General features: G+C 42.9%; 32 protein-coding genes, 1 pseudogene and 3 riboswitches. Of the genes and pseudogenes, 24 read left to right on the top strand and 9 right to left on the bottom strand.

Annotated elements, in window-relative coordinates; translation table 11 throughout:
- Positions 1 to 303: 303 nt before the first annotated feature.
- The 8 genes from BUB56_RS12920 (at position 304) to BUB56_RS12885 (ending at position 17,151) form a co-directional block, all read left to right on the top strand.
- Entirely contained in the window at positions 304 to 2,772 is a 2,469-nt protein-coding gene (locus tag BUB56_RS12920; protein WP_110941726.1) for a sugar phosphate nucleotidyltransferase, read from the top strand.
- A 50-nt stretch (positions 2,773 to 2,822) separates the two neighbouring features.
- Positions 2,823 to 11,360: a glycoside hydrolase family 94 protein gene (locus BUB56_RS12915; RefSeq protein ID WP_110941725.1), complete on the top strand. Its 8,538-nt coding sequence runs from the start codon at positions 2,823 to 2,825 to the stop codon at positions 11,358 to 11,360.
- A gap of 141 nt (positions 11,361 to 11,501) precedes the next feature.
- A complete protein-coding gene (gene purK / locus BUB56_RS12910) occupies positions 11,502 to 12,680 on the top strand; it encodes a 5-(carboxyamino)imidazole ribonucleotide synthase (protein ID WP_110941724.1) in 1,179 nt (392 codons plus the stop codon).
- Positions 12,677 to 13,201: a 5-(carboxyamino)imidazole ribonucleotide mutase gene (gene purE, locus BUB56_RS12905; protein WP_110941723.1), complete on the top strand. Its 525-nt coding sequence runs from the start codon at positions 12,677 to 12,679 to the stop codon at positions 13,199 to 13,201. Before purK ends, purE begins: the two co-directional genes overlap by 4 nt.
- A gap of 78 nt (positions 13,202 to 13,279) precedes the next feature.
- Positions 13,280 to 13,392, top strand: a riboswitch (TPP riboswitch).
- 79 nt (positions 13,393 to 13,471) lie between these two features.
- Positions 13,472 to 14,272 carry a bifunctional hydroxymethylpyrimidine kinase/phosphomethylpyrimidine kinase gene (gene thiD, locus BUB56_RS12900; protein WP_110941730.1) on the top strand — a complete coding sequence of 267 codons (801 nt, stop codon included), beginning with the start codon at positions 13,472 to 13,474 and terminating at the stop codon, positions 14,270 to 14,272.
- 22 nt (positions 14,273 to 14,294) lie between these two features.
- Complete coding sequence (thiM, locus tag BUB56_RS12895; protein WP_110941722.1) at positions 14,295 to 15,107, top strand: hydroxyethylthiazole kinase; 813 nt, start codon at positions 14,295 to 14,297, stop codon at positions 15,105 to 15,107.
- The gene (gene thiE, locus BUB56_RS12890) at positions 15,097 to 15,726 is read left to right on the top strand and encodes a thiamine phosphate synthase (RefSeq protein ID WP_110941721.1); all 630 of its coding nucleotides are present in this window, start codon (positions 15,097 to 15,099) and stop codon (positions 15,724 to 15,726) included. The genes thiM and thiE overlap by 11 nt, the downstream gene beginning before the upstream one ends.
- A gap of 33 nt (positions 15,727 to 15,759) precedes the next feature.
- Positions 15,760 to 17,151: a sodium:solute symporter family transporter gene (locus tag BUB56_RS12885; protein WP_110941720.1), complete on the top strand. Its 1,392-nt coding sequence runs from the start codon at positions 15,760 to 15,762 to the stop codon at positions 17,149 to 17,151.
- 157 nt (positions 17,152 to 17,308) lie between these two features.
- Here the strand turns inward: BUB56_RS12885 and BUB56_RS12880 are convergent, their stop codons facing one another.
- Complete coding sequence (locus BUB56_RS12880; RefSeq protein ID WP_110941719.1) at positions 17,309 to 18,196, bottom strand: LysR family transcriptional regulator; 888 nt, start codon at positions 18,194 to 18,196, stop codon at positions 17,309 to 17,311.
- A gap of 546 nt (positions 18,197 to 18,742) precedes the next feature.
- On the opposite strand from BUB56_RS12880, the gene BUB56_RS12875 reads away from it, so the two are divergent.
- The 8 genes from BUB56_RS12875 to purD all read left to right on the top strand — a co-directional run bounded on the left by BUB56_RS12875 (position 18,743) and on the right by purD (position 31,343).
- Complete coding sequence (locus BUB56_RS12875; RefSeq protein ID WP_110941718.1) at positions 18,743 to 22,522, top strand: phosphoribosylformylglycinamidine synthase; 3,780 nt, start codon at positions 18,743 to 18,745, stop codon at positions 22,520 to 22,522.
- 319 nt (positions 22,523 to 22,841) lie between these two features.
- Positions 22,842 to 22,943: riboswitch (purine riboswitch) on the top strand.
- Between the two features lie 254 nt (positions 22,944 to 23,197).
- Positions 23,198 to 24,523 (top strand): NCS2 family permease, encoded by a 1,326-nt coding sequence (locus tag BUB56_RS12870; protein ID WP_207650445.1) that lies wholly within the window; start codon positions 23,198 to 23,200, stop codon positions 24,521 to 24,523.
- Positions 24,524 to 24,714: 191 nt separating this feature from the next.
- Positions 24,715 to 25,413, top strand: coding sequence for a phosphoribosylaminoimidazolesuccinocarboxamide synthase (gene purC, locus BUB56_RS12865; protein ID WP_110941717.1), 699 nt, complete (start codon positions 24,715 to 24,717; stop codon positions 25,411 to 25,413).
- Between the two features lie 21 nt (positions 25,414 to 25,434).
- Positions 25,435 to 26,850 carry an amidophosphoribosyltransferase gene (purF, locus tag BUB56_RS12860; RefSeq protein WP_110941716.1) on the top strand — a complete coding sequence of 472 codons (1,416 nt, stop codon included), beginning with the start codon at positions 25,435 to 25,437 and terminating at the stop codon, positions 26,848 to 26,850.
- Positions 26,851 to 26,861: 11 nt separating this feature from the next.
- Positions 26,862 to 27,905: a phosphoribosylformylglycinamidine cyclo-ligase gene (gene purM / locus BUB56_RS12855; RefSeq protein WP_110941715.1), complete on the top strand. Its 1,044-nt coding sequence runs from the start codon at positions 26,862 to 26,864 to the stop codon at positions 27,903 to 27,905.
- Complete coding sequence (gene purN / locus BUB56_RS12850) at positions 27,893 to 28,561, top strand: phosphoribosylglycinamide formyltransferase (RefSeq protein ID WP_207650444.1); 669 nt, start codon at positions 27,893 to 27,895, stop codon at positions 28,559 to 28,561. The genes purM and purN overlap by 13 nt, the downstream gene beginning before the upstream one ends.
- Positions 28,527 to 30,068 carry a bifunctional phosphoribosylaminoimidazolecarboxamide formyltransferase/IMP cyclohydrolase gene (gene purH, locus BUB56_RS12845; protein ID WP_110941714.1) on the top strand — a complete coding sequence of 514 codons (1,542 nt, stop codon included), beginning with the start codon at positions 28,527 to 28,529 and terminating at the stop codon, positions 30,066 to 30,068. Before purN ends, purH begins: the two co-directional genes overlap by 35 nt.
- A gap of 15 nt (positions 30,069 to 30,083) precedes the next feature.
- Positions 30,084 to 31,343 (top strand): phosphoribosylamine--glycine ligase, encoded by a 1,260-nt coding sequence (gene purD / locus BUB56_RS12840; protein WP_110941713.1) that lies wholly within the window; start codon positions 30,084 to 30,086, stop codon positions 31,341 to 31,343.
- Positions 31,344 to 31,381: 38 nt separating this feature from the next.
- On the opposite strand, the gene BUB56_RS12835 is transcribed toward purD, so the two are convergent.
- Both BUB56_RS12835 and BUB56_RS12830 read right to left on the bottom strand, forming a co-directional pair.
- Positions 31,382 to 32,314, bottom strand: a complete 933-nt coding sequence (locus BUB56_RS12835; protein WP_110941712.1) for an EamA family transporter — start codon at positions 32,312 to 32,314, stop codon at positions 31,382 to 31,384.
- Between the two features lies 1 nt (position 32,315).
- The gene (locus BUB56_RS12830; protein ID WP_110941711.1) at positions 32,316 to 32,786 is read right to left on the bottom strand and encodes an Lrp/AsnC family transcriptional regulator; all 471 of its coding nucleotides are present in this window, start codon (positions 32,784 to 32,786) and stop codon (positions 32,316 to 32,318) included.
- A gap of 256 nt (positions 32,787 to 33,042) precedes the next feature.
- Between BUB56_RS12830 and BUB56_RS12825 the strand changes: the two genes are divergently transcribed.
- From BUB56_RS12825 to BUB56_RS12800, 6 genes and pseudogenes are all read left to right on the top strand, one after another.
- Entirely contained in the window at positions 33,043 to 33,969 is a 927-nt protein-coding gene (locus tag BUB56_RS12825; protein WP_110941710.1) for a Gfo/Idh/MocA family protein, read from the top strand.
- A gap of 441 nt (positions 33,970 to 34,410) precedes the next feature.
- Positions 34,411 to 34,611: pseudogene (locus BUB56_RS12820) on the top strand (hypothetical protein); the annotation flags it as partial.
- A 268-nt stretch (positions 34,612 to 34,879) separates the two neighbouring features.
- Entirely contained in the window at positions 34,880 to 36,079 is a 1,200-nt protein-coding gene (locus BUB56_RS12815) for a M20 metallopeptidase family protein (protein WP_110941709.1), read from the top strand.
- A gap of 133 nt (positions 36,080 to 36,212) precedes the next feature.
- Entirely contained in the window at positions 36,213 to 36,548 is a 336-nt protein-coding gene (locus BUB56_RS12810; RefSeq protein ID WP_110941708.1) for a DUF3870 domain-containing protein, read from the top strand.
- Between the two features lie 201 nt (positions 36,549 to 36,749).
- Entirely contained in the window at positions 36,750 to 38,378 is a 1,629-nt protein-coding gene (locus BUB56_RS12805; protein WP_110941707.1) for a peptide ABC transporter substrate-binding protein, read from the top strand.
- A gap of 246 nt (positions 38,379 to 38,624) precedes the next feature.
- Positions 38,625 to 39,713, top strand: a complete 1,089-nt coding sequence (locus BUB56_RS12800; protein ID WP_110941706.1) for a mandelate racemase/muconate lactonizing enzyme family protein — start codon at positions 38,625 to 38,627, stop codon at positions 39,711 to 39,713.
- A 159-nt stretch (positions 39,714 to 39,872) separates the two neighbouring features.
- Here BUB56_RS12800 and BUB56_RS12795 read toward each other — a convergent pair whose 3' ends face one another.
- From BUB56_RS12795 to BUB56_RS12780, 4 genes are all read right to left on the bottom strand, one after another.
- The gene (locus BUB56_RS12795; protein ID WP_110941705.1) at positions 39,873 to 40,127 is read right to left on the bottom strand and encodes a hypothetical protein; all 255 of its coding nucleotides are present in this window, start codon (positions 40,125 to 40,127) and stop codon (positions 39,873 to 39,875) included.
- A gap of 82 nt (positions 40,128 to 40,209) precedes the next feature.
- The gene (locus BUB56_RS12790) at positions 40,210 to 41,031 is read right to left on the bottom strand and encodes a MetQ/NlpA family ABC transporter substrate-binding protein (RefSeq protein WP_110941704.1); all 822 of its coding nucleotides are present in this window, start codon (positions 41,029 to 41,031) and stop codon (positions 40,210 to 40,212) included.
- 11 nt (positions 41,032 to 41,042) lie between these two features.
- Complete coding sequence (locus tag BUB56_RS12785; protein ID WP_110941703.1) at positions 41,043 to 41,702, bottom strand: methionine ABC transporter permease; 660 nt, start codon at positions 41,700 to 41,702, stop codon at positions 41,043 to 41,045.
- Entirely contained in the window at positions 41,695 to 42,690 is a 996-nt protein-coding gene (locus BUB56_RS12780; protein WP_110941702.1) for a methionine ABC transporter ATP-binding protein, read from the bottom strand. Before BUB56_RS12780 ends, BUB56_RS12785 begins: the two co-directional genes overlap by 8 nt.
- 152 nt (positions 42,691 to 42,842) lie before the next feature.
- Positions 42,843 to 42,946: riboswitch (SAM riboswitch) on the bottom strand.
- Between the two features lie 113 nt (positions 42,947 to 43,059).
- Between BUB56_RS12780 and BUB56_RS12775 the strand changes: the two genes are divergently transcribed.
- Both BUB56_RS12775 and BUB56_RS12770 read left to right on the top strand, forming a co-directional pair.
- Positions 43,060 to 43,410, top strand: a complete 351-nt coding sequence (locus BUB56_RS12775; protein ID WP_330392640.1) for a YerC/YecD family TrpR-related protein — start codon at positions 43,060 to 43,062, stop codon at positions 43,408 to 43,410.
- A 248-nt stretch (positions 43,411 to 43,658) separates the two neighbouring features.
- Positions 43,659 to 44,933 carry a dihydroorotase gene (locus BUB56_RS12770; RefSeq protein WP_110941701.1) on the top strand — a complete coding sequence of 425 codons (1,275 nt, stop codon included), beginning with the start codon at positions 43,659 to 43,661 and terminating at the stop codon, positions 44,931 to 44,933.
- 135 nt (positions 44,934 to 45,068) lie between these two features.
- Here the strand turns inward: BUB56_RS12770 and BUB56_RS12765 are convergent, their stop codons facing one another.
- Together BUB56_RS12765 and BUB56_RS20405 are read right to left on the bottom strand one after the other, a co-directional pair.
- A complete protein-coding gene (locus tag BUB56_RS12765; RefSeq protein ID WP_110941700.1) occupies positions 45,069 to 45,275 on the bottom strand; it encodes a polysaccharide deacetylase family protein in 207 nt (68 codons plus the stop codon).
- Between the two features lie 230 nt (positions 45,276 to 45,505).
- Positions 45,506 to 45,736: a helix-turn-helix domain-containing protein gene (locus BUB56_RS20405; protein ID WP_408606961.1), complete on the bottom strand. Its 231-nt coding sequence runs from the start codon at positions 45,734 to 45,736 to the stop codon at positions 45,506 to 45,508.
- Between the last annotated feature and the right edge of the window lie 279 nt (positions 45,737 to 46,015).

Below are 46,015 nucleotides of genomic sequence, written 5' to 3'. Positions count from 1 at the left end.
AATAATCTTAGAGTTTCAGGGATTAAAAAATCGAAAGTATTCATGGATTTAACCTGTATTGCCATCATCGCATCTAAGATGGTAAAGGCTGATAAGAAATTGAATCATGCAGCATAAAACTAACAATGTAAAAATGGGAGGGATGCATTCATAATAAAAATTGAAAAAACTGTGGATAACTTAGTTTTATAGGGGTTGTCTAACCTTTTTTAGGGTCAATTTGGGATTTTTCACAGATTTTTATCCACAATTTCAATTTTTGAATTATGCAATATCCTCAAATAATAGAAAGGAAGTGATTCTATGAAGGCGATCATAATGGCCGGCGGTAAAGGGACAAGACTAAAGCCTATGACCTGCAATCTGCCTAAGCCTATGGTGCCAATATTAAATAAACCTGTCATGGAGTACTCCATTGAATTATTAAAAAAGTATGGGATTACGGATATCGGTGTCACACTAGCCTATATGCCCACATGCATAATAGATTATTTTGGAAATGGGGAGAGATGGGAGGTAAACTTGCATCATTTTATTGAAGAAACACCTATGGGAACAGGGGGAAGCGTTAAAAATGCGGAACCCTTTATTGATGATACCCTAATAATTATTAGTGGAGATGCTTTGACAGATATCAATCTACAGAAGGCAGTAGATTTTCATCAAAGGAAGAATTCAAAAGCAACCCTCGTGCTGAAAGATGAAGAGACGCCTATAGATTATGGGGTTGTTATAACCAGCAAAGAGGGGAAAATTATCCGGTTTCTAGAGAAACCAAGCTGGGGGGAAGTTTTCAGCAATACCATCAACACAGGCATTTACATTTTAGAACCAGAAGTGCTGGACTACTATAATCGGGGAGATATATTTGATTTCAGTAAAGATTTATTTCCGAAGCTATTAAGGGATCAAGTGCCATTATTTGGATATATTATGGAAGAATATTGGTGTGATGTGGGAGATCTGCGCTCCTATCGGCAGACTCACTGCGATATACTACAGGGGAATGTGAAGCTTCCCTTAAAATCTAAGGAAGTCATGAAAGGGATATGGATTGGAGAGGGCACAGAGATTGGAGAGGGGATTAGCCTCCAGCCTCCTGTTTATATCGGAAGCAATTGTATAATCAAAAATAATGTTGGATTAATAGGCCCGACAATTATTGGTGAAAACTGCTCTATAGGGGAGGGAGCGACGATAAAAAGGAGTATTCTTTGGGACCATGTGAATATTGACAAGAATACAAGTCTGCGGGGTGCCGTGTTATGCAATCAAACAACTGTTAAAAGCGGAGCAGAAATATTAGAGAACGTGGTCGTTGGTGAAGCAACCCTTATTTCCAGCGGAGCGTTGATAAAACCTGATATTAAAATTTGGCCTCACAAAAGAATCGAAGAAAATACAATTGTAAATCAAAATCTTGTCTGGGGGACTAAGATATCCAAAACCCTTTTTGGGTATAGAAATATTTCTGGTGAAATGAATATTGATATTTCTCCTGAATTTGCAGCTAGGCTAGGAGCGGCTTTTTCTTCCGCATTAAAGGGTGATCCCCATATAATCATCAGCAGTGACGGCAGCAACGAGGGCAAATTAATTCAGAGTGCTATTATGGCGGGAGTGGCCTCAACCGGTGCTCAAGTCATGATACTAAATGAATCATTTCTGCCGATGACTCGATTTGCTGTTCGATACTATGAAACCGATGGAGGTATTCATATACATGTAAATCCAAACTTGAATAAATGCTGTATCGAGTTTATAGATCATTCTGGCAGCAATATTACCAGAAGCCTGGAAAAGGAAATAGAATATCTCTTTAGCCGTGGAGATTTTAAACGATGCAGCGGGGATAAGGTAAGACAGCCAGTGGAAAATGCAAACTTTGGTTCGATTTTCTTCAGAGAAGGATTAAAGAAGCTGGAGAATCTAAACAAGATAAAGCAGTCGAGTACCAAGGTCATTATTGCAGCTTTGTCCTTTCCTGTATTATCTATGGCGGAAACATTTCTAAAAGATATGGGCTGTCACGTGAAGACAATTTGCCCTCATGATAAAAATATAAGAGCAGAAGCAGTTATTTCTACGCTGGTAAAGCAAATAATAGACAGCAAAGCTGCTATGGGAGTTTTCTTTAGCAGCTGTGGAGAAGAGATCGTGCTCATTGACGAGATCGGTAGAATAATGGGGCAGGAAAAATATAATATTCTAACCACAAAGATGGTTTTAAAGCAGGGAAAAGTAAACAGGATTATTCATCCCTATATTTCGTCAAGGATAATAGATCAATTGGCTAAAACCCATGGTGTTGAGCTAGTGAGAACAAAATCTGATCCGGCCAGCATTATGAATGAGATGTTAAAGGGTTATGGTAAGGCGGACACGCCAATCCAATATATTTTCAGATTTATGGGAATTTGGGCAATCGGATTAATCATTGATTTTTTGACGGGAGAAGAGGAGAAGCTAAGTGTTATCGTGGATCAAATCCCGGAGCCTTATTTTGTAAAAAAAGAAGTACAATGCGGTTGGCAGGACAAGGGCAGAGTGATGAAGGAAATGATTTTATCTCATGGGGCTGATAGCATTGAATTGTTTGAGGGAGTTAAGATGGAAAATGAAAATGGATGGGCCCTTGTTTTACCTGACAGCGAGAAACCTCTAGTAAATATTTATTCTGAAGGCTTTTCCCAAGAATATGCAGAGGAGCTTTCTGCAATTTTCTCAGAGAAGGTCATAAATCTAATCAATAATAGAAACAGCTTATGCTAAACCCTTGGTAAACCTTATAAAGAAAATTCTGGAAGGGAAGGATTCAATAGATGCTTACAGATTTGAAACATTATTGGAAGAACGCACATGAGAAAATTGAAAAGATACAAGATGTGCTGTTAAGCCAGGAGGAATTAGAAAAGCACAGTCGGGAAGTTGCGGTATTCCATTCCACATCCGATAAAATGAAATCAACAAAATCTTTATTGCATCGATTGGATAGTCATTATCGAACCATTTCTGCAGTATATCAAGAGGTAAATGGTTATACGAAGAAGCAGGAGGAGATTTCTCCGGCCTCTCAATGGCTGTTGGATAATTTTTATAAAATTGAAGAACAGGTAAAAGATATTCGATTAAATATACGCAGGGAAAGGTTTTTGAAGCTGCGTGTTCTGAGTGAAGGCCATCTAGTGGGTTATCCTCGGGTTTATGCTATTGCTCTAGAATTAGTTTCCCATACCGATGGCAGATTGGATGAGGAGGTTATTAAATCTTTTATCAGGGCATATCAAAGTCAGCAGGTACTAACAATTGCAGAAATCTGGTCACTTTCGCTAATGCTTAGAATTGCTTTAATTGAGAAGATCAGACTGCTATGTGAGAAAATCAGAAAAACAGAGGGTTCATGGAGGCAGGCAGAGGCACTCTTAAATTGTGAGGATGATGAAGTTTTAAATGCTATTAAGGATATCTTTGATGCCAGCGAAAAAGTGAATTATTCATTTATAGAACACTTTTTGAAAGCTATCAGAAGACAAGCCTATGACAAGGAAAATCTGATCAAATATATTGAGGAGCGGCTTAAGGAACACAATAAAACCCTAGAATATGTAATCGAAAGCGAACATCAGAGGCAGGCAGCAAGAAAAGTATCTATGGGGAATACAATTATCAGTCTGAATCTTATTGGTGTGCTGGATTGGAACGAATTTTTTGAAGAACTGAGTGTGGTGGAACACATACTCAGAGAGGAGACATCAGGTATTTATCAGCAAATGGACTTTGAATCAAGGGATTATTACCGTGGTCAAATTGAGAAGATTTCACATAGGTATCATATTTCTGAAACTAAAATTGCTAAGGCAGCTGTAAAATGTGCAGATCAGGAAGCTGAGTCTCCCGAAAAATATAGCCATGTTGGATATTACTTAATAGACCAGGGAAAACAGATTTTATTTGATGAATTGGAAATTAAAGACAAGCCTAGATACCGCAAACCGGCATCTTTATCTGTCTACTTATTTCCAATTTGCTCCATAACCATTGGATTTACATTTTTTTTTATGATATACACCTACATATCTGCTAAAAATATGGCTATTCTCTGGGGGCTGGCAGCAGGGTTAATTGCTCTGATTCCTATCAGTGAGATCGCTGTTATGCTCACCAATCGAATCGTTACAAAAACCATACCGCCAGATTTTATACCCAGATATGATTTCAAGGAAGCAATACCCCTAGCATTCAGAACGCTGGTAGTAATCCCTACCCTATTACCTGATAAAGGTAGGGTAATAGACCTATTGGAACAGCTGGAGGTTTATTACCTCTCTAACAAAAAAGAAAATATTGTCTTTGCATTAGCTGGTGATTTTAAAGACAGTATTCAGGCGGAAGAACCTAGCGACCAGGAGATTATTGATGAAGCGCTAAAAAGGGTGAGGATGCTGAATGAAAAGTACGGCAGTGAGATTTTCTTTTTCTTTCATCGCCATAGACAGTATGCTGAAGGACAAGAAAGATGGATGGGATGGGAACGAAAACGGGGAGCACTTTTGGAGCTTAATCACCTGCTGGCAGGAGAAAAAGCTACTTCCTATTCCATCATGTCGGGTAATCCCAATGACGGAGGGCCAATAAAATATGTAATTACCCTGGATGCAGATACCCGTCTGCCAATAGACACTGCAAAAAAACTGATTGGAATGATGGCACATCCTTTAAATGAACCGATAATTGATCAGGAAAGAAGAATTGTTGGTGAAGGCTATGGTCTAATACAGCCCAGAATTGATGTTAGCATAGAGAGTTCAAATGCAACTGTTTTTGCTCGAATATATGCAGGGCAAGGTGGAATAGACCCTTATACTACCGCCAATTCTGATGTGTATCAGGATCTATATCAGGAAGGAATATTTACCGGTAAAGGCATATACGATTTGACAATTTTTAACAAGGTATTAACAGATGCGATTCCAGATAACCTCGTGCTTAGTCATGATCTTTTAGAAGGCAGCTATATACGAACGGCATTAGCCAGTGATTTAGAACTTATAGACGATTATCCTGCCAAATACTGCAGCTACATGATGCGGTTACACCGATGGGTAAGAGGTGACTGGCAGCTGCTTCAGTGGTTGTCAGCTAGGATAAGAAATCGGGAAGGAAAAATAGTCTCTAATCCCCTTTCGGCTCTGTCTAAATGGAAAATATTGGACAACTTGAGAAGGAGCTTAATTCCCCTTGGGCTGTTACTGACATTTAGTATTGGTGCAACCCTAATCCCGGGTAACCCCTTGCTGTGGTTGGCTTTGGGAACAGTTACGCTGCTGCTTCCCTTTATGATTAACTTAGTTGATTCTATCAGAATAAAGATCAATGCTCAGCGCTACGGATTATGGGGAAACTTTTTTCAGGAATCTATACGTACGTTTTACCTAGCAGCTTTTCAACTGATATTTTTACCCTACCAAGCATATATGATGGCCGACGCAATTATCCGCACCCTATTTCGATTATACCGTTCCAATAAGAATTTATTGGAGTGGGTGACCCTTGCAGATTCGGAGAAAAAGCTGAAAAATGATTTAATCAGCTATATACGAAGAATGGCTGCTATATATCCAATAATTCTTTTGCTGTTTGTCCTAATGATTAATGGCAGACTGGTATATACAATAACAATTACAGCATTATGGATTATTTCCCCATGGGCAGCCTACAGGATCAGCAGTGAAAGGGTGAAAAATATCGCAGCCTTAGAAGAGGGAGATGAAATGATTCTCAAGAGAATTACGAGAAAGACCTGGGCTTATTATGAGGATTTGGTAGGGGAAGAGGATAACTTTTTACCGCCAGACAATTATCAGGTATATCCTCCCAGGGGAGCAGCCCGACGAACATCACCCACAAATATTGGATTCTATCTGTTATCGGTGCTGAGTGCCCGCGACTTTGGATATATTACCACAGCTAGAATGCTAAAGAGAATCCAGGAAACCATCAGCACGATTGAAAAAATGGAGACCTGGAGGGGTCATTTATACAATTGGTATGATACACAGACCCTAGAGGTACTAAGGCCCCAATATGTCTCCACTGTGGACAGCGGTAACTTTATTTCTTATTTAGCAGTGACCCGGGAGGGAATCAAGGAATATTTGCAAAGGCCAATTATTGATGAAAGAATGATAGAAGGACTTCGTGATACAGTCTCAATTGAAGAAGACAATAATCAGCTGGAAATGTTTATACTGCAGGAAAAGATAAAAGAGGAGAAGATCACCCTGCGTCAATATGCATCCTTAATAAATGAATTAATAAATAATCAAAACCATGAGATTAAAGGAAAAGAAAGATTTTCTGAGCAGTTAATGCTGATGAAAAAAGAAATGGAGTACTTCTTTCCATCGATTGTATATCAAGCAAAAGGAAATAATCCTGGAGAAGAATTCACTTTTATGAACGAAAGTTGGCCAAAGGAAAGAATCCCGTCACTGATGGAACTCGAGAAAATCTATGAGAGCCTATTATATCAATTGAATCAGAAACAAGAAGGGAATCAGGCTTTAAAAGAGACGCTTTCCAGCTATAAGCAAAATGTTGCACAGACCGTAGGGCAAGCCAATGATCTAATTCAGAGAATAGATAGGATTATTGCTGCTGCTGATTTTAAGTCTTTATATGATAAAAAAAGACAATTGCTTTCTATTGGTTATCATGCGGAAGAGGGAAAATTGACAAATGCTTATTATGATTTACTAGCTTCAGAAATCAGAACTACCAGTTATTTTGCTATTTCAAAGGGTGATATTCCAAAGAAACACTGGTATAAGCTGGGGAGGATATTTTCTGTAACCGATGGCAGCCGTGCTCTGGTGTCTTGGACGGGAACAATGTTTGAATATTTTATGCCTTTCCTGACAATGAAAAATTATGGGAGAACACTGCTCGATGAGACCTATCATACAGTGATTAAAGCACATCAGAACTATGGAAGAAGAAGAAATGTTCCATGGGGAATTTCTGAATCCGGTTATTATGGATTCGATATGCTGCTGAATTATCAGTATAAAGCCTTTGGTGTCCCGGATATTGGTTTGAAGCGGGGCCTAATCGATGAAATTGTTGTTTCCCCTTATTCTACACTATTGGCGCTTCCTCTAAGTCCAAGGGAGTCAATGGAAAATATAAGACGGTTCCTTGAGGATGACATGGAGGGAATTTATGGGTTTTATGAGGCCGTAGATTATACGCCGGAGCGGTTAAACGAAAAAACCAAGAAAAAAATTGTACAAAGCTTCATGGCCCACCACCTAGGAATGAGCATTGTCTCTCTAAATAATTATTTCAACGATTATATCATGCAGAAGCGCTTTCACCGCGATCCGGTAGTAAGGGCTGGCGAAACACTGCTTCAGGAAAGGCCGCCAATTCGCTCTATTATTACAAAGGAATTAAAGGAAACTCCTGCAGAAAACTATCTTCAGGATGGAAACCTTATTGGAGCAGTGAGAAGATACGGTTTACCGGAAGCATTGCCGCCAAGGTGCCATATTTTGTCCAATGGACATTACTCGGTTCTGTTGACAGAGGGGGGCAGCGGATACAGTGCTAAGGATGATCTACAGCTTACCCGCTGGCGGCAGGACCCTATCTTAGGCAGATTCGGCACCTTTATTTTCATTAATAATCTAAAGGCCAATCGTATTTGGTCTACAACCTATGAACCTTTACGGGATGATCCAGATGGGTATCAGGTAATTTTTGGACAGGATAAAGCAGAATATCATCGCACAGACGAAAATATCAGTACCCATACAGAAATAATTGTGTCTGCAGAGGACCCCGTAGAAATAAGAAAAGTTACTATTACAAACCATGGAACGGAGGAAGAACTGTTACAGATTACCAGTTACTTTGAAACAGTAATGGCCAATCAATCTTCCGATATAGCGCATCCTGCCTTTAGCAACTTATTTGTAAGGACAGAGCTATTGACAGAATATGATACACTGGTAGCTTCAAGAAGACCCCGGGGCCATAATCAGACCACGAAATGGCTGTTCCACTGTATGAAAGTGGAGGGAAATGTTCAGGGTGGCTTACAATATGAAACAAACCGAAACCATTTTATTGGCAGAGGAAAAAGTATCGATCGTGCAGATGCCCATAAACATCCCCTTAAAAATTATACGGGTATTGCCATTGACCCAATCATGAGCCTTCGAAGAACCATAAAAATTAAAGGTGGAGAAAGTGCTGTTATCATCTATGCCACCGGTTGTGAAGAAGCACGAGAGAATCTCATGGAACTCATCAAAAAATATCAAGATACCAGTGCGGTACAGCGGGCTGCAGAACTGGCACTGACAAGAAGTCAGGTAGAATTGACTTATCTAAACTTTAGACCACAGGAAATTGAAATTTTCTCAGAGGCTATGCCTTATTTAATCTATCTGAATCCAGGCCGCAGAGTATATGAAGAAATTCTAAAGCAAAACCGCAAGGGTCAGTCAGGACTGTGGGCTTATGGAATTTCAGGGGATATTCCAATTTTACTCCTTACTATAAAGAAGATAGAAGACATTGATGTGTTGAAGGAGATTCTAAGGGCCCATGAATATTGGCGTATAAAAGGGTTAAAGGTAGATCTGGTAATTCTAAACGAAGATGAAAGCAGCTATCTGCAGCCTCTTCAGCAGCTAATTAATGAGGTGGTATACAGTAGTAATGAAAGGCATCTTCTGAATCAACCGGGAGGCATCTTTATACGGGATGCCAATGTAGTACCAGAGGAAGATAAGGTTTTGTTTTATGCAGTTGCACGGCTTATTATCAAAGCAGAACTTGGACCCCTTAGAAAACAATTAACCAATATCCCTAGAGAAATAGCTTTGCCGCCAGAAAAGTCATTTAACGGCAGCAATCTAAAGTTTTTATGCCCTGATATTCCTATTGATGTTGCATTTTACAATGAGTACGGGGGCTTTAGCAAAGATGGAAAGGAGTATATTATTAAATTAAGAGACGGGATGCAGACACCTGCTCCATGGTCCAATGTTGTAGCGAACAAGGATTTTGGTTTTATCGTGACAGAAAGCGGGTCTGGATTTACCTGGGCAGAAAACAGTCGGGAAAACAAAATTACGCCTTGGTCCAATGATCCCGTATCAGATCCACCGGGAGAAATGATTTATATTCAGGATGGGGAGACAGGGGAAGTATGGTCAGTGACCCCCCTGCCAATCAGGGAAAGGGGAAGCTATGTAATTAAACACGGAATGGGCTACTCCACTTTTCTCCATAACAGCCACGGTATAGAACAGCAGCTTCAAATGTTTGTTCCTGCTGAAGATCCGATAAAAATTAACTATATTACTTTAAAAAACAGCTCTTCGATGAAGCGAAGACTCAGGCTTACCTATTATATAACACCTGTAATGGGTGTAAGTGATGAAATGACACGGCAGTATATTATGACCAATAAAAGCTCAGAAGGAGGGATTACTATAACGAACTCCTTCCAGTCAGATTTTCCGGGAAGAGTAACCCTTATGGATACCTCGGAAAACATCACAAGCTTTACCGGAGATCGTCAAGCCTTTTTTGGTTTAACAGGTGATATTGCTTTACCGGAGGGACTAAAAAGAGAGAAACTGAATAACCAGGTTGGTGCAGGTCTAGATCCCTGCGGAGCCATTCAATGTGAAGTTGAATTAGACAGCGGCGAACAAAGAGAATTAGTATTTTTGATGGGCCAGGTTAAGGAAGAGAGGGCCGTGAAAAGCCTGACAGCCCACTATAAAAGCATTGAGAACTGTAAAACTGCCTTAAGAGAGGTGGGGAAGCTGTGGCAGGAGTATCTTCATAAAATTCAAGTAAAAACGCCAGATCTATCTATGGACTTCATGCTGAATGGATGGCTGTTATATCAAACGATTGCCTGCCGCCTTTGGGCAAGATCAGCTTTTTATCAATCAGGAGGAGCCTATGGATATCGGGACCAGCTGCAGGATGCAATGAATGTCATGTATCCATATCCCGAGGCCATAAAGCGGCAAATTTTACTTCACTGTGAGCATCAATTTATTGAGGGAGATGTTCAGCATTGGTGGCATCCTGGTGCTGGAGAAAAAGGGATTAGGACCAGATTTTCCGATGACCTGCTCTGGCTGCCCTATGCCACAGCCGAGTACTTCCATCATACCCAAGACCGGGAGCTGCTGTATCAGGAGCGATACTTCCTGGAGGAAGAGCCTTTACAGGAGGGTGAGGATGAACGGTATGGAATTCCCAGAATCTCTCAAGAGAAGGCCTCTGTATACGATCACTGCATACGTGCCATTGAGCGGTCTCTACGCTATGGAATCCATGGTATTCCTCTAATGGGTTCCGGGGATTGGAATGACGGAATGAGCACCGTAGGGAACAAGGGCAGGGGTGAGAGCATTTGGTTAGGCTGGTTTTTATACAAGATACTGAAAAGCTTCGCTCCCATCTGTTCCCTGATGAAGGAAAGCGATAGAGCAGAAAGATATATAAAAATTGCAGAGGAAATAGCGCAAAACATTGAAAAGAATGGATGGGACGGAGAATGGTATTTGCGTGCATTTTATGATGATGGGAGCCCATTAGGCTCTTCTCAGAATACAGAGTGCATCATAGACTCACTTGGTCAATCCTGGTCAATTATATCGGGAGGCGGTGATCTGCAGAGAAGCAAAGCAGCTATGCGTGCAGTTGAGGATTACTTGATAAAGAAGGAAGAGGGTTTAATTTTGCTCTTTACTCCGCCCTTTGATGATAGTGATCAAGAGCCGGGGTATATTAAGGGTTATGTTCCCGGCGTAAGGGAGAATGGGGGGCAGTACACCCATGCTGCAACTTGGGTAATAAAAGCTTTTGCAATGGCAGGTGAAGGCGATCAGGCTTGGAATCTCTATCATATGATCAATCCCATCAATCATACCAGAACCCCCTTTGAATGTTCCGTGTATAAGGTAGAACCTTATGTTATTGCTGCCGATGTATATGCAGTTAGTCCTCATATCGGAAGAGGCGGCTGGACTTGGTATACTGGAGCAGCTGGCTGGATGTACAGTGTGGGAATGGGAGACATCCTGGGATTGAGAAAAGAGGGTAATGCCCTTTATTTTGAGCCATGCATACCCAAGGATTGGGCAGAATACGAAATTAAGTATAAACATGGTAATGCCCTATATCATATCCTTGTAAAAAATCCAAATGGAGTGAATAGGCATGTACGGGAGCTCTCAATAGATGGTATAAGACTGCAGGGTAAAAAAATAGAGTTGACAGATGATCAAAAAAACCATTATATAGAGGTGATTTTAGGTGATTGATTATGGGATGAACTTCTTTCGATAGTTTTTCATAACCACAGATAATACTTATTATTAACTGCATTAATTATACTTATGATGAAAATTGTGTTACAATAAAAGGGAAAACAGCGGACAAATAGGCCTTCAGGAGGTGGAGCAATGACTTTGGCTGGGTATCTTGAAAAAAGAATAGGTATCGTTGGCGGAGGACAATTGGGAAAAATGATGATTCAAGAGGCAAAAAAAATGGGAATTCACGTAACCATATTAGACCCTGTACCCAACTGTCCTGCTCATAGCATAGCCGATGCACATATTATGGCAGATTTCAAGGATGAAGCCGGGCTGCGGGAGCTAGCCGAACAATCGGATGTATTAACTTACGAGTTTGAACATATCGGTGTAGAGATACTTCAGGCATTGGAAGAAGAAGGGCATCCTATCTATCCAACCCCTAAGAGCTTAGCCGTGATACAAAATAAGTTTCTTCAGAAGGAAGCCTTAAAAAATGCAGGTTTGCTGGTTCCTGACTTTCTGGGGGTAGAGAATCAGGAGCAGCTGCGGGGGATTGGCGGCATTTTAGGTTACCCTTTTCTGCTAAAAGCCTGTACAGGGGGCTATGACGGGAAGGGAAATGCCTTGATTCAGCGCCCTGAGGACCTGGAAGAGGGCTACAGGCAATTGGGCTCCGGGAAAATACCCCTTATGGCAGAGGCCTTTGTGGCTTTTGAAAAGGAAATTTCTGTATTAGCCTGCAGAGGATTATCCGGGGAAATTGTCCTATATCCTGTGGCGGAAAATTTCCATCAGGATAACATATTGATCGAAACAAGAGTGCCTGCAGATCTGTCACCGTCCGTATCAGAAAAGGCCCTCCAAATGGCCTATAAGGTCATGGAGGTTTTTGAAGGTGTAGGGATGTTTTGTGTAGAAATGTTTGCCACCCATGAAGGAGAGGTTGTGATCAATGAGGTAGCGCCAAGACCCCATAATTCCGGTCACTATTCCATTGAAGGCTGTGTGACCTCTCAGTTTGAGCAGCATATTAGAGCCATACTGGGTCTTCCCTTAGGAGAAACAACCCTGGTACGGCCAACGGTGATGCGCAACCTGTTGGGAGAAGAGGGCTGTATAGGGAAAGCAAGGGTGGCAGGCGTTCATGAAGCCTTAGGGATTCCAGGCGTGAAGCTTCATGTATATGGCAAGGAAGAAACGAAGCCAAAAAGAAAAATGGGCCATATAACGGTAACCGCCCAAAGCATGGAAGCCGCGGCCCAGCTGGCAAAAAGAGCAGCTGAGCAGGTAAAAATCCTATCGATAGAGGAGGGGACACAATGAAACCAATGGTAGGCATCATTATGGGCAGCGATTCAGACCTGCCGGTTATGACTGAGGCTGCAGTCATATTGGAAAACTTTCAAATTCCCTATGAACTGACTATCGTATCAGCCCATCGAACGCCTAAAAGGCTGTATGAGTATGCAGAAACTGCCTGGGAAAGGGGCTTGAAAATCATCATTGCGGGAGCGGGAGGAGCCGCTCATCTGCCGGGGATGGTGGCATCCCTCACTACAGTTCCGGTAATCGGAGTGCCTGTCAAAACTGCCGCACTGGGGGGTGTAGATTCTCTCTATTCCATTGTACAGATGCCGCCGGGCATTCCTGTAGCTGCAGTAGCTATAAACGGAGCAAAAAATGCCGGAATCCTGGCGGCACAAATATTAGGAAGCTTCCATGAAGAGATCGCAAAAAAGGTCGCTGTCTACAAATCGGAATTAAAAGATATGGTAGAAGATAAAGCAGAGAAACTGGAGACAGTAGGCTATGGTGCCTATCTGAAACAAATGAATGAAAAATAACATTAGCCCATAAATATAAATGGATTGATTATTCTCTTCAACTATGTTATGATTGCTACGTGAGCAAAAAATTGAATCCCTTTACACTGGGAGAGTTGGAAAGGCCAACTGAGAGAAAGACCCTACGAAGTCTTTGATCCCTATTACCTGATCTGGATCATGCCAGCGTAGGAAAGTGTATTTGACAAGGTTTTTATTGTGTCGTTTCGCACAAATCCTACATTGGGATTTGTGCTTTTATTTTGCAAAAAAAAACTGGAGGTGATTGAAATGAAAAGGATATTAACCATAGCCGGATCAGACAGCTGCGGCGGCGCAGGCATTCAAGCAGATCTGAAGACCTTCTCTGCCCATGGATTATTCGGCATGAGTGTCATTACTGCTGTCACAGCGCAAAATACCCAAGGGGTTTTTGGGGTTCAGGACATTTCAGCGGAACTGATTCAGAAGCAGATTGAGGCAGTTTTCGATGATATTGCTGTAGATGCAGTAAAGATTGGCATGGTTTCCATCACAGATACCATCAAGGTTATTGCGCAAACCTTAGAAAGATACCCGGTAAGAAACTTGGTTGTAGATCCGGTGATGGTTTCAAAAAGCGGCTACCATTTACTGCAGCCGGAGGCAAAGGAAGCCTTGATCCGGTATCTGCTGCCTATGGCTAAAGTGGTTACGCCGAATATTCCTGAGGCGGAAGTGATCACAGGGATGAAAATCAATGATCTGGAAGACATGAAAAGTGCGGCTGTTCAGATTTATCATATGAATCCTGAGTATGTATTGGTAAAGGGTGGTCATTTAGAAGGGGAAGCCGTTGATTTATTGTACGATGGAAAGGATTTTAAGTATTATCATTCTCCAAGGATACATACGCAAAATACCCACGGCACGGGCTGTACCTTATCTTCTGCCATCGCGTCCAATCTGGCAAAGAATATGTCTGTAGCTGAGGCCATTGAAGGGGCTAAGGCATATATAACCGTAGCCATTGAGCAGTCCTTTTCTATCGGCAAAGGGGTAGGACCTACCCATCATTTTTATGAGCTCTATAAAAAAGCAGGATTAATATAATTGTCTAAGGAGGGTGACGAAAATGTTATTTTCGTATTTTCATGAAATATATGAAGGCATCAAAAGAGATAAACCATTGATTCATCATATTACCAACTATGTAACTGTCAATGACTGTGCCAATATTGTATTAGCCCTGGGAGGCTCTCCTGTGATGGCCGATGATCACAAAGAAGTAGAGGAGATGGTATCCATCGCATCAGCTTTGGTGCTGAATGTAGGCACCTTAAATCAACGGACAATAGAATCCTTTATCCTGGCAGGAAAAAAAGCAAATGCATTGGGAGTTCCCGTGGTCTTGGACCCTGTAGGCGTTGGTGCCACAAACCTGAGAACACAAACCCTTCAGCGGATACTCAAGGAAGTTAAACTGTCTGTTTTAAGAGGGAATATGTCAGAAATCAAGAACATTTACGGACAGGATGGAAAAACAAGGGGCGTAGATTCTGTAGATGACTCTTTAGCCGGTGGCAAGGAAATCGCTCTGGAATTGGCAAAAAGGTTGGACTGCGTGGTGGCTATCACGGGGGCAACGGATATTATTTCTGACGGGGAGCAGGTTTTCTATATAGAGAATGGACATAAGATGCTTTCCAGGGTAACCGGTACAGGATGCATGACCACTTCACTTATTGGAACCTGCGTCGGAACAAAGAAAAATCCTTTCCACGGGGCAATTATGGGAACGGCGATTATGGGAATAGCAGGGGAAATGGCATACGAAGCTTTAGAACAGAAGGAAGCAGTAGGCACCTTTAGGATGAAGCTGATGGATGCCATTGGAAGCTTTTCTATGGAGTGTTTTCAGGAAAGAGGAAAAATTCATGAAGCCTAATGTGAACTATGGACTCTATCTGATAACAGACAGGGCGTGTCTCCAAGGTAAAAATCTCATTGAAACAATTGAAGAGGCCATAGCAGGCGGTGTAACTTTGGTGCAGCTGAGAGAAAAGGATGCATCCTCCTTGGCCTTTTATGAGATTGCTGTGCAGGTAAAGGCATTGACCTCCAAATACGGAATTCCACTGGTCATCAATGACCGCTTGGATATTGCGTTGGCCGTTGATGCCGACGGCTTGCATGTAGGTCAAAGTGATTTGCCCGCCAGTGTAGCAAGGAAAGTACTAGGAAACCATAAGCTTTTAGGCGTTTCAACGGCCAACCTGGAAGAGGCTTTGAAAGCCAAGGCAGAGGGTGCTGACTATATTGGCGTTGGCGCGTTGTTTCCTACCAATACTAAAACAGATACCCGGTGGGTTACGCTGGAACAATTGCAAAGCATTAAAGAATCAGTAAATATACCTGTAGTAGGCATTGGCGGCATTCAGGAATCCAATGCCTTAGCAGTGAAAGAGACAGGGATTGATGGTATTGCTGTAGCATCGGCTATATTGGCAGCTCCGTCAGCAAAGGAAGCTGCCAGGAGATTGTGGAAGAGTTTTATGAATGCATAATCAGGAAATACAAAAAAATATTGGAGGAAAAAGATGTTATCCTATTCATATATCATGCTGCTTATGATTTTTACAGTTGGAATTTTTACAGGCATCGGCGTTTTATACAGCAAGGGAAAGATCAGTACTACCGATGATTTTTTGACAGCAAGAGGGAGTACAGGGACAAAAACCCTGTCAGCAACGCTGATGGCCTCCTTTCTGGGCGTATTTCTCTTGTTCACACCTCCGGAGGCAGGGATATTAGGGGGACTTCCGGCAATCATCGGCTACGCAATGGGCGTAGCCAGTCTTTATGGTGCATTTATTGTCCTGAGTCCTAAAGTTAGAAATTATCTGCCCGAGGGAAGCACCCTTACGGACTACGCATGGAAAAGATATGGGAAAAAGATGTATGGGTTAACGGTGATTTTATCCTTATTCTATATGCTGGTGCACCTCGTTGCGGAGCTGACAGCCATTGGGATGGTGGCAAGTCAATTGGCGGGGATACCCCTTATCCATACAACCTTGCTGGTTGGGTTTGGAACCATGATTTATACAGCCTATGGAGGACTTCGCGCTTCGATGTTTACAGATTTGATACAAATGATCTTCGTAGGGATTTTACTGGTAGGGGTTACAGCTGGATTCATCTACTATGGAGGCGGAACCCATACAATATTCACCCGGATAGGCACAAATACACCCCAACTGCTGAGTCTTAGCAATTGGGGAGGAATTCAATACGGATTAACCCTGTGTATTGCAGTTTTCGCGGCAAACTTATTTCATCAGGGTTATTGGCAGAGAATTTATGCCGGCAGGAACAATGAAATACTGCATAAGTCTTTAAAAAGCTCTATACTACTAGTTGTTCCCATTATGCTGTTGACAGGGTTTTTGGGAATCCTTGCTGGAGCCTTCCATGCAGGGGATAATCCTTCTATTGCAGTTTTTACATTGGCAAGCAGCTTATTTCCTAAGGCTTTTATCATAGGGCTCTTCCTATTGGCCCTGGTACTGGTGATGAGTACGGTAGATACCCTGCTCAACGGGATTGTAGCTACATTTACCATTGACGGCAGACGGTTGTTTAAGCAGCTAAAGGAGGAATCGGTACTTCCCTTTGCCCGGACCATTACTATCCTGCTGATGATTCCTGCAGCCATACTTGCAGCAAAGGGGTATAGTGTATTGTATCTGTTCTTTGTTGCTGATTTGGTGTGTGCCGGCGTATTCTTTCCGCTTTTCTATGGTTTGTTTTCGTCCCGCTGCAATGAAAAAACCGCCCTATGGTCAGCGCTGCTGGGTATCGGCTCCGGAATTCCCTTTTTTGTTGCGGGAAAGCTGTTGTGGAGCTTTTTGACACCGGTGGTTGTATCAGGAGGGATCTGCCTACTGGCAGTCCGATATCAGAAGGAAAAGATTGAAACTGTTCAGTAGTCAAGCAGATTTGCCTGAGAAGCAACAATGTTTTTAATAAAGTCGGGGATAAGTATTTATAGGGTATATGGTTTTTATCTTAGAATGAAGGCAGGCGTTTTTCTCTGCCTTCATTCATATTTTCCTACCAATGTATTAAGACGCAAATATCCTTTCCCTACTTCATCAGCAATTCTAAAAACCTGCTGGCAGCGATCGGTACCGGCAGGTTTGCAGGAGATAGGACCCCAAGGTTTCGCTGAGGCAGTGTTTCTCTGATATTCAAGCGAAACAACTCATCCATTGACAGCATATCTCTAAGACTATCCTCCATGACAAAGGAGATTCCCAGGCCAATTTTAGCAAATTCAAGCAATAGATCCACACTGCTGATTTCTATTTCAGGGGTAATGGCTGTGTTATGCTGCAGCAGAAAAGCATCCAGCAGACTTCGGGTGGTGGTATTTTTCTCAAGGGTTAGGATCGGATATCCCTCCAGTTCTTTTATAGAAATCTCCCGGCCCTGTAAATCTATAAAGGCATCCCCTGCCACAAAGGCATACTGCACTTTTGCCAGTTGATGAACATGCAGGCTGGGTTCTAAGCTCTCTTCAGGAAGATTGACAACCGCAAGGTCTACGATCCCCTTTTTCAAAAGCTCAATGCAAACGGGGGAGGTACGGTTGGTAATATGAATACGGATTTTTGGATATTGACGATGGAACTGCCGAATAAAGGGAAGAAGATAGTATTTGCAGATTGTGTCACTGGCTCCGATGCGCACCTCCCCCTCCTGCAATGAATGAATCTGATGAATGTGTTTCTCTCCGCTCTTGATAAAATGATAGGCCTGTTCAATATGACGAAAAAGGGCTTCTCCTTCCTGAGTGAGGCGAACCTGCTTGGTATGGCGGATAAAAAGGCGGCAACTCAGCTTTTCTTCCAGCAGCTTGATGGACTGGCTGACCGCAGACTGGGAAATAAACAGCTGTTGTGCTGCTTCTGAGAAATTAAGATGCCTTGCCACATGGTAAAATACCTTATAGAGCTCAAAATTAATATCCAATTATAATCACTCCTAATAAAAAATATTAATATCATTAATTTTAATTATTAATTTTATTATGTTACAATAAATTTGTAAAGATACAGTTATAACCCTATTAGATTCTATTTCGTGTAACGCGTATAGATTTACGCCAGTAAAATGAAAGATAAATGTAGGGGACGACCCATAGGCGTCAACTTAACCCATAATTTGTCATCCTGAGCGGAGTAAAACGGAGTCGAAGGATCTTTAAGCTAGATGATATATTCTGATAATCAAAAGTAATCTTGCTTATGTTTTATAAGATTCTTCGCTAACGCTCAGAATGACATGCTTCTAAGGTTTATTTGGAAATAATTGGATTACGTTGACGCCTATGGGGGACGACCTATGTGTCGTCCCGAAAAAGCGGGCAGACACGCAGGTCTGCCTCTACAAAACAACATCTTGTTGTAGACGCGTAAATCTATAGGAGTATTAACATATAAGTTTTTTAAAGCATTGACACTGTTATAAGCAGATTACTCAAGCGATATATTCTATAAGGAGAGGCTGGGATATAGGATGAAACAAAAGGTGCGCAGAATCTATGTAGAAAAGAAAAAGGGCTTGGATATTGAGGCACAGCATTTATTGGCAGATCTAAGAGAGAACCTGGGAATGAAAGCTTTGACCAATCTGCGGATTGTCAATCGTTATGATATTGAGGGGATTGATGAGGAAGCTTACCAAAAGGCGAGGAATACTATTTTTTCAGAGCCCCCGGTAGATGAAGTGATGGATGAAGAGCTGACAATTGCAGAGAATACCCGCTATTTTGCTGTGGAGTATTTGCCTGGGCAATACGATCAAAGAGCAGACTCCGGTGCCCAATGTATTCAGATTCTTACCCAGCAAGAGCGCCCCGATGTAGTTTCTGCGAAAGTCATTCTATTGGAGGGAGATTTATCCCAAGAGGACTTTGAAAAAATTAAGGCCTATTGTATCAATCCCGTAGACTCCAGAGAGGCAGCCATAGATAAACCGGAGAGCTTAGAAATGATATCGCCGACTCCGGCAGACGTAGCCGTGCTGGAAGGATTTATAGATATGGACAAGGATACGGTGCAGCGTTATAGAGAAGCAATGGGCTTTGCCATGAGTGAAGAGGATTTATTGTTTGTTCAAGGGTACTTTCGGGATCATGAAAAACGAAACCCTACCATTACAGAAATCAAGGTAATCGATACCTATTGGTCCGATCACTGCCGTCACACCACATTTCTCACAAAAATTGAAGAAGTAGAGATCCAGGAAGGCAGTTTTACAGTGCCTGTGAGCGCGGCGTATGAAACCTACAAGGCAGCCCGCAAGCAGGTATATGGAGACACTGAAGGGGATATGACCCTTATGGACCTGGCGGTCATTGGCATGAAGGAGCTGAGAAAGTCAGGTAAGCTGGAGGATTTAGACCTATCCGATGAAATCAACGCCTGTAGTATTGAGATAGACGTTAACATTGAAGGTCAAACCGAGAAATGGCTCTTGATGTTTAAAAATGAAACTCACAATCATCCAACAGAAATCGAGCCCTTTGGCGGGGCTGCTACCTGCTTGGGAGGGGCCATCCGGGATCCCCTGTCCGGGAGAACCTATGTATATCAGGCCATGCGTGTAACCGGCAGCGGAGACCCCCGGACAAAGATAGAAGATACATTGCCCGGCAAATTGCCTCAAAGAAAGATTACTACAGGAGCTGCTGCAGGCTACAGTGCCTATGGCAATCAAATCGGTTTAGCTACGGGTCAGGTAGCAGAACTGTATGATGAGGGCTTTATTGCAAAAAGAATGGAAGTAGGAGCAGTAATTGCAGCTGCACCAAAGGCCAATATAGTAAGAGAAAAGCCCCAAAAAGGAGATGCGGTGATTCTTCTGGGGGGGAAAACAGGAAGAGACGGATGCGGCGGTGCAACCGGTTCCTCAAAGGAGCACACCGAGGAATCCATATTAAACTGTGGTGCTGAGGTACAAAAAGGCAATGCCCCGACAGAGAGAAAAATCCAGCGTCTCTTTAGAAACCCTGAAGTCAGCCGATTGATCAAAAAGTGCAATGACTTTGGTGCCGGCGGGGTATCTGTAGCCATTGGAGAATTGACTGAGGGTTTAGTGATTGACCTGGATCGGATTCCTAAAAAATATGAAGGATTGGACGGTACTGAGCTGGCCATCTCCGAATCCCAGGAAAGAATGGCTGTAGTCGTAGCTGAAAATCAGGCGGAGAACTTTATTCGGCTGGCGGCAGAAGAAAATCTGGAAGCGGTGGTAGTGGCCTGGGTGACCGATGATCGCAGAATGAAAATGCATTGGCGTGGAAAAACCATTGTGGATTTAAGCAGGGATTTTCTAGATACCAATGGTGTGAAGCAGCATACAAAGGTATATGTACAGGCACCGACAGAAGAAAGCAATTATTTTAAACAGCTGCCTTTAGAAGTAGACCAATATAAAGAAGATTTAGCTCAGGCCTGGCTTGCAAACCTACAGGATCTCAATGTTTGCAGTCAGCGTGGACTGGTAGAGCGCTTCGACAGCACTATCGGTACCGGTACGGTTTTGATGCCCTTTGGAGGACAATATCAAGGGACTCCTGCAGAAGGCATGGCCGCAAAGATACCTGTACTGACAGGGGATACCACAACCGGTTCCTTGATGTCCTTTGGCTATAATCCTCAAATTGGAAAGTGGAGTCCTTTCCATGGTGCACTTTATGCCGTGGTAGAAGCGATAGCCAAAATTGTTGCCATGGGAGGGGAGCACAGGAAAATACGCCTTTCTTTCCAGGAGTATTTTGAAAAACTGGGAAAAGAGCCAAGCAAATGGGGGAAACCTTTCAGTGCCCTGCTAGGGGCCTATAGGGTGCAGCATGCCCTGGGAATACCTGCTATCGGCGGAAAGGATAGTATGTCCGGTACCTTTAAGGAGTTAAATGTTCCCCCTACCCTTGTAGCCTTTGCAGTGACTACAGAGGATGTAAGAAAGATCATTTCGCCGGAATTCAAAAAGCAGGGAAGTCAAGCGGTCTGGGTTCCTATGGAAAGAGATGCTCAGGAAATCCCCGATTTTGATGCTATGAATTTTATCTACAATAGGATTACAAAGCTGATCCATGATAAAAAAGTATTATCCGCCCACAGCATTCGTCAAGGGGGAATCGCTGCGGCCATCAGCAAGATGTGCTTTGGAAATCAAATTGGAATTCGATTTGAAAAAAGGATGGAATTCAGTGATCTGTTTATACCCCATTATGGTTCTATCATCTTAGAAATTCCGGAAGGAGAAGTGATTGAGGAGATTTTCAAAGGACTTCCCCATGTGGTGCTGGGAGTTACTACGGAAGAACCAATAATTCAGATTAATGATAGGAGGATCGCCTTAAAGGATGCGCTGGCAGCCTGGGAAACACCTTTAGAAAAGATATTCCCAACAAAGGCTTCTCCGATTCAAGGGAAACCCAGACAAATCACCTATACAAACAGAAATCAAAAGAAGCCATCGATCCAAATTGCAAAACCAAGAGTGTTTATTCCCACTTTCCCCGGTACCAACTGCGAAGTAGATTCCGCAAGAGCTTTTGAAAAAGCAGGGGGGCAGGTAGAAACCTTTGTATTTAGAAACCTGAGTGCTGCAGACATAGAAAATTCTATTGTCACAATGGCAAAGGCTATGGGCAAGGCACAGATTATCATGCTTCCGGGAGGTTTCAGCGCAGGCGATGAGCCTGACGGCTCAGGCAAATTTATTGCTACAGTTTTTAGAAATCCAAGAATCAAGGAAGCTGTAATGGAGCTGCTGCAAAAGCGGGATGGGTTAATGCTGGGGATCTGCAACGGATTCCAGGCACTGATCAAGCTGGGGCTGCTGCCCTACGGAGAAATAAGGGATATGGATGAGGACTGTCCTACCCTAACCTTTAACCAAATCGGCCGTCACGTGTCCCGATTGGTGGAAACAAAAATTATCTCTACCTTATCCCCCTGGTTTGCAAAGGTAGAAGCAGGAGACATACACAGAATTGCAGTTTCCCATGGTGAAGGCAGATTTGTAGCTAAGGAAGCTGTGATAGAGGAAATGATCCGAAGAGGTCAGATCGCTACCCAATATGTAGATTTGAATGGCCGTGCAACCTATGACATTGCCTTTAACCCAAATGGTTCCCTAGAGGCAGTGGAGGGAATTACCAGCCCTGATGGCAGGATATTGGGCAAGATGGGGCATTCAGAAAGAATTGGAAGCTATATCGGGATAAATGTTCCCGGGGAGAAGGATCAGCAGATCTTCCGGGCAGGGATTGAATATTTTAGATAAGCTTAAAGTGAAAGATATATTATTGCGAAATGCTATTTAAATCGTTTATTTGGTAATTTCAATAGGTAGGGACGACCTATGTGTCGTCCAAAAAAGCGGGCAGACATCCAGGTCTGCCCCTACAAAATCATGGTATCATGGCGGCTGAAGTTCTTAGGAAAAATAAGTTTGCACAGTAAAAAATAGAATAAAAGATTCATATTTAAAGAATAATGTTCGTGTTTAATCAAATTAATTATCATCCTCCTTAAAAAACATTCGTAAAACCTATTGACGTTATTAGGGTACCTTTGGTATGATAAAGATACAATAACAAACAAAAAACAACATAATGTTTGCTCATATAGTTTCGGAGATATGGTCCGAAAGTTTCTACCAGACAGCCAAGAATTGTCTGACTATGGGTGAAAGTGTATCTAGGGTTCCGGCCTTGAACTGTTTAAAATCGTAGAATGATTAAATATGGATATACTATTTAATAAATATGGTTTATAAACAGGATTCAATGGTGTTAGGACCGAGTGATACAGGTATTGCAGCAATGCGATGCTACACCGAGGGGATAAAAGCCCGGACGGGAAGGTTTCACTACGATGAGCGTCTAACCTTCCCATCCGGGCTTTGCTATTGACGCCATCGAATGAACCCTTCCTAAATCAGATGAGGAGGATGAAAATGGAACTGACAAACAAAAAGCCTGAGGCAGGCATGCTAAACCAATTATTTAAGCTTTCACAGCACAAAACCAACGCAAAAACAGAAATCATTGCTGGAATTACAACTTTCATGACCATGGCCTATATCCTGATCGTGAATCCTGATATCCTTAGCGCTACAGGCATGGATAAGGGTGCATTATTTACAGCTACTGCATTATCTGCGGCTATCGCAACGATCTGTATGGCATTGTTGGCCAACCTACCCTTTGGTTTGGCACCGGGAATGGGTTTAAACGCATTCTTTGCTTTCTCTGTAGTATTAGGTATGGGGTACAGCTGGCAGTTTGCTTTAACTGCAGTTTTAATAGAAGGGTTTATCTTTATTGCACTAACATTACTCAATGTCCGTGAAGCTATTATTAACGGAATGCCTATGGTTATTAAAAACGCAGTGAGTGTGGGAATCGGTCTATTTATTGCTTTTATCGGATTTCAGAACGCCGGAATTATCGTAAATAATGATGTGGTTTTAGTAGGATTAGGGGATCTTGGAGACCCAGGGGTGTTGTTGGCCATTGTAGGAATATTAATTACTGGGTTTTTACTGATTAAAAATGTTAAAGGCGGTCTGTTGATTGGTATGATCATCACAACTATCCTAGGGGTATTCATTGGCAAGGCTTCACTGCCAGTAAATCCGGTAAGTGCACCGCCGTCTATCGCTCCGATTTTTATGCAGTTTGAATGGCATAATATTTTTACCTTCGATATGCTGTTAGTGGTATTCACTTTCTTGTTCGTAGATTTATTTGATACCTTAGGAACTTTAATTGGCGTTTCTACTAAGGCAAATATGCTGGACAGCGAAGGCCGGGTACCAAATGCAAAGCAGGCTTTACTGGCAGATGCCATCGGAACTACTGTAGGGGCAGCACTGGGAACCAGCACGGTTACCACTTATGTTGAAAGTGCTTCCGGTGTAGCAGAGGGCGGAAGAACGGGATTAACTGCATTGACTACAGGAATCCTGTTCCTTGCAGCTACTGTATTCGCCCCAATCTTCACAGCAGTACCTCCTGAGGCAACGGCACCTGTACTGATCTTGGTAGGTCTGTTCATGATGAGTCCAATCTTAAAAATCAACTTTGATGATTTTACTGATGCGATCCCTGCATTCCTGACAATCATCATGATGCCTTTGAGTTATAGTATTGCGGAAGGTTTAATCTTTGGTGTAATTTCTTATGTAGTGCTAAAAACCTTATCCGGAAGATCAAGAGAAGTACACCCAATGATGTATATTATTGCTGTGCTGTTCATACTGAAACACATAGCTGGCTAAATTGAATAGCCCGAAATAGATGAAGAAGTCTATATCGGGCTTTTTTTATCCGACTTTCGCTTGAATAAATAGGAAAACAATCTAAATATTGGTACGGTGCATGGCCCATTTTCCCATTGGATTTCATGTTCCCCTAGATTCTCCATGCACCGTCCCCATATCTAAAAATAAGAAGTGAGGAGGAAAGCAAAATGAATAAGCTGGAAATGCTGTATGAGGGAAAAGCAAAGAAGGTATACAAAACAGAAGATGAAAAGAAGTACATTGTTTCTTATAAGGATGATGCCACGGCTTTCAACGGTGTGAAAAAAGGCACTATCGCTGAGAAGGGTATCGTAAACAATAAAATGTCCGCCTTGCTGTTTAGGCTGTTGGAGGAGAAGGGGATACCTACCCATTTTGAAAAGCTGCTGAATGACAGAGAGATGCTGGTGAAGGCTGTGAAGATACTGCCCTTGGAAGTAATCGTAAGAAACGTAGCAGCCGGTTCCCTTGCAAAAAGATTGGGCCTTGAGGAAGGTACTATACTCAAAAATACGGTTTTAGAGTTCTGTTATAAGAATGATGAGCTGGGTGATCCTATGGTCAATGAGGACCATATTCTGGCTGTAGAGCTATCTACAAAGGAGCAGCTGGAAACCGTCAGACAATACGCATTAAAGGTGAATGAGATATTGGTGCCCTTCTTCTTAGACAGAGGGCTGAAGCTGATTGACTTCAAATTGGAATTTGGCCTCTATGAAGGAGCAGTAATCCTAGCCGATGAGATTTCTCCAGATACCTGTAGATTATGGGATGAAGCTACCAATAAGAAGATGGACAAGGATCGCTTCAGAAGGGATTTAGGGGATGTAGAGCAAACCTATCAAGAGGTTTTGGCGAGATTGTAAAGGATTAGACTGGAGGATGTCATGTACAATACTATAAATCTGGATAAATTAAAAGAAGAGTGCGGCGTCATTGGAATCTACGGGCCAGGAGAACAACAACTGTCCCGAATGGCATATTTTGGTCTCCATGCCCTGCAGCATCGGGGACAGGAAAGCGCAGGGATTGCAGTAAATCAGGGGGGGCAAATTACCTATTATAAGGAAATGGGCTTGGTCCAGGAGGTCTTCTCCGATGACATCATTGAAAGACTGCAGGGAGATATTGCAGTAGGGCATGTACGGTACTCCACCACAGGAGAAAGCTATGTGATCAATGCCCAGCCTTTGGTGGTGCGCTATAAGGGAGGCAGTATCGCCCTTGCCCACAATGGAAATCTCATCAATGCCGGAGAGATCCGGGATGAACTGGAGGATCAAGGGGTTATTTTTCAGACCTCTATCGACAGTGAAGTGATTGCAAACCTCATTGCCAGATACAATGCCTTTGGCATCGAAAAGGCCATTCAAAAGACCATGGGACAAATAAGAGGTTCCTATGCTTTGGTGATCAGCTATGGGGATAAGTTAATTGGTGTGCGGGATCCCAATGGATTAAGACCTTTATGTATCGGAAAGATAGATGGAGGATATGTGCTGTCTTCAGAAAGCTGTGCTTTTAATGTGTTAGGTGCTGAATTTATACGGGATGTGGCAGCGGGGGAAATGGTCATCATTGAAGGGGGTCAAATCAGGAGTATACAATATTCAAATGAACAAAAGAAAGCCCTATGCTCCTTTGAATTTGTATATTTTGCAAGGCCCGACAGTGTTTTAGATGGACAAAGTGTGTATATCAGCCGCCGCAATGCAGGAAAAATGCTGGCAAAGGAACACCCTGCAGAAGCAGATCTGGTAATTGCAGTACCGGATTCCGGTACAGTAGCTGCCATTGGATATGCAGAGGAATCTAAAATTCCCTTTGGGGAAGGATTGATTAAGAATCGCTACGTGGGAAGAACCTTTATCCAACCGGATCAGAAAATGCGGGAACTGAGTGTACGGTTAAAGCTCAATGTATTGAAAGAGAACATTAAGGGAAAACGAATCGTGCTGATTGATGATTCCATCGTTCGGGGAACCACCAGCGGGCGCATTGTAGAGATGCTAAAGGCTGCAGGGGCAGCAGAGGTACACCTGAGGGTTTGCTCTCCTCCTGTTAAGTTTTCCTGTTATTTTGGCATTGATACGCCAACAAGAAAAAACCTTGTGGGCGCTACCCACTCCATAGAGGAAATAAGAAAGATGGTAGGCGCCGACAGTTTAGGATACCTGAGCATTGAAGGATTATTGGAATCTATCCATGAATCAGGAGAGGGACTTTGCAGTGCCTGCTTCAGTGGTGATTATCCTATGGAAGTACCGAAATCAGGCAATAAATATCTATTTGAAAAGAGATAGAGGTGATCAGGATGGAGAATAAAGGGCTAACCTATCGAGACGCGGGAGTAGATGTGGATGAAGGGGCAAGGGCTGTAGAATTGATGAAACAGCATGTGAAAAAGACCTTTACAAAAAATGTACTCTGTGGACTTGGCGGATTTGGAGGTTTATTTGAGCTGGACTTAACAGGAATCCAGCGACCGGTGCTGGTATCTGGAACCGATGGGGTTGGAACGAAGCTAAAGATCGCATTTCTAGCAGATAAGCACGATACGGTGGGGCAAGACTGTGTAGCTATGTGTGTCAATGACATCCTTTGCCAGGGCGCAAAGCCTTTATACTTCTTGGACTATCTGGCTACAGGGAAGCTAAAGCCGGAAAAAGCCGCCGATATCGTGAAAGGAATCGCCGACGGCTGCCAGCTGGCCGGATGTGCGCTGATCGGTGGAGAAACTGCAGAAATGCCAGGCATTTATGAGGATGGAGAGTATGATATGGCTGGCTTTGCTGTAGGGATCGTAGATAAGGATAAAATTATCGACGGCAGCAAAATCTCAGCAGGAGATCTGTTGATTGGACTGCCTTCCAGCGGCATTCACAGCAACGGCTATTCCTTGGTAAGAAAGCTCTTTTTCGATAAAATGGGATTAAGCATCAAGGACTATGTTGAAGCCCTGGATGCTACCCTTGGAGAAGCACTGCTGACACCTACCCGTATTTATGTGGATATCTGTACGAAAATCTTAGAAGGATTTTCAGTGGCAGGAATGGTACACATTACGGGGGGAGGCTTTTATGAAAATATCCCAAGAATTATTCCCGAAGGCTTAGGGGTAGAGATTCATTTGGAAAGCTGGCCGGTACTGCCGATTTTCACATTGATGCAGCAGTGGGGCAGCATTGAAAGAGATGAGATGTTTAAAACCTTCAATATGGGTATCGGGATGATTCTGGTAGTAAAACCGGAAGATAGAGAAGGTCTCATGCAATATTTAAGGGATATTGGGGAAGAAGCCTATGTAATTGGGGAAGTCATACCCAACAGCACCGGGGTGAGATTATGTCAAAAATAAGAATTGCAGTTTTGGTTTCTGGGGGCGGAACCAATCTGCAGGCAGTGATTGATCAGATAGAGAGGGGAAATATACCCGCAGTAATTGAAATGGTCATATCTAACAGAAAAGATGCCTATGCATTAGAGCGAGCGAGACGCCATGGCATAGAAAGCATCTATATAGGCAGCAAGAACTTTCCGAATTTGAAAGAGAGAAATTATAGATTAGAGAAAATTCTTGAAGAGAGAAAGATTGATTTGATTATTTTAGCAGGCTATATGCAGATTCTGGAGGGTCATATCATCGAAAAATATCGCAATCGGATTATCAACATTCATCCATCCCTAATCCCCAGCTTTTGCGGGCAGGGCTTTTACGGTGAGTATGTGCACCGGGCCGTATTGGAATATGGTGTAAAGCTGACGGGAGCTACGGTACATTTTGTAGATGAAGGGGCTGACACCGGGCCTGTGATTTTGCAGAAGGCTGTAGAAGTACAGGAGGAGGATACGGTTGAGAGTCTTGCAAAACGGGTACTGACCTTAGAACATGAACTGCTGCCTTTGGCAGTGAAACTCTTTGCAGAGGGCAGATTGATGGTAGAGGGCAGAAAAGTAAGAATTAAAGGAGGTTATTCCATTGGTGAAACGGGCTTTAATCAGTGTATCCGATAAAAGCGGGATTGTAAATTTTGCAAAAAAGCTGCAGGAAATGGGCGTAGAGATTTTATCTACAGGAGGAACGGCAAAAATGCTGACAGAAAACGGCATTCCTGTAGTATCAGTTTCTGATGTGACAGGCTTTCCGGAGTGTTTGGACGGTAGAGTGAAGACACTTCATCCCGCTATCCATGGGGGTTTGTTGGCTGTACGGGATAAGGAGGAGCATATGGCACAACTGGAGAAATTGAATATCAGCCCTATTGATCTGGTAGTCATCAATCTCTATCCTTTCAGGGAAACCATTGCAAAGGAAGGGGTGTCCTTAGAGGAGGCTATTGAGAATATTGACATCGGCGGGCCTACTATGCTCCGGGCAGCAGCTAAAAACTATCAGGATGTAGCAGTGGTGATTCACCCGAAGGATTATGATCAGGTACTGGCAGAGCTGGAGCAGGACGGAGAAGTATCCAGGGATACCAAATATCGGTTAGCCTTAAAGGTATTTGAGCATACTGCCCACTATGATGCATTGATTGCCCAATATTTGAGAGAACAAATACAGGGAGTACTGCCGGAGGTATTGACCCTTACTTATGAAAAAGCACAGGACCTGCGCTATGGAGAGAATCCCCACCAGCAGGCAGTTTTTTATAAGGAGTTTGGAAAAAATACAGGCTCCTTGGTCAACGCAGAACAGCTTCATGGGAAAGAGCTGTCCTTTAATAATATCAATGATGCCAATGGCGCCTTGGAGCTTTTAAAGGAATATACTGAGCCTACGGTGGTAGCTGTAAAGCATACCAACGCCTGCGGGGTAGGCAGCGGTTATGATTTGTTTGATGCCTATCATAAGGCTTATGCCTGCGACCCTACTTCTATTTTTGGGGGGATTGTGGCGGTAAATCGTAAGGTGGACAGAAAAACGGCAGAGGAAATGAATAAGATTTTTCTGGAGATTATTATTGCACCGGATTTTGAGGAAGATGCCTTAAAGGTTCTTATGGAGAAGAAGAATGTGAGACTTATGAAGCTGCCTGAAATTCAAAGCAAGCAATCCTCAAATGCCTTTGATATGAAAAAAATAAATGGAGGCTTGTTGATTCAGGAGCTAGATGCTCCCCTTTGCAATGATGATGAAATGAAGGTTGTAACCCAGCGAATCCCTACCAAAAAAGAAATGGAGGATATGCTCTTCGCCTGGAAGGTGGTCAAGCATATTAAATCCAACGGTATTGTAATCGCCAAGGACCTTCAGACAGTAGGCATTGGACCGGGACAGGTGAATCGGATCTGGGCTGTGGAAAATGCCATCAGACAGGCAAATCTTCCGGTTAAGGGAAGTGTATTAGCCTCTGACGCCTTCTTTCCTTTCGCTGATTGTGTAGAAGCCGCGGCAAAAGCAGGGATTACGGCCATTATTCAGCCGGGAGGCTCCTTAAAGGATGAGGCTTCTATCGAAATGGCCAATCAGTACGGTATTGCCATGATTTTTACAGGTATGCGGCATTTCAAGCATTAGGAAGGAGGTTGCGGGATGAAGGTTTTGGTAGTTGGCAGTGGCGGAAGAGAGCATGCATTGGTATGGAAGCTGAAGCATAGCCCTAAAGTAGAAAAGATTTATTGTGCTCCCGGAAATGCTGGGATTGGAAATGCGGCAGAACTGGTCAATATTCCTGTTGAGGCAGTTGAGGAATTATGCTCTTTTGCAAAGGAAAAAAATATTGATCTAACCATTGTTGGACCGGAGGTGCCTTTGGTAGCAGGGATTGTGGATGTGTTTCATAGAGAGGGATTGAAGATTTTCGGGCCCAATAAGCAGTGCGCCCAGCTGGAGGGCAGTAAAGCCTTTGCCAAGGACTTCATGGAACGTCATCAGATTCCCACTGCCCGATATAGAGAATATACAGATTTAAGGGAGGCAAAAAATGCCTTAGGAATTTACGGGTATCCCATGGTTATTAAGGCAGACGGACTGGCTGCCGGAAAAGGTGTGGTGATTGCTCAGGATGAAAAGGAAGCGGCAGAGGCTTTAGAACAGATGATGGCAGAGAAAAAGTTTGGTACAGCCGGTGATAAAGTAGTGATTGAGGAGTTTTTGCAAGGAATCGAGACCTCTATCCTATGCTTCGTAGATGGCAAAAGTATTGTACCTATGGTAAGTGCCCAGGATTATAAACGAATCTATGACGAGGATCAGGGACCCAACACAGGAGGAATGGGAACCTATTCTCCAAGCTATATCTATGAGGAGAAACTGGAAGCTGCGGTGGCAGAAAGGATTTTAGCACCGGTTATCAGGGGCTTGAAGGCCGATGGACTGGACTTTAAAGGGGTGCTCTTTATCGGCTTGATGATTACAGCGGAAGGTCCCCGGGTTCTGGAATTTAACACCCGCTTTGGGGATCCGGAGACCCAGGTGATTCTTACCCGATTGGAAACAGATTTGGTGGATATCCTAGAGAGCATCCTGGAAGAAAGATTGGCAGATCAGGAAATTCGCTGGTCTGACAGAAAAACTGTATGTGTGGTTATTGCGGCAGGTGGATATCCTGAAAGCTATGAAAAGGGCAGGATTATTCAAGGCTTGATGGAGCAGAATGAAGAGACCGTCGTATTTCATGCCGGTACCAAGAGGGTAGGAGAAGATATCCTCACAAATGGCGGGCGGGTATTAGGCGTGACTGCCTGGGGAGATACGGTAGAGGAAGCTAGAAGGAAGGTTTATCAAAGAGTGGAGAAAATCAGCTTTGAAAATATGCAGTATCGTAAGGATATCGGGAAATTGATAAGGTAACAGTAAAGCCCCAAAGGTGCAGCTTCGGGGCTTTACTGTTAGGATTTTTGTTTCTGTGGAGCAGTTTTTATTCCTAGATCGGCTGTCTTGCTTGTCTGAACAATAAAGACGCTGCCTAATATAACGACGGCAGAGAGCAGGATCGAGGGAGAAACCGACTCTCCTAATACTACGGCACCCAGCAGTATGGCCACCACGGGATTTACATAGGCATAGGTACCGGCCCTGGAAGCGGGCCATTTCTGGAGTACATATATATAGCAGCTGTAGGCGATGACGGAGCCGAAGAAGATAAGATAGAGCATAGCACCAATGCCCTTGGGAGATAGATGGACCTGTGAAAGCTCTCCGACAGCAATACCAATACTGCAAAGGGCGACACCGGCAGCCAGCATCTGGATCCCAATGTGGGAAAAGGTAGAACCGGAAGCTGTAAAGCTCTTTGAATATACAGAACCGGAGGCCCAAAAGAAGGCACCGGCCAGCAGCATAGCAGCTCCGGGTATATTGATGGCTTCTGTAGCAGCGTTTGAAAACACCAGCAGCGCCACGCCGCTGAAGCCCGTTAACAGGCCTAGCCATCCTTTTAGGCTGAGACTGTTTCTTTTCAATGCTGCGGTTTCAAGCAGGGCCATAAAGAGGGGGACGGTGGCTACCATAAGAGAAGCCATGGCGGAATGAACCCATTTTTCTGCCCATACCACCAGCCCATTGCCGCCTAGTAATAGCAATAATCCAACTACTGCAATTTTTTTATATTCCTCGAAATAGACCGGAAAGTCCATTCCTTTTATTTTAGCAAACAATAGGACCAGAAGGCCCGCTGTAAAAAACCGAAGACCGGCGAAGAGGGCGGGAGGAAAATCACTCACTCCGATTCGAATGGCCAGGTAGGTAGAACCCCATAATATGCAAACGGCTATAAAGGCCAATATAACCTTTATATGATCTTTGCTGCGCTGATCTTTCATGCTATATGCCTCCTTTTTTGCTTTCATAGCAATCCTCATTCTCCATAAGGGTAGACAGAATAAAAGTGGTAGACGTCTCTCGAATACCCTGGAGCTTGCAAATTTCGTCAATTAAGACAGTGATATCATCAGGCGTATGGGCTCTTACCTTTATAACGGCACACCATTCTCCTGCAAGTCTGTAGAAATCCTCAATAATCGCATTAGGTATTTGAATCTTCATAATCTGCTCTGCGATCCGTCCAAATCCGTGGGGGTGAAATTTGATGAAGATGAGGACTTTTATCTGGTAGCCCAGGTCCTTCCAATGAATTTGCGCTGTATATCCTCGAATGATGCCGCGATCCTCCAGTTTGCTGATTCTCTGATGAATGGCCGGCCTGGATATATGGAGGATTTTGCTGATTTCCTCGTGGGTGATCCGCCCTCTTTCCTTGAGCAATTCTAGAATTTTCTTATCAATGGCATCCATAGGATTCCTCCTCCTTACGATTCTTAATTCTATTCTATTCTATTGCAACAATAAGTAAATATAAAACGATAAACAAATACGAAAAGAAATATATTATCGGGTATTAAGGAAATTCTCCCCAAAAAAGGAAGGAGATAATCCGGCATAGCATTACGAAAAGTAATTTAAAAAGTAGGTAAATATGGAAGGGAAAAGAGATGAATTTCAAGAATAGCAAATAGAATATAAGACAATAGCTTAAGGGGAGTTGAAAGGGATGAGAGTTGGTATTATTGGTTTGGGAGATATCGCCAGGAAAGCCTATTTGCCTATTCTAATGAACCGTGGGGATATTACGCCTGTGTTGTGTACAAGAAACGAAAAGGTTTTAGAAGAAATCAGCCGAAAATACCGGGCTCCGGAGTCGATTCAGAGGATTGAAGATTTAATAGACAGGAATATAGATGCAGCCTTTATTCATGCAGCTACAGAATCCCATGGGGAGATTGCAGAAGAACTGTTGAGACAGGGGATCCATGTCTATGTGGACAAACCGATAGCCTATCACTATGAAGATGCCCAAAGGATCGTAGAATTGGCAGAAGAAAAGAATCGTGTACTGATGGTGGGCTTTAACCGGAGATTTGCTCCCATGATATCACAGCTGAAAGCCCAGGGACAGGCCAATCTAATCCTGATTCAAAAAAACAGACTGTATTTGCCAGATCAAATCCGTCGATTTATTTTTGATGACTTTGTACATGTGGTGGATACGCTCCGGTTTTTGCTGCCTGGCGAGGTCGAAGAAGTTCAGATCCAGGGGAGAGCAGAGGACGATCAGCTTTACCATGTGGTACTGACCCTGTCAGGTAAGGGTTATACAGCTATAGGGATGATGAACCGGGATAACGGAGCGGCCGAGGAAGTAGTAGAATATATGCATCCGGGAAATAAATGGGTGATCCGTGATTTAAACCAAGGTGTGCGTTATCACCAGGGAGATGAAATTCATTTTAAATTTGGGGATTGGGATTCGGTGCTATACCGCCGGGGGTTTTATCAGATTATTGATCATTTTTTGCAATCGGTTAAGGGAGGCACTGCAAGTTCAATAAGTCCGAGGGATGCCTTGAAAACCCATGAGCTTTGCGAGAGGATTGTTGCAAAATTGGAGGATGTTCAAGCTTTTCAAAATCCGTTATAATGGAATCAACGGGTGAAGTTGAAAGAATTGTGCGGCAAGTAGAAAAATATATAGAAAATAAAGACACAGACTTGCTCTCTAGTGTTTTATATTTTGGCGCTGTTATACTATGATGGTGATTTTGTTCATAAGGCAACTGCGGGTGGACAGAGTCCTCCACCCCTATCCTTGTCACAATCTATGCCTAAAATATATGATATCCACACAAAACTTTAACAAAGCCTATATTTTCTATTCGTTAAATATTAACAATGAAAATGAATAAGACGTGTATGAAGAACTATAGTGCAGAGGAGGGAAAGATGTGCTAAGAACAGTTAAGGAAAAGGACATGGAATTGTATGAGATCCTTTAGGAGGAGTTTGGACGGCAAAGAACAGGAATTGAGATGATTGCTTCAGAGAGTTATGTACCCATACAGATTCTGGAACTGCAGGAGTATATCCTAACCCAGTCCCCTATGCAGATTTTGTTGCTTCCACCACCACCAAGACCTTAGCCGGTGCAAGGGGCGGTTTTATACTATGTAAGGAAAAGTACGGATCAGCCATGGATAAAGCTACCTTCCCGGGAGCCCAAGGGTCCATGCATCGTGAAAAGTTCCCCCTGTACCCCGGATATTTTGAAGGAAATAAAATATAGCCTCGCTGCTTTATCTTATCATTTGTATTTATCCGATACAAAGTCAGGATGAAATCCAGCATAGATAGAGAAACCCTATCTATGCTTTTATTTTTTGGAAGAATCAAGTTCTTTTTAAAGCTGTCATCCTGAGCAAAGCGAAGGATTCTTTTGGTCTAAACTCCTCTATAAGATCCTTCACTGCGTTCAGGATGACAATATAAGATATATCTATATAACAAAAACCCTTTCATAAAGTAAAGTAACAATTAAGGAGTGATTATATAAAATGGATAAGAAAATACTTTTCGAGAAAATTGAAGCTCTATATCCTTGGTTGGTAGAAGTGCGGAGAGACTTTCACCGGCATCCTGAGCTGGGCATGGAGGAATATAGAACCAGAGACCAGATTGTCAAATATCTAAAGGAAATGGGAGTAGAAACCAAAGCAGACATTGCCAAAACGGGAGTTGTGGGATTGATCCGGGGAGGAAGCCCGGGCAGGACCATCGCACTGCGGGCAGATATGGATGCACTCCCCATGCAGGATGAAAAAAATGCACCTTATAAATCAACTGTAGATGGAAAGATGCATTCCTGCGGCCATGATGCCCATATGACCATACTGCTGGGTACAGCCAAGATATTAAGCGGGATAAGGAATCAGCTCAAGGGAAATGTAAAGCTGCTGTTTCAACCGGCGGAAGAAACTGTGGGGGGAGCGAAACCAATGATCGAAGAGGGAGTATTGGAAAACCCTCCCGTGGATGGCGTACTGGGTCTTCATGTATCCACTGAGGATCCTACAGGTACCATCGGGGTCCGCTATGGGCAGATGAATGCGGCATCTGATGGGATCAAAATCATCCTCCATGGAGAGAGTACCCATGGGGCCTACCCCCACTCCGGTGTAGATGCCATTGCTATGGCCGGGCAGGTCATTACGGCGCTGCAGACTGTTGTAAGCCGAAATGTAGACCCAAGGGATTCGGCAGTGGTAACCCTTGGTACGATTCAGGGAGGAACGAAACAAAACATCATATCCAACCGGGTTGAGATGACGGGAACCGTCAGAACCTTAGATCCTAAGACCCGCAGTAAAGTCATTGATCGTGTGGAGAAAATTGTCCTGCAGATTGCCGCTGCCATGGGAGGAAAAGGAGAGGTGCTGCGTGAAGAAGGCTACACTGCCCTAATCAATGATGATGAAATGGTCCATCTTGTCCGGGATACAGGAAAGGAACTGCTGGGAGAAGACAATGTACTGGAAGTAAAGCATGCAACCTTAGGGGTAGAAGATTTTGCTTATTTTGCAGCGGCTGTTCCCGGAGCTTTTTTTAAGCTGGGCTGCCGTAATGAAGAGAAAGGCAGCATCTATGATGGTCATACAACCCTTTTCGATATTGATGAAGAAGCCCTTAAAGTGGGTGTAGCCATGCAGGTGAGCAATGTATTGAGATTTTTAAAGCAGGGGCTTGCGAATAAATAGATGAAAAATTACAAGACAAGGTTTTCCCATAATATGAAAATTCAAATAAAAGCAGGATTTTTATATTCTGTGGCGAATAATAATACAATAGAATAAGCAGAGAATAATTTTCGCACCAGGAGGAAAAAAAGGCATGGAACCCTACGAAAAAAATACAATATATGTAGTAGGAGATGCAAAGACTGCTGTAAACAATCCCATTACACTTCAATTCAATGCGTATTTTATTGCCTTCGTGATTGATGCAGAACATGAAGTGATTGTTGATGCAGGGGCTTCCACAACCTTAGAAGTGACCAATCAATTCGTTCGTTCCCTATTCACTGGTTATTCAATGAAATTGGGAGCAGAACCAATGATCGAGGAAATTAACCGGCGATATCATGGGTCTTCCCAAAAGGCAATGATCGTTGCATGGAAGGATGCTTTTAAAAAGTATCAGCAAATTAAAAGTCCCGATGGTATCTAAACTATGGATTAAGGCTGCTTTGTTTTTTTACTTGTACGGATACATACAAGATCAAAAACAAAATCCAGCATAGAGTTCTCAACTTATGGGAATTCTATGCTGTTTTTTATTTAGAATAAAAGTATGTGCTGCTGATCAAGGGTGTTGGAGCAATTTAGCTCAGCCGATAGATAATATTTATAAGTTATGGGAGGGGAAATCATGGTGAAAAAAAGTATAGCACTCTTACTTGTGGCAGCGCTTGTGCTGACTGGGTTGGCAGGATGTGGTCCGAAGCAGCCGGCAGCAGAGGAGACGCCTGCTGCAGAGCCGATGGTACTGCGGTATAATCTCGGTGACGATGTAAAGACATTAGACCCGCAGCTCAACAGCGTAATCAACGCCGGTATTGTACAGGTCAATACCTTTGAAGGCTTGATGCGGCTGGATAAGAATGACAAGGCGATACCAGGGATGGCAGAAAAATACGAGATTTCTGAAGATGGTTTAACTTATACATTCCATCTAAGAGATGCCCAATGGTCTGACGGACAGCCGGTAAAAGCACAGGATTTCGAATATGCGTGGAAGAGAGCATTAGATCCAAATACAGCTTCTGAATATGCTTTTCAGCTCTATTATCTGAAAAACGGACAGAAGGCAAATGAAGGCTTAGTAAACATCGAAGAAGTAGGGGTAAAGGCGAAGGATGATAAAACATTAGAGGTTACATTAGAGTCACCTACACCTTATTTCCTTGAACTAACTGCATTCTTTACCTTATTCCCTGTTAGAAAGGATATGGTTGAAAAAGACCCGGATACCTGGTCCATGAAGCCAGAAACATTTATAGGGAACGGCCCCTTTAAGATGGAAAGCTACACAATGGGAGACCGAATCATATTGGTGAAGAATGAAAACTATTATGATAAGGACAGGGTAAAGCTGGATAAGATTGAAATGCTTATGGTTAACGAGGCTTCTACTGCCTTGACGGCTTACGAATCTGGAGATATAGATTACGTAGACGATGTTCCGACGCAGGAGATCGAAAGACTAAAAGCATCAGAGCCGGGCTTTGTAGTAGCCCCATCACTTGCTACCTATTTCTATGCATTCCAAACACAAAAGGCGCCGGTTAACGACGTAAGAGTAAGAAAAGCATTGGCATTGGCGATCGATAGAAAAGCTATTACAGAGAAGATCCTTCGGGGCGGAGAAATGGCGGCTACAGGATTTGTGCCTCCAGGACTTTATGATGCAGAAGGCAAAGATTTTAGATCTGTAGGCGGCGATTATGGTATTGATCCAAATACTGCAAAAATTGAAGAGGCGAAGGCATTATTGGCAGAAGCAGGCTATCCCGATGGAAAGGGCTTCCCGGAACTGGAAGTAATGTACAATACCAGTGAAACCCATAAGGCTATCGCTGAAGCTATTCAAGAAATGTGGAAAAAGAACCTAGGTATTAACGTAAGACTTGCAAACCAAGAGTGGGCTGTATTCCAGCAAACAAGAACAGAAGGAAACTTTGTTGTAGCGAGATCCAGCTGGTTTGGAGACTATGCTGATCCAATGACATTCTTAGATCTGTGGACTTCCTATTCCGGTAAGAATAATGCGAAGTGGAAGAATGAAACCTTTGATAAGCTGATCGAAGATGCAAAGAATACTTCCGGACAAGAACGCTTCAAGCTGCTTTATGATGCAGAAAAAACAATGATGGAAGATATGATCCTAATGCCGATTTACTACTATGTAGATATTGCATTAATCAAGGACTACGTGAAAAATACAAGAAAGTCTATTCTTGGCTATATCTACTTTGACGAAGCATATATAGAAAAATAATAAAATCTTTCAAAGACTTAACATTTAAAATAGAACATGATATAATATGAAGTGGAAATGTGATAAGCACAAATCCTTTTAAGCTGGCAACCAATAATTATAGACTTGCTGCTTTGTCTTTGTACTTATATCCTAACCGATATGAGCTTTGAGATGAAACCCAGCATAGGCATTGTATAAGAATGTCTGTGTTGGGTTTTTTGTTTTTGCAGCAAGCCGTGTGCCGGGAAGGGAAAGGGGATTAGAATGAGAATCCAAAGCATTGAATTGAAGCATGTAAGTATTCCGTTGAAAAAACCTTTTAAAACGGCTTTGAGAACTGTGCTGTCAGCAGAGGATACCATCCTGCTGATTCATACCGATGACGGGCAAACGGGCTATGGGGAAGCTCCGCCAACAGCGGTCATCACAGGGGATACCAACGGATCTGTTCAGGGTGCAGTTCAAGAAAGCATAGGGAATGCTTTAATTGGGGAAGAGATTGAGAATATTGAGAGAATCATGGACAAACTGGATAAATCGATTGTACGAAATTCCAGTGCCAGAGCGGCTGTAGATATGGCTGTTTACGATTTGCTCGGAAAACGATATCAAACGCCGGTGTATAAATTGTTAGGGGGATACAGAGATCGGATAGAATCGGATATTACACTGAGCATTAACGAACCGGAGGAAATGAGAGAAGATGCACTGCAGGCCATTGCTCAGGGATTTACTGCCATCAAGATAAAGGTAGGCTGCGACATACAGAAAGATATCCAAAGAGTAAAGGCCGTACGGGAAGCAATCGGTTACAACATTAAAATCCGGTTGGATGCAAATCAAGGCTGGCAGCCGAAGGAGGCGGTAAGGGGAATCCGAAAGCTGGAGGATGCCGGCGTAGAAATGGAACTGGTAGAACAGCCGGTAAAGGCTTGGGATTTAGAGGGACTGAAGTTTGTCACGGATCATGTGGAGACGCTGATTATGGCAGATGAAAGCATGTTTAGTCCTTATGACGCCTTTAAGATTCTAAGTATGCGGGCAGCTGATCTGATCAATATTAAGCTGATGAAATGCGGGGGTATTCATCAGGCTTTAAAAATCGTGGCTATTGCCGAGGCCTGCGGGGTAGAATGTATGCTGGGAAGCATGGTTGAGAGCAAAGTGGCTGTTACAGCGGCAGCCCATCTGGCAGGGGCCAAGAAGAATATTACGAGATTTGATTTAGACACCATATATCTGTTAGGAGAAAATCCGGTGATCGGCGGTGTAGAAACCCAGGGCCCCGTATTGGTACTGCCAAAGGGACCAGGGTTAGGTATCGAAGAGGTAAAGGGATTAACGGATATATAATGTGGATTTCATGTTATATGTTGACCAATAAAAGTTTTTTCCGTATTCTTAAGCGTGCATGCCTTACTTGTTAGCCGTTAGCGGTTAGCCTTATTAGGGAGGGTTCTTAGGAAAAAAGAGTTACCCCGTACTAGTTTCGAGACTGGTACGGGGTTTTGGTTATTGCAGCTTTGTACTCTTCTTGCTTTCGGGACTGGCCGGTATCCCTTCTATGCCTAGGGCTTCTGTATATTCTGTAGTGTCTTCATAAAATCGAAAGGTATTGATACAATCCACATCCCGCTGCATACTTTCCGGCATGAGATAGGCATTCTGGGTTTTTTCAATAATTGGATAATCCTTGGTGTTATAGGTGCTGTCGATTAGATTTTGTGCTTCATTGGCACCGAAGTTTAGTCTTTTGTTTTCTTCCATACGATCATCTCCTTACGAATTTGAAACCATATTATAGTATCCCAAATTGAAGGGGCATCTATGTGAAGAATGTACACCCTTTTTAAAATGCAGGGACAACAGCGCCTTTGTATTGGTCTTGAATAAATTGCTTGACCGCTTCAGATTGGAGCACCTCTACCAGCTTTAGAATCTGTTCATCATTCTTGTTATCGGGTCTAACGGTAACAATATTGGCATAAGGGGACTCACTGCCTTCGATGATCAGTGCATCTACAGATGGGTTCAGCTTTGCTTCCAATGCATAGTTGGTATTGATGACTGCAGCATCTACATCCTCTAAGGTTCTTGGCAGCTGGGCGGCATCAATGGCCTTAAATTTAAGATTTTTTGGATTCTCCGCAATATCCTTTTCCGTAGCTTCTAAGCCGGCATCGGCTTTCAGCTTAATGAGTCCTTCTGTATCCAATAGAATCAATGCTCTGCCTCCATTGGTAGGATCATTGGGAATAGCAATGATCGCGCCATCTGTCAGCCCTTCAAGACTGTTGATTTTTTTAGAATACAATCCCAGCGGTTCTACGTGAACCTTACCGGCACTGACAAATTCCATTTTCTGTTCTCTGCCGAAGGCCTCCATGTATGGTACGTGCTGGAAGAAATTGGCGTCTAGTTCTTTGCTGTTTAAAGCCAGATTGGGATTCACATAGTCGGTAAACTCAACGATTTCTAATTTGACTCCTTGCTTTTCTAATTCAGGTTTAATAAAGTTTAAGATTTCTGCATGGGGTACAGGTGTGGCACCGACCTTTAATACAGGTGTAGTATCAGCAGCATCAGTGGCTGCAGGAGCTTTTGTACAGCCGGTAAACAACAGGGCTGCGGTTACTACTAATAATAGTGCTGTGGATAAAACTTTTTTCATTTGTATTCCTCCTACTTTTTATTAATATTTTTTGCAATTCTATTTCCAGCAGTCTGAATAAACTGCACAAGGATGATGAGTACTACAACCGTTGCAAGCATTACATCGGTTTGGAAGCGGTGATATCCATACCGAACCGCTAAGTCTCCCAATCCGCCGCCGCCTACTACCCCGGCCATGGCAGAAAAGCTGATGATATTAATCAAGGTTATGGTAATTCCTAACACCAGGGAAGACATTGCCTCAGGAATCAATACCCTTAGGATGATCTGCATAGGCGTTGCCCCCATGGCAATGGCTGCTTCCACAACGCCCCAGTCCACTTCCCGAAGGGCACTTTCCACAATCCGGGCAAAGAAAGGGGTGGCGGCCACCACCAAGGGCACGATGGCTGCAGTTGTACCGATGGAGGTGCCCACAATCATTCTGGTGAAGGGGATAATAAAAATCATCAGAATAATAAAGGGCAAAGAACGCATGGTATTGATGGCATAAGACAGTATATTATTCAAAAACGGATTGGGTAAAATATGATCCTGATTGGTGATGACCAGTATGACACCCAAGGGGAGCCCAAATAGGATGGTAAAAAGGATAGAGGCAAACACCATATATAAGGTTTCAAACAAAGAGGGTGTCAGCAATGCAACTAATTCACTAAAGCTATTCATTTTTCAGCACCTCCACCTTTACATGATTTTTCTCCAGATAGTCTACAATATCAATAAGCTGATGACCGTCTACCGCTGCTTCTATGATTAATTTTCCAATCGGTTTTTCCTGAATATACTCAATGGTACCTGAGAGAATGTTGATTTCTACGTCAAAGTCCTTGATGATCCTGGAGATAATCGGTTCTCCCGCACTGCCTTCAGTGAAAGAGAGACTGAGAATCTTACCATTCATCAAATGGGTGGGCAGCTGGTGAATCTGCTCTACAAAATGCTTTGTAGCCTCGGTTCCAGGTTTGGAGAAAATATCGATGGTGTCTCCCATTTCTACGACCATTCCACCCTCCAGAATAGCGACTCGATTACAAATTTCTTTAATGACTTCCATCTCGTGGGTAATGATGACAATGGTTAGTCCCATGGTACGATTGATGCTTTTTAATAGAGATAGAATCTGCTTTGTAGTCTTTGGATCCAGTGCAGAGGTTGCCTCGTCGCAAAGCAGTACATCCGGCGCAGAGGCTAAGGCTCGGGCGATTCCCACCCTTTGTTTTTGTCCGCCGCTCAGCTGGCTTGGGTAGACTTGTGCTTTTTCAGACAGTTCTACTAAGGACAGCAGTTCATTGACCCGATCCCGAATTACCTGTTCTGGGGTGTTAGTCAATCGCAGGGGAAAGGCAATGTTTTCAAAAACAGTTTTGCTATGAAGCAGATTAAAATTTTGAAAAATCATGCCAATTTTTTTTCTTGTGGCTCTAAGCTCTGCATCCTTTAGGGTAACAAGGTTGACATCATTCACCCAAATGTCACCCTCGGAAGGCTCTTCAATGCGGTTAATGCAACGAATGAGAGAAGATTTTCCTGCACCGCTGAGTCCGATAATACCGAAGATATCACCCCGCTCTACCCTTAAGTTGATATCCCGGAGAGCAGTTACCTCGTTTCTGCCTTTTTTATAAACTTTTGTCAGGTTTTCAATACGAATCATAATTTCACTCCTTTATCACGGTATGTGTTTATAACTGCATAGAACTAAAAGGTGTGTCACGCAAAACATCAGCCCATGAAACCCTAAGGAAGGGATTTGGGCAAATAAAAAGCCTCTTTCACAGGGAAAGAGGCATAGCAATCTATGCACATCTCTCATCTGTCAGTACTTATGTACCGCAGGAATTGGCACCGCTGCTTAATAAGCCGGTTGCCGGGTTTCATAGGGCCAGTCCCTCCACCTCTCTGGATAAGAGCATATCCGAGGTATTCAATTGTTTTAATCAATTAATATTGAGTATAAATACTTTTAAGAACAAAGTCAATATATATTTTGTAAATTTTATTATCCATAAAGAGGATATACTAAATGAATATAGAATATAACCAGATAAAAGATAAATTTGAGGTGAGCAGAATGACCTATGAATCAAAGTTGAAAAACCAGTTTACCGATGAACTGTTCGAGGCTATATTGTTACTCAAGGATATAGAAGAATGCTACAGATTTTTTGAGGATATTTGTACTATAAAGGAGATCCAAGCGCTTTCCCAAAGATTAAAGGTAGCAAAACTGCTCCGACAGAATAAGACCTATAATGAAATAGAAGATATTACAGGGGCCAGTACGGCTACCATCAGCCGTATCAATCGTTGTCTTCACTATGGAGCAGACGGATACACCACCATACTGAATCGTTTGGATGAAAAAGAAGAGTAATTTAAAACTTCGGTAGTATAGTTATACAATAACTATATTGCCGAAGTTTTTTATAGATAAACCCCTCTATAAAGAAATATAATCGTAGGGAACAGTCCCTGTGCTGTTCCGAAAAACGGCCAGATACGCAGGTCTGACTTTATGGAATTGCAGCATCGTAGGGAGCGACGCCCTCGTCGTTCCGAGTATTAATCGGGATACTCAATCATAGGCCTATAGGCAAATTAGGATGTAGAAAGGAGATTCATATGACCATACTGATCAAGGGGGGATGGATCGTAGACCCTTCCCAAAAAATAAATGAACCAATGGATATACTGGTTAGTGAAGGCAAAATAGAAAGAATCGAAAAAGATATAGATGTACGAGGCTGTGAAGTATTTGATGCAAGGGGAAAGTATGTGACGCCAGGGTTGATTGACATGCATGTACACTTTCGTGAACCTGGGTTTGAACAGAAGGAAACCATAGAAACCGGAGCTAGGGCAGCAGTTGCCGGAGGATTTAGCACAGCAGTATGTATGCCCAATACCAATCCGGTTATTGATAACCTCAAAACAGCAGCGTTTATAAAAGAAAAAGCATCAAGGGCTGCCTGCAATGTGCTGATGATGGGAAGCATCACAAAAAATCTAGATGGAAAGGAAAAAAGCCCTTATAGAGAGCTGCAGGAAGGTGGAATTGTAGGAATCACAGACGATGGAAAGACGGTGATGAATGCGGGGGTGCTGTATGAAGCAATGGCAGAGGCAGCGGCTTTGAATTTACTGGTAAGCAGTCATTGTGAGGACATCCATTTAGTATATGACCGGTCGATTCATCGGGGTGAGGTTTCAAAACAACTAAACCTTATGGGAATCCCAGCCATAGCGGAAGAAATCATTATCCAAAGAGATTTAATGCTGGCAGAGGCCACAGGAGCCCGGCTCCATATTCAGCATATATCTACAAAAAAAGGCGTGGATTTGGTTCGCCAGGCTAAAAAGAAGGGTATAAAGGTCAGTGCTGAAGCTGCACCCCATCACTTTCTGTTATGGGATGAAGCCGTGCTAAAGCATGGAACGATGGCGAAAATGAGTCCTCCCCTTCGGACAAAGGAGGATGTAGAGGGGATCATTCAGGGGTTACTGGATGGAACCATTGATGTGATTGCCACCGATCATGCCCCACATACGGAAAAGGATAAGGATCAGGACCTGATTTATGCTGCCAATGGGATTATTGGTCTGGAGACCGCATTAGGGATAGCCTTAACGGCATTGGTGCATGAAAGAGGCATGACGCTGACGCAGTTGGTTGAGTGCATGAGCTGCAAGCCTGCTAAGTTGTTGAATATCCCCGGCGGTACTTTGGCAGCGGGAAGCCCTGCGGATATTACAATTATGGATATCCATAGAGAATGGACTGTGGACGAGAAGCAGATGTACTCCAAAGCACGGAATATGCCTTTTCATGGCTTGAAGCTTCAGGGAAAAGCCATCTGCACCATCGTTAAGGGTGTAGTGAAATACACAGAGGCCTAGACGGAGGACTGTCCCAAACTACAATAAAAAAACCCCCTCATAAGATTCCTCTTGCTACAGCGTAAGGGAGTCTATGAGGGGGTTCTTGTCAATATACTTTTTTTTACAGCTTATAAATCTGTCACAGATCTATATTTAACGATAAGCTTGTATATTTAATAATTCATCCACGGTTACAAATTCATACCCCTGCATCTTTAAAGTCTCTATCAGCTCATGAAGTGCTTTTGCCGTGGCAGTGGAGCCTCCAGGGCCGATGTGGAAGAGTAGGATTCCTCCATTTCGCACATCGGGTAGCGTATTGATCAGAATGGCATCCACATCTCGGTCACGCCAATCCATAGAATCCGCTGACCAATGGATTACCTTATAGTCTAGACTTCTTAGATTTTCAACAACTTCATTGAAAAGTGAAAAATAAAAGGCTTATATAGGCCTGTGACTGAGAAGGCTAATATTCAACCTCAAGTTTTACCTAGATTTTGGAAGGACCTCTGTGTCCTCCCGAAAATACAGCGGGCAGACACATGGCCTGCCCCTACCCTCTTGGATGGATAAATAAAGATTCTCAATCACAGATCTATATCCTGTTTTCTAAAAAGGTTTGGGGATTGGCCCGTGTACTTCTTAAATACATAAGAAAAGTATGAGGGATCCTCAAAACCTACCATCGCTGCAATTTCATAGGTCTTGGCGCTGTTGGAGACAAGGAGCTCTTTGGCTTTTTCAATCCGAATTTTCGTAATGGTCTCTGTTAGCGTCGTTCCGGTTTCTTTGCTGAGGATATTGCATAATTCAAAAATTGAAATTGTGGATAAAAATCTGTGAAAAATCCCAAATTGACCCTAAAAAAGGTTAGACAACCCCTATAAAACTAAGTTATCCACAGTTTTTTCAATTTTTATTATGAATGCATCCCTCCCATTTTTACATTGTTAGTTTTATGCTGCATGATTCAATTTCTTATCAGCCTTTACCATCTTAGATGCGATGATGGCAATACAGGTTAAATCCATGAATACTTTCGATTTTTTAATCCCTGAAACTCTAAGATTATTCAGGGCATAATGTTCTTTGCCATC

The sequence above is a fragment of the Geosporobacter subterraneus DSM 17957 genome (genome assembly GCF_900142145.1).
Classification (GTDB): Bacteria; Bacillota; Clostridia; order Peptostreptococcales; family Thermotaleaceae; genus Geosporobacter; species Geosporobacter subterraneus.
Note: the sequence above shows the minus strand (reverse complement) of the source record. Positions and strands in the feature narration are given on the sequence as shown.

What these genes read in the sequence shown, in the direction of transcription:
- BUB56_RS12920 (WP_110941726.1), top strand. Translation starts at nt 304, where the DNA reads ATGAAGGCGATCATAATGGCCGGCGGTAAAGGGACAAGACTAAAGCCT.
- BUB56_RS12915 (WP_110941725.1), top strand. Translation starts at nt 2,823, where the DNA reads ATGCTTACAGATTTGAAACATTATTGGAAGAACGCACATGAGAAAATT.
- purK (WP_110941724.1), top strand. Translation starts at nt 11,502, where the DNA reads ATGACTTTGGCTGGGTATCTTGAAAAAAGAATAGGTATCGTTGGCGGA.
- purE (WP_110941723.1), top strand. Translation starts at nt 12,677, where the DNA reads ATGAAACCAATGGTAGGCATCATTATGGGCAGCGATTCAGACCTGCCG.
- thiD (WP_110941730.1), top strand. Translation starts at nt 13,472, where the DNA reads ATGAAAAGGATATTAACCATAGCCGGATCAGACAGCTGCGGCGGCGCA.
- thiM (WP_110941722.1), top strand. Translation starts at nt 14,295, where the DNA reads ATGTTATTTTCGTATTTTCATGAAATATATGAAGGCATCAAAAGAGAT.
- thiE (WP_110941721.1), top strand. Translation starts at nt 15,097, where the DNA reads ATGAAGCCTAATGTGAACTATGGACTCTATCTGATAACAGACAGGGCG.
- BUB56_RS12885 (WP_110941720.1), top strand. Translation starts at nt 15,760, where the DNA reads ATGTTATCCTATTCATATATCATGCTGCTTATGATTTTTACAGTTGGA.
- BUB56_RS12875 (WP_110941718.1), top strand. Translation starts at nt 18,743, where the DNA reads ATGAAACAAAAGGTGCGCAGAATCTATGTAGAAAAGAAAAAGGGCTTG.
- BUB56_RS12870 (WP_207650445.1), top strand. Translation starts at nt 23,198, where the DNA reads ATGGAACTGACAAACAAAAAGCCTGAGGCAGGCATGCTAAACCAATTA.
- purC (WP_110941717.1), top strand. Translation starts at nt 24,715, where the DNA reads ATGAATAAGCTGGAAATGCTGTATGAGGGAAAAGCAAAGAAGGTATAC.
- purF (WP_110941716.1), top strand. Translation starts at nt 25,435, where the DNA reads ATGTACAATACTATAAATCTGGATAAATTAAAAGAAGAGTGCGGCGTC.
- purM (WP_110941715.1), top strand. Translation starts at nt 26,862, where the DNA reads ATGGAGAATAAAGGGCTAACCTATCGAGACGCGGGAGTAGATGTGGAT.
- purN (WP_207650444.1), top strand. Translation starts at nt 27,893, where the DNA reads ATGTCAAAAATAAGAATTGCAGTTTTGGTTTCTGGGGGCGGAACCAAT.
- purD (WP_110941713.1), top strand. Translation starts at nt 30,084, where the DNA reads ATGAAGGTTTTGGTAGTTGGCAGTGGCGGAAGAGAGCATGCATTGGTA.
- BUB56_RS12835 (WP_110941712.1), bottom strand. Translation starts at nt 32,314, where the DNA reads ATGAAAGATCAGCGCAGCAAAGATCATATAAAGGTTATATTGGCCTTT.
- BUB56_RS12830 (WP_110941711.1), bottom strand. Translation starts at nt 32,786, where the DNA reads ATGGATGCCATTGATAAGAAAATTCTAGAATTGCTCAAGGAAAGAGGG.
- BUB56_RS12825 (WP_110941710.1), top strand. Translation starts at nt 33,043, where the DNA reads ATGAGAGTTGGTATTATTGGTTTGGGAGATATCGCCAGGAAAGCCTAT.
- BUB56_RS12815 (WP_110941709.1), top strand. Translation starts at nt 34,880, where the DNA reads ATGGATAAGAAAATACTTTTCGAGAAAATTGAAGCTCTATATCCTTGG.
- BUB56_RS12810 (WP_110941708.1), top strand. Translation starts at nt 36,213, where the DNA reads ATGGAACCCTACGAAAAAAATACAATATATGTAGTAGGAGATGCAAAG.
- BUB56_RS12805 (WP_110941707.1), top strand. Translation starts at nt 36,750, where the DNA reads ATGGTGAAAAAAAGTATAGCACTCTTACTTGTGGCAGCGCTTGTGCTG.
- BUB56_RS12800 (WP_110941706.1), top strand. Translation starts at nt 38,625, where the DNA reads ATGAGAATCCAAAGCATTGAATTGAAGCATGTAAGTATTCCGTTGAAA.
- BUB56_RS12795 (WP_110941705.1), bottom strand. Translation starts at nt 40,127, where the DNA reads ATGGAAGAAAACAAAAGACTAAACTTCGGTGCCAATGAAGCACAAAAT.
- BUB56_RS12790 (WP_110941704.1), bottom strand. Translation starts at nt 41,031, where the DNA reads ATGAAAAAAGTTTTATCCACAGCACTATTATTAGTAGTAACCGCAGCC.
- BUB56_RS12785 (WP_110941703.1), bottom strand. Translation starts at nt 41,702, where the DNA reads ATGAATAGCTTTAGTGAATTAGTTGCATTGCTGACACCCTCTTTGTTT.
- BUB56_RS12780 (WP_110941702.1), bottom strand. Translation starts at nt 42,690, where the DNA reads ATGATTCGTATTGAAAACCTGACAAAAGTTTATAAAAAAGGCAGAAAC.
- BUB56_RS12775 (WP_330392640.1), top strand. Translation starts at nt 43,060, where the DNA reads ATGAATATAGAATATAACCAGATAAAAGATAAATTTGAGGTGAGCAGA.
- BUB56_RS12770 (WP_110941701.1), top strand. Translation starts at nt 43,659, where the DNA reads ATGACCATACTGATCAAGGGGGGATGGATCGTAGACCCTTCCCAAAAA.
- BUB56_RS12765 (WP_110941700.1), bottom strand. Translation starts at nt 45,275, where the DNA reads ATGGATTGGCGTGACCGAGATGTGGATGCCATTCTGATCAATACGCTA.